Annotated in this window: 41 protein-coding genes and 1 pseudogene; 38 read left to right on the top strand and 4 right to left on the bottom strand. The window is 38.5% G+C overall.

Annotation, left to right across the window (positions count from 1 at the left end; translation table 11 throughout):
- The first annotated feature begins 336 nt into the window (after positions 1 to 336).
- The gene (locus tag U8D43_RS08010; RefSeq protein ID WP_335870659.1) at positions 337 to 1,221 is read left to right on the top strand and encodes a patatin-like phospholipase family protein; all 885 of its coding nucleotides are present in this window, start codon (positions 337 to 339) and stop codon (positions 1,219 to 1,221) included.
- A 6-nt stretch (positions 1,222 to 1,227) separates the two neighbouring features.
- On the opposite strand, the gene U8D43_RS08005 is transcribed toward U8D43_RS08010, so the two are convergent.
- Entirely contained in the window at positions 1,228 to 1,587 is a 360-nt protein-coding gene (locus U8D43_RS08005) for an SA1362 family protein (protein ID WP_335870658.1), read from the bottom strand.
- Between the two features lie 528 nt (positions 1,588 to 2,115).
- Between U8D43_RS08005 and U8D43_RS08000 the strand changes: the two genes are divergently transcribed.
- The 23 genes from U8D43_RS08000 (at position 2,116) to U8D43_RS07890 (ending at position 23,424) form a co-directional block, all read left to right on the top strand.
- Positions 2,116 to 2,652, top strand: a complete 537-nt coding sequence (locus U8D43_RS08000) for a YqhR family membrane protein (protein ID WP_335870657.1) — start codon at positions 2,116 to 2,118, stop codon at positions 2,650 to 2,652.
- Positions 2,653 to 2,906: 254 nt separating this feature from the next.
- Entirely contained in the window at positions 2,907 to 3,350 is a 444-nt protein-coding gene (gene aroQ / locus U8D43_RS07995) for a type II 3-dehydroquinate dehydratase (protein WP_335870656.1), read from the top strand.
- 4 nt (positions 3,351 to 3,354) lie between these two features.
- Positions 3,355 to 4,416 (top strand): M24 family metallopeptidase, encoded by a 1,062-nt coding sequence (locus tag U8D43_RS07990; protein ID WP_335870655.1) that lies wholly within the window; start codon positions 3,355 to 3,357, stop codon positions 4,414 to 4,416.
- Between the two features lie 20 nt (positions 4,417 to 4,436).
- Positions 4,437 to 4,994 (top strand): elongation factor P, encoded by a 558-nt coding sequence (gene efp, locus U8D43_RS07985; RefSeq protein ID WP_335870654.1) that lies wholly within the window; start codon positions 4,437 to 4,439, stop codon positions 4,992 to 4,994.
- Between the two features lie 927 nt (positions 4,995 to 5,921).
- Positions 5,922 to 6,845 carry a stage III sporulation protein AA gene (spoIIIAA, locus tag U8D43_RS07980; protein ID WP_335870653.1) on the top strand — a complete coding sequence of 308 codons (924 nt, stop codon included), beginning with the start codon at positions 5,922 to 5,924 and terminating at the stop codon, positions 6,843 to 6,845.
- A gap of 1 nt (position 6,846) precedes the next feature.
- Complete coding sequence (gene spoIIIAB, locus U8D43_RS07975; protein WP_335870652.1) at positions 6,847 to 7,362, top strand: stage III sporulation protein SpoIIIAB; 516 nt, start codon at positions 6,847 to 6,849, stop codon at positions 7,360 to 7,362.
- A gap of 17 nt (positions 7,363 to 7,379) precedes the next feature.
- Positions 7,380 to 7,586 carry a stage III sporulation protein AC gene (gene spoIIIAC / locus U8D43_RS07970; protein ID WP_335870651.1) on the top strand — a complete coding sequence of 69 codons (207 nt, stop codon included), beginning with the start codon at positions 7,380 to 7,382 and terminating at the stop codon, positions 7,584 to 7,586.
- A gap of 15 nt (positions 7,587 to 7,601) precedes the next feature.
- The gene (gene spoIIIAD, locus U8D43_RS07965) at positions 7,602 to 7,994 is read left to right on the top strand and encodes a stage III sporulation protein AD (RefSeq protein WP_335870665.1); all 393 of its coding nucleotides are present in this window, start codon (positions 7,602 to 7,604) and stop codon (positions 7,992 to 7,994) included.
- A 23-nt stretch (positions 7,995 to 8,017) separates the two neighbouring features.
- On the top strand, positions 8,018 to 9,202 hold the full coding sequence (gene spoIIIAE, locus U8D43_RS07960; RefSeq protein ID WP_335870664.1) for a stage III sporulation protein AE: 1,185 nt from the start codon (positions 8,018 to 8,020) through the stop codon (positions 9,200 to 9,202).
- A 10-nt stretch (positions 9,203 to 9,212) separates the two neighbouring features.
- Positions 9,213 to 9,833: a stage III sporulation protein AF gene (gene spoIIIAF, locus U8D43_RS07955; RefSeq protein WP_335870650.1), complete on the top strand. Its 621-nt coding sequence runs from the start codon at positions 9,213 to 9,215 to the stop codon at positions 9,831 to 9,833.
- Positions 9,823 to 10,473 carry a stage III sporulation protein AG gene (spoIIIAG, locus tag U8D43_RS07950; protein WP_335870649.1) on the top strand — a complete coding sequence of 217 codons (651 nt, stop codon included), beginning with the start codon at positions 9,823 to 9,825 and terminating at the stop codon, positions 10,471 to 10,473. Before spoIIIAF ends, spoIIIAG begins: the two co-directional genes overlap by 11 nt.
- 15 nt (positions 10,474 to 10,488) lie before the next feature.
- Positions 10,489 to 11,052: a SpoIIIAH-like family protein gene (locus U8D43_RS07945; RefSeq protein WP_335870648.1), complete on the top strand. Its 564-nt coding sequence runs from the start codon at positions 10,489 to 10,491 to the stop codon at positions 11,050 to 11,052.
- A 1,198-nt stretch (positions 11,053 to 12,250) separates the two neighbouring features.
- Positions 12,251 to 12,754 (top strand): acetyl-CoA carboxylase biotin carboxyl carrier protein, encoded by a 504-nt coding sequence (gene accB, locus U8D43_RS07940; RefSeq protein WP_335870647.1) that lies wholly within the window; start codon positions 12,251 to 12,253, stop codon positions 12,752 to 12,754.
- 13 nt (positions 12,755 to 12,767) lie between these two features.
- Positions 12,768 to 14,117 (top strand): acetyl-CoA carboxylase biotin carboxylase subunit, encoded by a 1,350-nt coding sequence (accC, locus tag U8D43_RS07935; RefSeq protein WP_335870646.1) that lies wholly within the window; start codon positions 12,768 to 12,770, stop codon positions 14,115 to 14,117.
- A 27-nt stretch (positions 14,118 to 14,144) separates the two neighbouring features.
- Positions 14,145 to 14,561 (top strand): Asp23/Gls24 family envelope stress response protein, encoded by a 417-nt coding sequence (locus tag U8D43_RS07930; RefSeq protein WP_335870645.1) that lies wholly within the window; start codon positions 14,145 to 14,147, stop codon positions 14,559 to 14,561.
- A 470-nt stretch (positions 14,562 to 15,031) separates the two neighbouring features.
- The gene (nusB, locus tag U8D43_RS07925; protein WP_335870644.1) at positions 15,032 to 15,424 is read left to right on the top strand and encodes a transcription antitermination factor NusB; all 393 of its coding nucleotides are present in this window, start codon (positions 15,032 to 15,034) and stop codon (positions 15,422 to 15,424) included.
- A gap of 25 nt (positions 15,425 to 15,449) precedes the next feature.
- A complete protein-coding gene (gene folD / locus U8D43_RS07920) occupies positions 15,450 to 16,322 on the top strand; it encodes a bifunctional methylenetetrahydrofolate dehydrogenase/methenyltetrahydrofolate cyclohydrolase FolD (RefSeq protein WP_335870643.1) in 873 nt (290 codons plus the stop codon).
- A gap of 560 nt (positions 16,323 to 16,882) precedes the next feature.
- The gene (gene xseA / locus U8D43_RS07915) at positions 16,883 to 18,235 is read left to right on the top strand and encodes an exodeoxyribonuclease VII large subunit (protein ID WP_335870642.1); all 1,353 of its coding nucleotides are present in this window, start codon (positions 16,883 to 16,885) and stop codon (positions 18,233 to 18,235) included.
- Positions 18,232 to 18,471, top strand: a complete 240-nt coding sequence (gene xseB, locus U8D43_RS07910; protein WP_335870641.1) for an exodeoxyribonuclease VII small subunit — start codon at positions 18,232 to 18,234, stop codon at positions 18,469 to 18,471. The genes xseA and xseB overlap by 4 nt, the downstream gene beginning before the upstream one ends.
- Before the next feature lie 23 nt (positions 18,472 to 18,494).
- Entirely contained in the window at positions 18,495 to 19,355 is an 861-nt protein-coding gene (locus U8D43_RS07905; protein WP_442893580.1) for a polyprenyl synthetase family protein, read from the top strand.
- A gap of 701 nt (positions 19,356 to 20,056) precedes the next feature.
- Positions 20,057 to 20,674: a hypothetical protein gene (locus U8D43_RS07900; RefSeq protein ID WP_335870663.1), complete on the top strand. Its 618-nt coding sequence runs from the start codon at positions 20,057 to 20,059 to the stop codon at positions 20,672 to 20,674.
- Between the two features lie 15 nt (positions 20,675 to 20,689).
- The gene (dxs, locus tag U8D43_RS07895; protein WP_335870639.1) at positions 20,690 to 22,582 is read left to right on the top strand and encodes a 1-deoxy-D-xylulose-5-phosphate synthase; all 1,893 of its coding nucleotides are present in this window, start codon (positions 20,690 to 20,692) and stop codon (positions 22,580 to 22,582) included.
- Positions 22,583 to 22,584: 2 nt separating this feature from the next.
- Entirely contained in the window at positions 22,585 to 23,424 is an 840-nt protein-coding gene (locus tag U8D43_RS07890) for a TlyA family RNA methyltransferase (protein ID WP_335870638.1), read from the top strand.
- Positions 23,425 to 23,621: 197 nt separating this feature from the next.
- On the opposite strand, the pseudogene U8D43_RS07885 reads toward U8D43_RS07890, so the two are convergent.
- Positions 23,622 to 24,735 (bottom strand): annotated as a pseudogene (locus U8D43_RS07885) (IS4 family transposase).
- Between the two features lie 311 nt (positions 24,736 to 25,046).
- Between U8D43_RS07885 and ahrC the strand changes: the two are divergent.
- The 6 genes from ahrC (at position 25,047) to U8D43_RS07855 (ending at position 32,635) form a co-directional block, all read left to right on the top strand.
- Positions 25,047 to 25,496, top strand: a complete 450-nt coding sequence (gene ahrC, locus U8D43_RS07880; RefSeq protein WP_335870662.1) for a transcriptional regulator AhrC/ArgR — start codon at positions 25,047 to 25,049, stop codon at positions 25,494 to 25,496.
- A gap of 18 nt (positions 25,497 to 25,514) precedes the next feature.
- Positions 25,515 to 27,209 carry a DNA repair protein RecN gene (recN, locus tag U8D43_RS07875; RefSeq protein ID WP_335870637.1) on the top strand — a complete coding sequence of 565 codons (1,695 nt, stop codon included), beginning with the start codon at positions 25,515 to 25,517 and terminating at the stop codon, positions 27,207 to 27,209.
- 127 nt (positions 27,210 to 27,336) lie between these two features.
- A complete protein-coding gene (gene spoIVB, locus U8D43_RS07870) occupies positions 27,337 to 28,614 on the top strand; it encodes a SpoIVB peptidase (protein ID WP_335870636.1) in 1,278 nt (425 codons plus the stop codon).
- 511 nt (positions 28,615 to 29,125) lie between these two features.
- On the top strand, positions 29,126 to 29,908 hold the full coding sequence (spo0A, locus tag U8D43_RS07865; RefSeq protein WP_335870635.1) for a sporulation transcription factor Spo0A: 783 nt from the start codon (positions 29,126 to 29,128) through the stop codon (positions 29,906 to 29,908).
- Between the two features lie 411 nt (positions 29,909 to 30,319).
- Entirely contained in the window at positions 30,320 to 31,894 is a 1,575-nt protein-coding gene (locus tag U8D43_RS07860; protein ID WP_335870634.1) for a flagellar assembly protein A, read from the top strand.
- A gap of 12 nt (positions 31,895 to 31,906) precedes the next feature.
- Complete coding sequence (locus U8D43_RS07855; protein ID WP_335870633.1) at positions 31,907 to 32,635, top strand: glycerophosphodiester phosphodiesterase; 729 nt, start codon at positions 31,907 to 31,909, stop codon at positions 32,633 to 32,635.
- Between the two features lie 7 nt (positions 32,636 to 32,642).
- On the opposite strand, the gene U8D43_RS07850 is transcribed toward U8D43_RS07855, so the two are convergent.
- Positions 32,643 to 32,900, bottom strand: a complete 258-nt coding sequence (locus U8D43_RS07850) for a DUF2627 domain-containing protein (RefSeq protein ID WP_335870632.1) — start codon at positions 32,898 to 32,900, stop codon at positions 32,643 to 32,645.
- Positions 32,901 to 33,038: 138 nt separating this feature from the next.
- On the opposite strand from U8D43_RS07850, the gene U8D43_RS07845 reads away from it, so the two are divergent.
- The 8 genes from U8D43_RS07845 (at position 33,039) to U8D43_RS07810 (ending at position 43,409) form a co-directional block, all read left to right on the top strand.
- Positions 33,039 to 35,087, top strand: a complete 2,049-nt coding sequence (locus tag U8D43_RS07845) for a sigma 54-interacting transcriptional regulator (RefSeq protein WP_335870631.1) — start codon at positions 33,039 to 33,041, stop codon at positions 35,085 to 35,087.
- 57 nt (positions 35,088 to 35,144) lie between these two features.
- Entirely contained in the window at positions 35,145 to 36,047 is a 903-nt protein-coding gene (gene yqiS, locus U8D43_RS07840) for a phosphate butyryltransferase (RefSeq protein ID WP_335870630.1), read from the top strand.
- 40 nt (positions 36,048 to 36,087) lie between these two features.
- Positions 36,088 to 37,182: a branched-chain amino acid dehydrogenase gene (gene bcd, locus U8D43_RS07835; protein ID WP_335870629.1), complete on the top strand. Its 1,095-nt coding sequence runs from the start codon at positions 36,088 to 36,090 to the stop codon at positions 37,180 to 37,182.
- Between the two features lie 293 nt (positions 37,183 to 37,475).
- Positions 37,476 to 38,585 (top strand): butyrate kinase, encoded by a 1,110-nt coding sequence (buk, locus tag U8D43_RS07830; RefSeq protein WP_335870628.1) that lies wholly within the window; start codon positions 37,476 to 37,478, stop codon positions 38,583 to 38,585.
- A 13-nt stretch (positions 38,586 to 38,598) separates the two neighbouring features.
- On the top strand, positions 38,599 to 40,023 hold the full coding sequence (lpdA, locus tag U8D43_RS07825) for a dihydrolipoyl dehydrogenase (RefSeq protein WP_335870627.1): 1,425 nt from the start codon (positions 38,599 to 38,601) through the stop codon (positions 40,021 to 40,023).
- Positions 40,024 to 40,075: 52 nt separating this feature from the next.
- Entirely contained in the window at positions 40,076 to 41,074 is a 999-nt protein-coding gene (locus U8D43_RS07820) for a thiamine pyrophosphate-dependent dehydrogenase E1 component subunit alpha (protein WP_335870626.1), read from the top strand.
- A 14-nt stretch (positions 41,075 to 41,088) separates the two neighbouring features.
- The gene (locus U8D43_RS07815) at positions 41,089 to 42,072 is read left to right on the top strand and encodes an alpha-ketoacid dehydrogenase subunit beta (protein ID WP_335870625.1); all 984 of its coding nucleotides are present in this window, start codon (positions 41,089 to 41,091) and stop codon (positions 42,070 to 42,072) included.
- 29 nt (positions 42,073 to 42,101) lie between these two features.
- On the top strand, positions 42,102 to 43,409 hold the full coding sequence (locus U8D43_RS07810) for a dihydrolipoamide acetyltransferase family protein (protein ID WP_335870624.1): 1,308 nt from the start codon (positions 42,102 to 42,104) through the stop codon (positions 43,407 to 43,409).
- A gap of 200 nt (positions 43,410 to 43,609) precedes the next feature.
- Here U8D43_RS07810 and U8D43_RS07805 read toward each other — a convergent pair.
- On the bottom strand, positions 43,610 to 44,590 hold a 981-nt coding region (locus tag U8D43_RS07805; RefSeq protein ID WP_335870623.1), incomplete at its 5' end, for an ISL3 family transposase.

Below are 44,590 nucleotides of genomic sequence, written 5' to 3'. Positions count from 1 at the left end.
AGGTAGATATCCAAAAATCAAAACCAGCTTAAATCAAGTAATGGTGCCATAGCCAATCTTTAAAAATGGTCATTCCATTTTAGGGAGGGTGCTTTTTTGTGTCAAAATCAGCATCAAAACCCATTTTCGTATAAAAGAGCCATTAGTTAAAATAGGAAAAATTTGTTCCGATCTCCAGCAGCATCACCCAAAGCGCGTTATCAAATGTTTTGTCTTAGGGGAATCCCCTTAATGAACGAGCATTCTTCTCGTGAGATTCGGCATATCCGGTTCTAATTCCCTGTATTCTTCATTAGTAATGTATCAAGGGAGCATGTAGTTGAGGAGTGAATCTGCGTGAATATTGATTGCGTTTTCTCGGGTGGGGGCATAAAGGGCTTCGCTTTAATTGGTGCCTATCAAGCCATTGAAGAAAAGGGTTTTACTTTAAAACGAGTGGCGGGTACAAGTGCAGGGGCAATTATTGCAGGTCTAGTTGTGGCCGGTTATAAGAGTGAAGACTTAACTAGTATTATGTCGGAAATGAATCTAATGGAATTATTAGATCCGGGACTTCGATTTATACCCGGTCCTATAGGCAAATGGATTTCTATCTACTTTTATTTAGGGTTATATAAAGGAAGAAGGCTGGAAGAATGGATAGAAGGGAAACTTCGTGTTCGTGGAATCCAAACATTTGCCGATTTACCACCAGAATCATTGCGCGTAGTTGCATCTGATCTCACGAATGGACGTTTACTCGTTTTGCCTGATGATCTGAGTAAATATGGGATTGATCCTCAAGGGTTTTCGGTAGCTAAAGCGATTTACATGAGTGCAGCACTACCCTTTTTTTTTCAACCTGTAAAATTAAAAACGAATACCGGAAAGCTAATTGTTGTAGATGGAGGAGTATTAAGTAGTTTTCCGATGTGGCTGTTTCACCAGGACCAAATGAAAAAAACTCGTCCTGTTCTCGGCGTGAAGTTGAGTCATAGTTATGAAGACTTACCAAAACATGAAATTGATAATGGGTTGGATATGTTTGAAGCACTGTTTGAGACTATGAAGGAAGCGCATGATGCACGCTATATATCGAGAAAATTAGAAAAAAATATTATCTTCATTCCAACAGAAGGAATCCTAACCACGGATTTTTCCTTAACCGAAGAGAAAAAAAACGCCCTTATTGTATATGGGCGTAAAATGGCAGATGAATTTTTATCAAATTGGACGTATTGAACAGAGCTATAAGCTGGCTCTGTTTTTCTTTTTGTTCTTTTTACCTTCAATAACGGTTAATTTAACATCGGATCGTTTTCGTAAAGGGCGTTGTCGAGTGGCAGATTTCGTTGGTTTAGTTGATTTTGATTTTAGCCGTTTTCTAGACTGTTTTGCTGCATTCAAATAAGCTTTTTGTTGTTTGAAACCGCCACTTCCAAGTCTTCTCTTCATGATGAAGCGATATACGATAAAAATGATGCCTGCTGAAAGTACTAAATAAAAACCATATCGAACAATGCTCATCGGATCATTTAAGAGAGAAAACAAAAAGCCAAATATCGCAAGTGCAATTACAGAGAGAATCAATAGGGATCGAAAGCGCATAACAGTCACCTCCTCCTGATCTTTTAGGAAATACTTGTCTATATTTGTTCCTATATCATCATTTTAGACAATTTCTTCAGTATTTAATCTCAATTTCGGGTTGTTTTCCAAATTTAATCTTTCTTCAAGGCTCTTTTTAGATCCACTGTTTTATACCTATTTACCATTAAATGGAACTAATCGTCTTTTCAGTGATTTCGTTTGAAAACAGGAGAAGATACCTCAAAATATATTACTTTGAGAAGCGACATTTTTTGTGGAAACCGCTTTTCACCCTCCTTGTTTTCAGAAGTTTTAGGTGGGTTTGTTGAGAAGGTTACTTTCAACCCACACCCAATCGATACCGGGCTTGGTCCCCATTTCATTGAGTGCAATAGGCGATTGAAATCATTGTAACACTGCATAGCTTTTTCATTCGAGTTATTTCCATTCTACTAAAAAAAAACTTAATAAACTAGGATGTAATTTTATGAATTTTTTCGGAAGGTTTTTTGGAAGATGGACATAATGAAAGTAGGAGGTGTCATGATGGCAGAAGAAAATGAAATACAAAACCTCGAACAAAATCAAAAAGAAAAGCCTATTTCATTTGTGATGAATGTTGTGATAACTGGATTTATAGGTGGGCTTTTATGGAGTGGTATAGCCTATTTTGCGTATTTATTTCATTTTACCACGATTAACCCCAACATCATTTTTGAACCATGGGCTGTCGGTGGATGGAAGGATTCTTGGATTGGCTACATTCTAGCTCTTGTAGGTTATGGAATGGTTTCTAGCGGTGCTGCCCTTGTTTATTACGGCCTTTTGCGTAAATTAAAATCAATGTGGGTGGGTGCAGCATATGGAATTGGGTTATTTTTAGCTGTCGTTCTCATTTTAAATCCTCTTTTTAAAAGCATGAAAGGCTTAACTGAGATGGAACTCAACACATTGATAACATGTGTATGTGTGTATGTGTTGTATGGCGTGTTCATTGGTTTTTCGATTTCATACGAAGAAGAAGAGAGGAAAAAACAAGAAAGACAAGAAAGACAAGGAAGCGAAGAAAGCGTCCAGACCTAACGTATCATTGTTATTGCCAGTGATTGTTAAAGGCTGTTTTCACAAAGATTGTGGCTTTTCGAATTAGCCCTCAATTCGTGATGAAGATTGACTTCGGGCACCTTTACGCCCCATTTTTAACCCGAAATGAGGAATGAAAAGAGTATTTTCATCCTTTTTTGTATGCTACAGCAACAAAGTATGCGAAAAGAGCCTTATTAAAAGAGGTATGTTAGAATGTTCTTGGTGAACATTCTTTTTTTTAGGGTGATATAATGGAGAAGTTATTGTTGTTAAATGGGCCTAATCTTAATCGATTAGGGAAAAGAGAGCCGGAGATCTATGGTTCTACGACGCTCAAACAACTAGAGGAGAAAATGAGAAACATTGCTCATGGAAAGGGCTATGAATTGGAAACGCTTCAATCAAACCATGAAGGGGTATTGATAGACGCCTTACATTTAGCAGAGGATAATGGGATAAAAGGGGTTGTCATCAACCCTGGTGCCTTAACACATTATAGTTATGCTCTAAGAGATGCTATTGCGTCCATTTCTACCCCTGTGTTTGAGGTCCATATCTCAAATATTCACGCACGAGAATCCTTTCGGCATAAATCCATTACGGCACCTGTGACAAGAGGACAGATTGTCGGTTGTGGAATGTTTGGCTACGAATTAGGTTTAGAAGCTTTAATAAAATTTATTAGGGGAGTGTAGCAATATGAATAAATTAACCAAATTAAGAGAACAAATGTCCAAAGAGAATATTGAAGGTCTATTATTATCCAGTACATATAACAGAAGATATATGACTAACTTCACAGGTTCTTCAGGTGTAGCAATTATCACAGAAAGTCAGGCATTATTCATCACTGATTTCCGTTACACAGAACAAGCGATGTCTCAGTGTGAAGGGTTTGAAATCATTGAACATAAAGGGTCGATTGTGACTGAAGTAGCTAAAAACGTAAAAGAACTTGGGATAAACAAGTTAGGGTTTGAAAAAGATCATATGACCTATACCACGTATGATGCGTATAATAAAGAACTTGAAGCAGAATTAGTTCCAGTGGCTGGAGTGGTCGAAAACTTACGCTTGATTAAGACCTCATCAGAGATTAAGATATTAAAGGAAGCTGCTGACATTGCAGATGCTGCATTTAAGCATATTTTGGATTACATTCAACCTGGCAAAACAGAGCTTGACGTTTCCAATGAGTTAGAATTTTTTATGAGAAAATGCGGTGCAACCTCTTCGTCTTTTGATATTATTGTGGCATCTGGACATCGTTCTGCTTTACCCCACGGTGTTGCCTCTGAAAAGATCATCGAAAAAGGAGATTTTATCACGTTAGATTATGGTGCATACTACAAAGGCTATGTTTCTGACATGACTCGTACAATTTCTGTAGGTGAGCCAAGTGATAAGCTAAAAGAAATTTATCAAGTGGTGTTAGATTCACAACTAAAAGCTATGGATGAGATCAAGCCTGGTATGACGGGTAAAGTTGCTGATGCTATTGCCCGTGACTACATAAAAGAGAAAGGCTATGGTGAATATTTTGGTCATTCACTAGGTCATGGAATTGGATTAGAAGTTCATGAAGGTCCAGGACTCTCCTTCCGGTCCGATGTGGTATTAACTCCAGGGATGATTGTCACAGTTGAACCTGGAATTTATCTAAAAGGAATCGGTGGCGTGAGGATTGAAGATGATACAATCATTACAGAAAATGGAAATGAAGCACTAACCCATTCGACCAAAGATTTAATTATTTTGTAAACGATACAGGAGGATATACAATGATTTCAGTAAATGATTTTCGTACAGGATTGACCATTGAAGTGGATAATAGTATTTGGCGTGTGATGGATTTTCAACATGTTAAACCAGGTAAAGGTGCGGCATTTGTTCGTTCTAAATTGCGTAATCTTCGTACAGGAGCTATTCAGGAAAAAACGTTCCGTGCTGGTGAAAAAGTAGGGAAAGCTCAAATTGATAACCGCAGAATGCAGTATTTATATGCTAATGGCGATATGCATGTTTTTATGGACAATGAATCATATGAGCAAATCGAGCTTGCTGCTTCTGCAATTGAATATGAATTGAAATTCCTTAAGGAAAACATGGAAGTACAAATCATGATGTACCATGGTGAAACACTAGGTGTGGAACTTCCTAACACTGTTAACCTTGTCGTGACTGAGACTGAACCAGGAATTAAAGGGGATACAGCTTCAGGCGGGACTAAACCAGCAACTGTTGAAACTGGATTAACTGTGCAGGTTCCATTTTTTGTGAACGAAGGAGATGTGTTGATTATCAACACCACTGATTCTAGCTACGTTTCACGAGGATAAATCTAAAAGAGGAGAAAAGGGGGAGCCCTTTTCTCCTCTTTTTTTGATATGGCTGTTTTCGCTAAGATTGTTGCTTTTCACATCAGTCAATAAACAGAGATATCGCTTTGTTTCGGGGCATCTTTTCGTCTATTTTAGATGGTATCAACAGAAAAATGGATGACTTCATCAAAAGTTTGACTAAAGAGCCTTTTAGTAGTGTAAATCCGCTTAAAATAACAGCTACCGGAGAATCAATAGGTAACAAATATATTTTAATAAATACTTTAGAAATATACATCAGAAGAATTGATATAACTGGAAAGCCTAAAGATAGATAACAAAGCCAAGAATATTGTTTGTTTCATTCTCCCTGCCTTCGATATCAAGAAAGAATTTCTAGTAATATTCCACACAAGATATGTTTTAAGAATGTTTGATGCTTAGGATCCCCCCTTTTTCCAAATTATCTATTAGTACCTTTTAATCTATCACTAAAAGTATTTTCTTTATGAATTCGTTTTGTTTAGGTTCTTATGCTAGAATCCTGCTCTTTTGCTGAACAAAATTTTTCATAATATCTATATTTAATTTCACATAAATATCCAAATACCTTAGAGTATCACTACTAAAACTATTTTAACAACCATATTCACACCAAAAGTCTTAACAAATCCACAAACATTACAATAAATAAGAAGACTTATGAAGTGTATGTCGATTCATATAATACGTAGAGTCAAGAATTCAAAATAATGATGATAAAACAATAAAATAATCACTGAGAATTTCGCTGTGATATCTAGTGTGTTTTGCTTTGATATTTACATGTTGACACCTATGAAGTAAACCGGTTACTCTTCTTGAACCTCTTCTTTCTTTTGTCATAAATCAACTCTATTAGAATACATTTAAGTATCGGGAGGCCTGTACAAAGGAGGAGGGAACATGGAAGAGGTATTTGCTATTTTACCAAGTGCCATTAGACAGTATGTCTTGGCATTGCCTGACATCGTATTAGAAAATTTAGAAGAAATTCGGATCCGAATCCAAAGGCCGCTTGAAATTACTGCTAAAGGGAAGCCTCTTTTTCTCTCATACGTAGTGAAAGCTGAAGATGCTGAGGCGTTGATCAATCGACTAGCTCAGTATTCATTTTATACGTTAGAAGAAGAACTCAAAAGAGGATACATTACAATCTCTGGTGGGCACCGAGTGGGGTTAGCTGGCAAAGTGATCCTAGAACATGGGGAAGTGAAGGCCATTCGACAACTCTCTTCCTTTAATATACGTGTAGCAAGGCAAAAAATTGGAATAGGCGACCCGTTAATACCGTATTTATTCGATAAAAAATGGATGCATACCATGATTATTGGTCCTCCACAAACTGGAAAAACTACCCTTCTTCGGGATTTGGCCCGCGTTCTTTCGACGGGATTGGAAGAACAAAAGGTTGAAGCGAAAAAAGTAGGCATTGTGGACGAGCGCTCAGAAATAGCTGGATGTGTCAAAGGGGTTCCACAATTAGCCTTTGGGCACCGAGTGGATGTGTTAGATGCTTGCCCAAAGGCTGAGGGGATGATGATGATGATTCGTTCTATGAGTCCTGATGTACTTATTGTGGACGAGATTGGAAGAGAAGAGGATGCGAAGGCATTGCTTGAAGCAGTAAATGCAGGAATAACGTTAATGATGACAACACACGGACATTCCTATTTAGATATAAAGAAACGACCGATTCTAAAAAAAATAATGGATTTAGGAATCATAGATCGTTATATCGAACTTTCGAGGGAGTCTGGTCCTGGAAGTATCTCGACTATTCGTGATGCTGAAGGACGATGTCTGCAATCAAAAGTGAGTGTGACTTAATATGATTAAGCTCATTGGTGCAGTATTCATTTTATTAGCAACAAGCTGGGCTGGTTTTGAAGCAGCAAAATATTTAAGTGAAAGACCGAGACAATTGAGAATATTAAAAGTTGCCCTTCAGTCTCTCGAAGCGGAAATAATGTTTGGTCATACACCGTTACATGAGGCGGCAAGAAAACTCTCAAAACAACTTCAAAAACCGATTTCGTGGCTGTTTGAATCATTTGCGGAGAGACTTACATCGAGAGAAACGACGGTGAGAGATGCTTGGGAAGAAAGCTTAGATGAGGTTTGGAAATTTACTGCTTTTAAACGTGGGGAATACGAAGTAATGAAGCAATTTGGTGAAAATTTGGGTCGCTATGACCTTCAAACACAACAAAAACATATACTGCTTGCTTTGACGCATTTAGAACGAGAGGAAGAAGAAGCCAGGGATAAACAGCAGCGATATGAAAAAATGGCTAAAAGTCTCGGTGTACTAAGTGGCTTATTATTAATTATTTTACTGCTTTAAAGGAGGACAAGATAAAGATGGGCTTAGATGTTGATATCATCTTTAAAATTGCTGGAGTTGGAATTGTAGTCGCCTTTCTTCATACCATCCTAGATCAAGTTGGAAAAAAAGAATATTCCCAATGGGTCACCCTATTAGGTTTTATCTATATCCTGTTTATGGTGGCGTCGATTGTAGATGAATTATTTCAGAAAATTAAATCTGTATTCCTTTTTGAAGGTTAAAGGGAGGGAAAGACGATTGAGATTATTCAAATCGTAGGCCTGGCCTTTATCGGTACGTTTCTATCATTGATTGTGAAGGAACAAAAACCCAATTTCGCTTTCTTGCTCGTAGTGTTTGTAGGTTGCATGATATTTATTTTTTTAATTGATCAAATTGCGTTAATCATCACAATGATTCAGCGAATTTCTGTAAACGCAAATGTAAATATGATTTATCTGGAAACCATCTTAAAAATTATAGGTATTGCCTATATAGCTGAATTTGCTTCTCAAATTACAAAAGATGCGGGACAAGGAGCTATAGCAGCGAAGGTAGAGCTTGCTGGAAAAATTTTAATCCTCGCTATGGCTGTACCAATATTAACTGTAATCATTGAAACGATCATCAATATGATTCCAAATAGTTAAAGGAGATAAACGAGGTGAGCCTGTTGCATGTAAAAGTCGTCGCAGTGTTCGTACTAGTCATTCTACTTTGTCTCACTTCAAGTGTACAAGCTACAGAAAATGAGAGGAATAGTCAAGAAGAGCAGCCTTTTGTCGAGCAACAATTGGATGAGCTAGGTGTTGAAGAGCTTACAATATTTTGGCAAGATATTATTCAGCAATACGGAGGATTTTTACCAGAAAGCCAAAGAGGAAGCTTAATTGACTTTATTAAAGGAGACAAGAAGTTCTCCTTTGACCAATGGATCTCCGGAATACTGAAATTTACCTTTCAAGAATTAGTACTCAATAGTAAGCTCTTAGGAACATTAATTATATTAACGATTTTCAGTATGTTTTTACAATCGCTACAATCAGCATTTGAAAGTGGGACTGTGAGCAAGGTAGCGTATGCAATAGTTTATATGGTGTTAATTATTATCGCTCTCAATAGTTTTCATGTAGCCATGGAGTATACCATTGAAACTATTGACACGATGATTCAGTTTATCTTAGCACTTGTTCCTTTGCTGCTAGCTTTAATTGCATCGTCAGGGGGGATGGTTTCTGCGACATTCTTTCACCCCATCATAATATTTCTCATGAACACGAGCGGCTTGATGATTCAATTTATTGTGCTGCCTCTCTTATTTTTATCGGCCTTATTGCATATTGTCTCCACGATAAATGATGAGTATAAGGTCACTCAATTAGCTAATTTATTACGAACGGTGAGTATCGGGTTGTTGGGGGCCTTTATGACCATTTTCTTAGGCGTATTATCTGTGCAAGGAGCGACAACGGCAGTTACTGATGGAATCACCATTCGAACAGCTAAATTTATTACAGGAAATTTTGTTCCGGTGATTGGGAGGATGTTCACGGACGCAGCAGATACAGTCATTAGTGCTTCTGTGTTGTTGAAAAACACTGTTGGAATCGCGGGTGTAGCAATCCTGTTAGTGATTGCGGCCTTTCCAGCGATACAAATTTTAGTTATCGCTTTTATATATAAGCTCGCAGCAGCCCTTCTTCAACCAATCGGAGGGGGACCAGTGATTGCATGTTTAGACATCATATCTAAAAGTATTATTTATGTGTTCGCTGCGTTAGCCATCGTTTCCTTTATGTTTTTTCTCAGTCTAACGATTATGATTGCTGCTGGAAATATTACGTTAATGGTTAGGTAGGAGGGATACAATGTCTTTTTTGACAGAATGGATTACGAATATTATTTTGTTTGTTTTGCTCGCTACCGTGGTCGATATGCTCTTACCTAGCTCTATCATGAAAAAATACACGAAAATTGTTGTAGGTTTGTTATTAATTACGATTATTCTGACCCCTTTGTTTCAATTCTTAACAAGTGATTTTGAAGAAGTGATTGCCAATATGCCACTACAAAATCAAACTGAAGAGGCTAGGGTAGAAAATTTAATTGAAATGAAGAAAAAAGAAATACAAGCCACACAAGATGCATATATTTTAAAACAGATGGCTGTCCAAATGAAAGAAGAAGCACAAGCGGTGTTAGGACAGGATGCGGGTTGGATGATAGGACACGTGGAATTAGAAGCCGACCATTTAACGTCGTTTCCAGAGGGGTTGTCAAAAATATTGGTTTATCTTTCCACAGAAGCCGAACGTGATGAAGGGGTCGCTCCCATCCAAGAGGTGTCGATCACCACGACTGCACCCATCAAAAAAGCGTCAAATGCATGGGGAGAACTATCGGCTACACTTGCTGGAGTTTGGTCGGTAGAAGCAGAGCGGATCTTCATATTTGAAGAAGGGAGGATAGAAAAAAGACATGAGCTCTAAACAGGATCCTTTTGATTGGATAAAAAAGTGGCTAAAGCCGGGTGAAGATAAGGATGCATCTAAAGGGAAGCTTACAAAAAAACATTATTTTCTCATCGTCCTTTTGCTAGGAGTAGCGTTTATGCTTTTAACTGATCTTTGGTCACCAAAGGAACAGGCAGTAGATGTTTTTGTTCCGAAATCAGAAAGTCAAGAAAGTGTTGAAACATTCGGGGCAACCACTGAACAGCACTCGAAAATTATTGAAAAATACGAAGAGCAATACGCGACCCAACTGAAGAAAGCTTTGGAAGAGATGGTGGGTGTGGGAGAGGTTTTCGTGGTAGTCAATGTAGATGCAACCGAATTAAAAGTGTATGAAAAAGATTCTTCATCTCAGCATCAAACCACAACGGAAACTGATCAAGATGGTGGAAAAAGAGAAATCGAGGATCAATCAAAAGATGAGAAAATTGTCATTATTCGTAAGGGTGATAAGGAAACTCCAGTTATCCTTGAAACAAAAAAGCCACCCATCACGGGGGTTCTTATAGTTGCTAAAGGTGCTGATAATATACAGGTGAAAAAATGGATTGTAGAAGCCGTTACTAAGGTATTAGGGATTGGAAGTCATCAGGTTTCTGTAATGCCAAAGAAATAAAAGGGGGAAGGATATATGTTACTAAAAAAGCAAACAGTTTGGTTATTAACAATGCTTAGTCTTGTGGTTGTACTATCGGTTTATTATGTGATGTCACCGACAGACACACCAAATATGGCAGCTGTTGATACGGAGGGGGAAGAGACCGCTGTCACGGAAGAGAGTCCTTCTGACGCAGTAGCAGAGAGTGATGTTGAAATTGTAAGTGAAATAACAGATGATCCTGTGTTTACCGCACTTCGTATGGATATTGTGGAAGAGAGAGATGAAATGATTGGTGATTTAATGGCGATTGTGGCCTCGGCGGATGCCTCGACGTCTGATAAAAACACAGCTTATGGCGAAATGCAAAAGATAAGAGAGTTGAATACTCAAGAAAAAACACTAGAATTTATGATAAAATCCAATGGATACGAAGATGTTTTTGTGCGAACTGTCGATGGGAAAGTGAAAGTGACTGTTAAAGCAGGAGGTACGGAGCCGACAAGAAAAGAGGCAAATAACATCATTCGGATGGTACGAGATGAGTTAGGGACATTGCAAAATGTTGCTGTGGAATTTCAACCTCTGAATGAATGAAAATTTTTCCTTATTTAAAACTGAAGGCTAACCTCCTTGGGTAGATTCACTCATCATTTCATTCCGGGTAGGATCAGAAAGGCCCCTTTGATGAAAGTAACGACTTGAACAGTATATCATTCAAAAAGCTGATTGTGATCCAATCAGCTTTTTGATGTCTGATGAGTGTAAAAAATGCGTTTATTTCTTGCCATGTAATGTTCGATTTGACCGATCTGTTGATATTGCATTTTTTGAGAACGAAGATCAGATGAGAGTCCTTGTTGGCAGACAATTGTTTCTGCTAGATTGAACTTTAATGAACCTAGCTGTAATTGTAATACCTGTGATATCTGCTTGTTTGGTTCAGCTGATTTCTAATTGGATTTACATTGGTCTAAACTGTGTGAAGCGTGCTGTAGAGGATCGCTAAGCCATATTCACTACTTCAAGGTCTGATTTGCTTTCGTTAGGCAACTGAATGAAATATTAGGGAGCTCTGAAAAGTATCTTCCAAATTCTCGGGTAGGGTAGCGGTGACTAAACTGAACAATAAATAGAGCCTATACTGAAAAGCTAAAAGGGTTTAAGGATAAAGATAGTCATGCTGACAAATCCTGATGAAGAAGCACAAAACCTTAAAAGTTTTCTGTAGATAGCCGATATTGCTAAAATAAGAAAAAATAAAAAAACTGTGGTTTGTGGGAAAACGTAATTTTTTCAATAGAAATCATTCTTTTTAGTTGGATTAATGAATTCATGGTTCACTCTTCAAGTAAGTTTGATAATTCTATAAATTAGGCTATTTCCACATAGATCTTTGCTTTTCCCTGCAATATATATATAAGGGACGATAGGTTTCGGGGCATATTTTCCTGTTTGTTAAAGGCTGTTTTTGATGGAAATCAACCGTGAAATGGAAGATTTAATCAAGAATAAGATGAAATAGCTACAATGTATACGAAAAGAGCCTTGTTGTATGACATTACTGCTGAAAAAGGAGAACTTCTTTGAATTGTCAATAAAATAGTAACAATTCATACAAGAAGAACGATAAATTAAGACGAAAATGTAAGATATCCATTTTATATTCGCGGAAAAAGGATTAAAATAGAAATAAGTGAAAACGCTTTAAAATATTTCACAATTGAATTTAGACTAGCTGTTATTGTATGATATTAGTATCTAGTCATAATTATTATTCTAAGGGGTGTCTTATATGCTAAAAGTACAAGAGATTCGTGAGCTAATTAAGCTTATTGATAATTCAAGTATTGACGAATTTGTTTATGAATATGAAGGTAGTAAAGTTAAAATGAAAAAAGGAATCGGATCAACTGTCCGAGTACCAGAAGTTGTGTCGGAAATATCAAAGGCGCCAGTGAATGAAGAACTTCCAAAAGCTATTGCTGCAGTGTCAGCTGAGGTGTCTAATGAAACCAAATCTAAACAAACTGAAAAAAATTTAGATGAAGCGAATGAAAATTTACATAAAATCACATCTCCTATGGTGGGTACGTTCTATCAATCTCCTTCTCCTGAAGCTGATAATTATGTAAAAGTAGGAGATAGAGTATCAAAAGAAAGCGTTGTATGTATTGTTGAAGCAATGAAGCTTTTTAATGAGATCGAAGCAGAAATAAGTGGCGAAATTGTTGAAATTTTAGCTGAAGACGGGCAACTTGTAGAATATGGTCAACCACTCTTCTTAGTGAAGATATAAAGGAGCGATCTAGATGATAAAAAAATTGCTCATTGCCAATCGAGGAGAAATTGCCGTTAGGATCATCCGGGCTTGCCGTGAATTGGGCATTGAAAGTGTGGCTGTTTATTCAGAAGGCGATCGAGAAGGATTGCATGTTCAGTTAGCTGATGAAGCCTATTGTATTGGACCAAAAGCATCAAAAGATAGTTATTTAAGTTTCACTAACATTATTTCCGTTGCTAAATTGACTGATTGTGATGCTATTCACCCAGGATATGGATTTCTTGCGGAAAATGCGGACTTTGCAGATTTATGTAGAGAATGCAATATTACGTTTGTAGGTCCAACTCCTGAAGCGATAAATAAAATGGGTACAAAAGACGTTGCTCGAGAAACAATGGAAATAGCGGGTGTGCCAATTGTACCTGGCTCAAAGGGTATCTTAAAAGATGTCGATGAGGGAGTCGGATTAGCAAATAAAATGGGGTATCCTGTCATCATTAAAGCAACAGCTGGTGGTGGTGGAAAAGGGATACGAGTGGCAAAAAATGAAGAAGAATTAAGAAAGGGAATCAACATTACCCAACAAGAAGCCATGACAGCGTTTGGAAACCCAGGTGTTTACCTTGAAAAATATATCGAGGACTTCAGACATGTGGAAATTCAAATATTAGGAGATGAAAAAGGACATATTATTCATCTCGGTGAAAGAGACTGTTCCATTCAACGGCGTTTGCAAAAACTTCTTGAAGAAACACCTTCTCCTGTGGTCGATGGAGAGATGCGAAAAGCAATGGGAGAAGCAGCGGTAAAAGCAGCCAAAGCAGTTGATTATACGGGGGCAGGCACAGTAGAATTTATTTATGATTACCATGAAAGAAAATTTTACTTCATGGAAATGAATACTCGTATCCAAGTGGAACATCCAGTTACTGAAATGGTAACAGGTGTCGACTTAATTAAGGAACAGATTTTAATTGCATCAGGAAAGCCCCTTCGCTTTACTCAAGAGGAGGTTTGCTTTACTGGATGGGCAATAGAGTGTAGAATTAATGCTGAAAACCCTGAGAAGAACTTTATGCCTTCTCCAGGTAAGATTGAAATGTATCTACCGCCAGGTGGTTTCGGGGTGCGAGTGGATTCCGCTGCGTATCCAGGGTATAGTATTCCTCCCTACTATGATTCCATGATTGCAAAAGTCATTGCTTATGGATCCACGAGGGAAGAAGCCATCGCTAGAATGAAGAGAGCTTTGAGTGAGTTTGTTATTGAAGGAATTAACACCACCATTCCTTTTCATTTGAAACTGTTAGAACATGATGTGTTTGTGGACGGAAATTTCAATACGAAATTTCTAGAAAAATATGAGGTAATGAAATAAAAACCTTTTACAGGAGGAGAATTTTATATGGCTGAAAATCAAGTTCAAACATTATTGCAAATGAATCATGATAAGGACGGTCTTGGTAAAATTGAGATTGCGCCAGAAGTCATTGAAGTCATTGCTGGAATCGCTGCGTCAGAGGTAGAAGGTGTGGCTCAAATGAGAGGGAATTTTGCTTCAGGAGTCGTGGAACGCCTAGGTAAGAAAAACCATGGTAAAGGAGTGAAAGTAGAGTTAGAAGAAGATGGTATCGCTATTGATGTGTATTGCGTAATGGGATTTGGTGTTTCCATTCCAACGGTAGCTCATCAAGTACAAGACAACATTCGTCAGGCATTACTTAATATGACAGCTCTTGATACTAAAGAAGTGAATATTCATGTAGTAGGCGTTTCGTTTGAAACTTCGAAAAATGAAATGGATTTTGATGAAGTAGAGTAAAACCAAAGGTATTATACCTTTGGTTTTTTTGCTGTCTTGAGAACATTGAACTGGAAGGAAGCGACGAGCAATATAGCATTTTAGAAAATGTGTATTCTAGCGGTGAATGTTTTCGCCAAGGTTGCTGCTTGTCGAACCAAGCCATACATCTGGATGTAGATAGACTTTGAAACATCATTTTATATCGCTGCGAATGTAACATCAGCAATAGAGGATGTTCCCATTCAATATTTGATTGAATGGGAACAAATTATTGAAAAAGGGACTTATAAATAAGTGTCAATAGCATTATTCGTTTGAATGATTTTGGAAGAGAGCCATCCAAGTTAGGAAAAAAGATAGAGTATTTATTTTTAGATAGATAATTCACATGATTCTGAAATTTAATTTTTTCTTCAGATGTCGTGCTTCCCGGCATTCTATGTGCTATTATCTTTTTATATAATCGTGAATTTAAAGGAGTATTATACATGAAAAGACGTACGGCGAGAGAAAAGGCGTTACAAGCCCTTTTTCAAATGGATATGAGTGAGTTAGAGGCAGATGTGGCATTAGCCAATATTACAGAGGATGAAGAAGGCGACACCTATCTGACTCAGTTGGTTTTAGGGACTGCAGAACACCTCCCAGCAATTGATAAAAGAATTTCGTCGCATTTAGAGCGTTGGACTTTTGACCGTTTAGCAAAAGTCGATCGAAATATTTTGCGTTTGGCAGTCTATGAGATGCAATTCGTCTTGGATACGCCACATAAGGTTATTATCAATGAAGCGATTGAAGTGTCGAAGACGTTTGGTGATGAAAAATCAAGCAAGTTCATTAATGGTGTTCTTTCAAAAGTTCATGATGAATTAAACAAGTAAACTATATAATTGGGGGATGAGGAGTATGGCAACTTTACTAAATGGCAAAGAGATCTCACAAAAGATTCGCGAGTCAATTCACGAAGAGGTTAAAACCTTGAATTCTCAAGGCGTTACCCCCAGTTTAGCAGTGATTCTCATCGGGAATAATCAGGCTTCAAAGACATATGTATCGATGAAACAGAAGGCATGTGAAAAGTTAGGTATGAACTCTGTCCTAATCGAGTATCCCGAATCATTGCCACAAGCTGAGTTATTAGCGAAAATTCAACAATTAAATGATGATTCGTCCATTCACGGAATTCTCGTTCAACTCCCCTTGCCCAATCACATCTCAGAAAAATTAGTCATTGAAGCAATTCTCCCAGAAAAAGATGTAGACGGATTTCATCCTTTGAATGTAGGGAGAATGATGAATGGTAAAACGTCCTTCCTACCCTGCACCCCTTTTGGAATTATGAAAATGCTCGAATCAGAAAACATTGACGTTGAAGGCAAACATGTCGTAATCGTGGGACGGAGTAACATTGTCGGAAAACCTGCAGGACAATTATTTCTTCAACAAAATGCAACAGTTACATATTGTCACTCAAAAACAAAAGACTTGGTCCAACACACACAAATGGCCGATATCGTTGTGAGCGCTGTCGGAACTCCGAACCTTATTACAAAAAAACATGTAAAAAAGGGTGCCATTGTCATTGATGTTGGTATGAATCGTAACGAGAAGGGAAAGCTTTGTGGTGATGTTGATTTTACAGCAGTCAAAGAAGTGGCTTCTTACATTACACCAGTTCCTGGCGGAGTGGGTCCGATGACTATAACTATGCTCTTATTTAACACACTACTGGCCGCTCAAAACACTCAACATCCCATTGTCCCTGCAGAACAAAGCTAAGGATTCATTGGAAATCAAGGCTACCTTCCGTTATATTTAGGAAAGGTAGCCTTTTCCATTCAAGTTAAAAAGCTAACTGTTCAAACAGGGCAGTGCGTTATTAGAGTCTGTTCTTGTTGAGAACCAACAACAAAACGAGGGATTTCATCAGAAATTAGATTAAATAGCAAGATTGCATACAAAAAAAGCCTTTCGTAAAGATCATGGCTTTTTGAAAAGGAATGAATTCTTTTATTTATAGGCTCTTTTCCCATACTTTGTAGTTGTAGCATACAAAAAAAGAAGGAAATACACGTTTCTTTTTCCTTATTTCGGGTTAAAAATGATGCGGAAAAATGCCCAAAGTCATTCTTCATCACGATAGGGGAGGGCTAATTCGAAAAGCCACAAACTTTGCGAAAACAGACTACTCATATGACTTCTTGGTCGTTTCTTAAAGAAACATTTTTCATTTTTGACAAAAAGTAAAAACTACTCCCAAGAAAATTAGTGACTGTTTTTTCTTTGGGTTAGGAGTAACAAATTTTACGAAAAGAGTTTATCAGAAAGGATTGAACAGCATGACAGATAACCGGTATTTATCGGTTCAATCTTTAACGAAATACATAAAACGAAAATTTGATGCCGATCCCCACCTGACCGATGTTTACGTTAGGGGAGAACTGTCAAATTTCAAAGAGCATTCCAGTGGTCATATGTATTTTACACTAAAAGATGAAAAAGCAAGACTTCTTGCCGTTATGTTCTCAGCACATAATCGACAGTTGAAATTCAAACCGGAAAGCGGTATGAAAGTACTACTTCAAGGAGAAGTATCTGTTTATGAGTCAGGAGGGCAGTATCAAATTTACGTCAAAAAAATGCGCCCAGATGGCATCGGAGAACTATTTTTAGCTTACGAGCAACTAAAAAAGTCACTTGAACAAGAAGGATTATTTGAACCATCAAGAAAAAAAGCACTACCACGTTTTCCTGAAGTGATTGGTGTAATTACCTCTCCAACTGGAGCCGCAGTAAGAGATATTATTACCACGATTGAACGGAGATATCCGGTTGCAAAAGTATTGATCATTCCTGCAACTGTCCAAGGAGATCAAGCGGCCCCTTCAATTGTGAGGGGAATTGAAAGAGCGAATGCTTTGGATAAAATTGATGTGCTAATCGTCGGTCGTGGTGGTGGTTCGATCGAAGAATTATGGGCCTTTAATGAGGAAATAGTAGCAAGAGCAATAGCGGAATCACAGATTCCAATCATTTCAGCAGTCGGGCATGAAACGGATTTTACAATTGTTGATTTCATTTCTGATATGAGAGCCCCTACACCAACCGGAGCCGCAGAAATAGCGGTTCCTCATATAAAAGAACTGGAAGAGCGCATCAACCAAAGTAGGCGTCGATTATCTCGATCCCTTAACGAGAAGGTAAAAGAAAGTAAAGTTCGGCTAAAAAATATAGAGCAGTCTTATGTTTTTCGAAATCCTAATAGTTTGTATGCACAAAAAATTGAAAAACTGGATCGTCTAAATGAGAAACTTAAAGGCGAATACCTTCTTAAAGTAAAAAACTTGAAGGACAACTTAATATATATCCAAAAAAGACTGGAAAGACAGCATCCGAATACTCAGCTTCAAAGTAAGAGTTTAAATTTTGAGCGAATATCTAATAGACTACATCACAGCATGAAAGTGCAGTGGAGAAGCCATACCAAAGATTTTGAAAAATTGGTAGGTACACTTGATGCACTTAGTCCATTGAAAATATTAGAACGAGGATATAGTGTTGTTTATTCAGAAGAAGAGCAAATCGTCAAAAGTAAACAACAGGTGACCATTGGAGAAAGTGTCACGTTAGAACTTTCGGACGGCACATTAAAATGTGAAGTAAAAGAAGTAAAGGAGAAGAAGAGATCATGACAGATATGAAACGTATAAGTTTTGAAGAGGCTATGGAACAACTTGAAAAAATCGTTCAACGTTTAGAAGAAGGAGATGTCCCACTAGAAGAGGCAATCACCATTTATAAAGAAGGAATGGAACTCTCTAAACAATGCCACGACAAGCTAAGAACAGTTGAAGAAGAATTAGCGACAGTCCTGACAGAAGACGGGAAAGAGGAAGTGTTTTCTCTTGCTAAGGAGGAAGGGCAGTGAGTCTTTCTACATTGGAGCAATTTATGAAACAACAGAAAGACCTTATCCATGAGGAATTATTTCATGAGGTGAACAAATTAGATGCTCCAGATGAGTTGAAAAATTCAATGCTTTATTCGTTACAAGCTGGTGGAAAAAGAATTCGCCCCTTGCTCATGATAGCGACATTTGAGGCCTTTCAAACAGATTCAAAGAAAGCTATTAAGGCTGCGTGTTCAATTGAAATGATTCATACCTATTCATTGATTCACGATGACCTTCCAAGCATGGATAATGATGATTTACGAAGAGGGAAGCCGACGAACCATAAAGTATTTGGTGAAGCGCTGGCAATTCTTGCGGGGGATGGGTTGCTAACCCAGAGCTTTCAGCTTCTTGCGGAAATGTCAGAGGTAGGAGACGCTGAAAAAATTCGTTTGATTCATTACTTGGCAAAGTCAGCTGGTCCTCAAGGAATGGTCGGTGGGCAAGTAGCTGACATGGAAGGGGAAAATAAGTCCCTTACGCTTGAAGAGCTCATGTATATTCATCAAAATAAAACTGGCCGGCTTTTGGCATTTAGTGTCGTAAGTGCAGCAATTATTTCGGGAGCAACTGACGAAATAATCGAGATTTTTGAGCAATTTGCTTTTCATCTTGGTCTTGCGTTTCAAATTCAAGACGATATATTAGATCTTGAGGGAACAGTAGATAAAATTGGTAAGCCCGTTGGGAGTGACCACCACAATAAAAAAAGTACCTATCCTGGGTTATTGGGAATGACGGGAGCGAAAGAAAAATTAGCTCACCATACACTAACAGCAAAAGATTTATTAAGACAAACTGAATTAAAAGCTGATCTGCTTATGAACATTGTAGACCTCATCGCAGAAAGAGACCATTAAGTTCCTTATTGAGAGATTGTGTTGATATATGGTATACTACTAATATTCTTTCGGATGGTGCAGTATCCTAGTCGGTCCTTCATTCCTGAAGGTGGGCCTAAAAATCCACAAAAGGGCACATCGATGAAGTTCCTGGTTTCGGCTTGAGGAGCCCAGCCTTGGGTCGAAGCTGGGAGTAAGGTGTAAGGGCGATCCGCAATGGCATGTGGGCGATGACCCTTACACCGCGGAGGCTTTTGTTGTTTCTTTGCTAAAGGGCAAATTGGAAACACAATTGTATAGACCTGTGATGTGCGATCGAAATTAACGGTCTGCACTAGCAGCGTAGCCTGCCTTGAGTGAAGTTAGAGGGGATTATGGTAACAGAGTACACATTAGTTGGCCATTGGTATGTGCTTTTTCGTCCATATGAAATCGGCTTTGCAAAAGAGGCTAAGAAATGGTTAAAGACTGTTGAGGAAAACTCCTAGGCTGTTCCTTAAAGGACATATAAAGGGGATTATAGTACGGACTAAGTGGTAATCCAGTCTAGTCGCTGGTGACACGACTAAGATGGATTTAAAGGGAAACCGCTAGTATGGCGACATCTAGTATCTGTCTGGGAAAACCTACTGGACCTAAGCCGTAATTTTTATCCTTTATATGACCATCCAATTATTTTTTTGTTATTATACATAGAATAGAAGCGGTGAATGATAAATATGAAAGAATTGATGAAAAACTCAATAAAATGGAGCATTACCATTGCCGTTATCACACTTGTGTTAGCGGCTCTTTTTTCAATTTCTTCTAGTGTCGTATTGAATGAAGTTACCTGGTTTATAGGGTTATTCGTTGTGTTGATTATTGTCTTTATAGGGATTTTCTTTGATATGATAGGTATCGCAGCAACTGCAGCTGACGAAACACCATTTCATTCAATGGCATCCAAAAAAGTGTACGGTGCGAAACATTCCATTCGAATTGTTCGAAATGCTGATCGGTTTGCTAGCTTTTGCAATGATGTAATTGGAGATATATCAGGAATTATTAGTGGAACGGCATCTGCAATCGTCATTGTTCAATTAACAATTTCCTATGACATTGACGGTGCCTCTCGTGCAGAATACATAATTAGTGTGGCTCTTACGAGTATTATTGCTGCATTGACAGTTGGAGGAAAGGCATTTGGAAAGACGGTTGCTATAAAATTTTCACGAGAAATTATCTTTCAAGTAGGAAAAGTACTCCAATTCCTTGAGGAAAATTTTCATATCGTTATAATGAAAGATAAAAAGAAGAAAAATCGCGGAAAAACCCGAAAAAATACTTCGTCATGAAAGTGAGTGGTCCATATGGATCTAACGTCTATAAAAGACCCTTCCTTTTTAAAAGGAATGTCAATTGAACAATTAGAGTCATTAAGTCAAGAAATCAGAGATTTTTTAATTGAAAAACTGTCTGAAACTGGTGGTCATATCGGCCCTAATCTTGGCGTGGTAGAACTAACTCTTGCTCTTCATCAGCATTTTAATAGCCCTCAAGACAAAATATTATGGGACGTTGGTCATCAATCCTACGTACATAAAATATTGACGGGTCGAGCTGGTCAGTTTGACACATTACGTCAATATCAAGGATTATGTGGGTTTCCAAAAATGATTGAAAGTGAACATGATGTTTGGGAAACCGGTCATAGTTCTACTTCCCTTTCAGGGGCCATGGGTATGGCTGTAGCACGTGATATTAAGAAAACAAATTCCTTTGTCATTCCCGTTATAGGGGATGGAGCCTTGACGGGCGGAATGGCACTCGAAGCTTTAAATCATATTGGTCACGAACAAAAAGATATGATCGTCGTGTTAAATGATAATGAAATGTCAATCGCCCCAAATGTCGGCGCGCTTCATAACGTTCTAGGTCGTCTTCGTACCGCTGGTAAATACCACTGGGCAAAAGATGAATTAGAGTATTTGCTTAAAAAAGTTCCTGCAGTGGGCGGGAAATTAGCTCAAACAGCTGAAAAAATTAAAGATAGTCTTAAATATTTATTGGTTTCAGGTGTATTTTTTGAAGAGTTAGGATTTACGTATTTAGGACCTGTAGATGGACATGATTTTCACCAATTACAAGAAAATATTCAATATGCAAAGAAAACAAAAGGACCCGTCTTGCTTCACGTTATTACCAAGAAAGGGAAAGGGTTCCATCCAGCAGAATCGGATAAGACTGGTACATGGCATGGTACTGGGGCTTACAAGATAGACTCGGGTGATTTAATTAAACCAGTAACTTCCGCACCGAGCTGGAGTGGCCTCGTCTCAAGTACAGTGCAAAAATTAGCTCGTAAGGATAACCGTATTGTTGCGATTACTCCTGCGATGCCAGTCGGATCAAAATTAACGGATTTTGCTAAAGAATTCCCTGAAAGAATGTATGATGTCGGCATTGCAGAACAGCATGCAGCAACAATGGCAGCCGGACTTGCTACCCAAAATATGAAACCATTTTTAGCTATCTATTCAACTTTTTTACAACGAGCGTATGATCAAGTGGTTCACGACATTTGTCGCCAAAATCTAAATGTATTTATTGGAATCGATCGAGCTGGATTAGTTGGTGCTGATGGAGAAACACATCAAGGTGTATTTGATATTGCCTTTTTACGCCATTTACCGAATATGGTCATTATGATGCCTAAAGATGAAAATGAGGGTCAGCATCTAGTGAATACAGCTCTTGCCTATAACAGCGGTCCGATTGCCATGCGTTTTCCACGTGGAAATGGCTATGGTGTAAAGATGGATGAGGAGTTAAAGGAAATTCCAATTGGCTCTTGGGAAATTTTAAGAGAAGGCTCTGATACGGCTATATTAACCTTTGGAACAACTATTTCGATGGCCCTGCAAGCAGCAGAAGAACTTGAGAAGAAAGGAATATCTGTGAAAGTAGTCAACACACGGTTCATTAAGCCGTTAGACGCCGAGATATTAGCCTCTATTTTCAATGATGAAATGCCAATTTTAACCATTGAAGAAGCGGTCCTTCAAGGTGGTTTTGGGACTGCTATTCTTGAGTATGCTCAAGAACAAGGTTATCATAAAAGTAAAATTGCTCGTATGGGAATCCCCGATCGATTCATTGAGCATGGTAGTGTGAAAGAACTTCTTCAAGAGATAGGTTTAACGAAAGAGAGCGTAATAGATAAAGTTGTATCTATTTCACCAAATAAACAAAAAAGGGCGTAGGCATGAAAGTTAAAAAACAACGAGTAGATGTGCTTCTAGTTGAAAGAGGCTTGATGGAAACAAGAGAAAAAGCCAAGCGGGCCGTAATGGCTGGATTAGTATATAGCAAAGAAGAAAGACTTGATAAGCCAGGCGAAAAGGTAAAGGAAGATATTGACCTGACGATTAAAGGCAATGTGATGCCTTATGTGAGTCGTGGGGGTTACAAGCTTGAAAAAGCTCTTGAGGTGTTTGATGTAAACGTTGAAAACAAGATTCTTTTAGACATTGGTTCTTCAACAGGAGGCTTCACCGATTGCGCACTTCAAAACGGCGCAACAAGATCCTATGCACTCGATGTTGGGTATAACCAGCTTGCGTGGAAACTAAGACAAGATGAACGAGTTATCGTAATGGAAAGAACAAATTTTCGTTACGTGAAACCAGAGGATTTAGAATCGGGAGTCCCGCAAATCGCCTCAATCGATGTTTCGTTTATTTCATTAACCTTAATATTACCGGTATTAAAAACACTTCTTTCTTCTAGTGGAGATGTCATTGCACTTATCAAACCCCAATTTGAAGCAGGTAAAGATCAAGTCGGTAAAAAAGGAATCGTCAGAGAACCGAAAATTCACAATGAAGTGATCGAAAAAATCATCCGTTTTTCACTAAAGGAAGGGTATGATGTAGTAGGTCTATCCTACTCTCCAATTAAAGGTGGAGAAGGCAATATTGAGTTTTTAGTACATTTATTTTGGACAGGCGACAAAGAAACGGGTGACCTTCGCCTTACAAAAACGATAGACGCAGTCGTAGAGGAAGCTCACGCGGAATTAAAAATCAGAAAAGAAGAGGAGTAACTTCCTCTTCTTTTTTACGGCTCTATTCTTATACTTAGTTGTTCTTCTATCACAAGTGTTGCGTAAATACTTACAGAAAATTCAATCTATTTATTCTTGTAGATTAGAGCCAAAAAAGAAAACACTCCAATAAAGGTGGCTTCATCCATTTGGATTTTATTCACAATTCGACTTTAGTGACAACGACAGTTCTTTTGTTAGGGTACAGCTTTTCCTTCAGTTTTTCGAATCCAGATGCGTGCGGGCTTCCAAATTGCAGCTTTTAATAACCGGTTAATTTGGAGAGTTTTGCGCTTACTTTTCGTTTCAAGCTGCGCGAGCATATGCAAACAATACACAATAAGTGCGATGAATACTTGATTATGAATCGCCCATTCACTTTGACCGTAGAATTTTTTGATGTTCAAATGTTGTTTGATCCATTTGAAAAATAGCTCAATCGCCCATCGTGATTTGTACATGTCAGAGATTTCTTCGGCACTTAAGTCAATACGGTTGGTAATTAGGTGTAGTTCATTTCCTTTTGAATCGATCACTTTTAGTAAGTGAAAAATATTTTCAGCGCGATTTTGCGCTGTGCCAATCAAAACCATTTGATCCGATCGTACATCAGAATGGTCTGGTAGTCTAAAATCTTCAAGTACACGAATCACTGCGTTATTACGTAATCGTGAGAGGAAGAAATAGCCGCCATCAGTCATCGGGTCAAACGTTCGTAATCCAAGTGTAGCCACGGTCAAAAACGTACATACATTCTTTATCGTCTACCATGACTTCTAGCTGGCTGCGGTCATGTTCTTTCGCAGGGTAATGACAGCTTTTTCAGGGTAATATACTCCTTTTTCCATGAACGCAAGGCGTAAAAGAAGCTTAACACTCGCCTTGGTCATACGGAATTCCTCCCATCTGTGACTCGTTAAATTGAGAGGCATTGTACTTGAATCAATGATTTTTAAAAGCATCGAGATTTTTGAATCATTCGTTTTCATTTGAATTTGAACGACTAAATCTAGAAATAGCCGTTGAAAAATATCTGGATTGATCTTGTTGAGCCGTCGTGACAACTGAGAAACACTGATTGAATCGTGGCTTGTTCCCATTTGAAGATAGTCATCAAAAAGACAATCACTCAGTGCATGTAGACTTTCTGTTTCATGTAGCTGCGAAAAAGAAGGAGTTTAAAAATGATTCCGTCGTAAGTTTCTTCGTATAGCGATCTAATTTCATCGTTTTCACGTTTTCTTCAAATAACTAAAGATTTATCGGTGAAAACCATTGCCCAAACGATGTTTTTTGTGTAATCTTGTCCATGCGATTTGTCCTTTTTAGTGGATTTGGGCGGGTTACCACCTGACTAATCCATTATAAAGGACTTTTTCTTTTCACAAAATAATTTCATTGAACATATTGAGTATTATTAATAGTGAAATTAATTTAATGCAATACGAGTGGATTGTTCTATTTATCTCATGGCAACATGCTCTATTATTAGATGAATATTACTCATTTAATGGAGAGAAATCTACTTAATGAATAGTTGTTGTACAAATGTTTACAATTACGCTAATATGAGAATAGAAGTATAAATATACATAAGAATATTGGTAGGGGTGTACTAGATGGTGAATAAAGGACAAAGACATATAAAAATCCGAGAAATTATCGCCAATCATGATATTGAAACACAAGATGATCTTGTAGACTTTTTGAAAAATGCTGATTTTAATGTGACGCAAGCGACGGTTTCGCGGGATATTAAAGAGTTGCATTTAGTGAAAGTACCATTAATGGATGGTCGCTATAAATACAGCCTTCCTGCGGATCAAAGATTCAATCCGTTGCAAAAGTTAAAAAGAACTTTGATTGATGCATTTGTTCGAATTGATCAAGCGGGGCATTTACTAGTGATGAAAACGTTACCTGGAAATGCTAATGCCATTGGAGCCTTAATTGATAATTTAGATTGGGAAGAGATTTTAGGTACGATATGCGGGGATGATACCTGCTTAATCATTTGTCGCTCGGAAGATGAAACGGCGCTTATTTCGCAACGCTTTTTAGATATGTTGTAAGATAGAGGTGAGAGCAAATTGTTACAAGAATTAGCTATTCGGAATTTTGCCATTATAGAGCAATTATCATTATCTTTTGACGAAGGTTTAACGGTTCTATCGGGTGAAACGGGTGCGGGAAAATCAATTATTATCGATGCTATTCACTTACTCGTAGGAGGACGCGGTTCGTCTGAGTTTGTTCGTCATGGCGAGAAAAAGGCTGAAATTGAAGGTTTATTCATATTAGAAAGAAGCGGTCACCCTTGCTATGAAAAAGTCCAACAATTTGGAATTGACATAAGCGATGACATGGTGGTTCTTCGTCGTGAAATTTCCGTTTCTGGCAAAAGTGTATGTCGTGTAAATGGGAAACTTGTGACCATCGCCACTCTTAGAGAAATAGGATCAACCCTTGTCGATATTCATGGTCAACATGAACATCAAGAATTAATGGATGAACGATTTCACTTAGCCTTGTTAGATCAGTTTGGTGGACAAGCCATTGAAAAGGCACTAGAGAGTTATCGAGAAATCTTTCGTCAGTATGAAACTACGGTCAAACAAATTCAAAAACTGAATGAAAATGAACAACAAATGGCTCATCGTTTAGATTTAATCCAATTTCAGTTAAAAGAGATTCAAAAAGCAGAACTACAGATGAACGAAGATGAAGATCTTGCTGAAGAAAAGCAAAAACTCGGGAATTTCGAACGACTTTTTGCTGCTCTGAAAAGCTGCTATGATAGCATGCAAGGGGAAGGAAAAGGTCTTGATTGGGTGGGTCTTTCGATGAGTCATCTCGAAACGGCCGCTGAAATTGATTCCCAATTCGAAAAAATTGTGGAAGGTGTGTCGAATTCTTTTTATATTTTAGAAGATGCTGCACGTTCTGTGAGTAACCAGCTAAATCAATTAGAATATGATCCAGACCGTTTGAATTTCATTGAAACAAGATTAAACGAAATCAATGCTTTGAAGCGAAAGTATGGGACATCAATTGAAGAAATATTAGAATATTCAGCTGGTATCGAAGAGGAAATTGAGAGCATAACGAATCGAGAAAGTCGGATTGTAGAATTAAATGATTACTTAGTTTCACTCAAAAAAGATTTGAAATTAGAGGGAGACAATGTCACCAGTATCCGCAAAAAAAGAGCAAAAATTTTAACCCAAAGTATTTTAGAACAGTTAAAAGAACTCTATATGGATAAAACGACATTTGAAGTACGGTTTCTTACAAACAAAGGGATTGAGGTATTTAAAAACGATGGAATGGATACTGTGGAGTTTTATCTTTCCACAAATCCAGGAGAACCATTAAAGCCGCTATCAAAAGTTGCATCAGGAGGAGAATTGTCCCGGATTATGCTTGCGCTTAAAACAATTTTTTCAAAACATCAAGGCATTACATCCATTATTTTTGATGAAGTGGATACAGGTGTAAGTGGAAGAGTTGCTCAAGCGATTGCTGAAAAAATTCATCAAGTATCTGTATATTCCCAAGTAATGTGTATATCTCACTTGCCTCAAGTTGCAGCTATGGCAGATTCTCATTTACATATTTCAAAAAATACAGCCAAAGGACGGACCAATACGACCGTCACAAAACTTGAAGAAGATCAAAAAGTTGCAGAAATTGGACGAATGATCTCAGGAGTTGAAATTACTGATCTGACAAGGGAACATGCAAAGGAATTACTTCAAATTGCAACCAACGTTAAAAATACCTGAAAAAGCTATCCAAATTAGGATAGCTTTTTTCTTTTTATACCGCTTATATTTGGAGCCATTGAGGGCTAAATTATAACTGTAGCCAATTCAAAGTGTGTGTGGAATAGAAGCGAGGAGAGTGAAGGAATTGAAATGGGAATCTCTAAGAAAATGGCTTGGTGGAATTCTCCTTGTTTCGCTATGCTTAATCGGAATGAATCAATCTTTTTCAGAGTATATAAACATTCCGAATGATATCGTCCTACAAGAGGGAGATGAAATGAAGGTCTCCAAACTCTTTAATATAAAAGCGGTTACCGCATCGTCGAATCTTCGAGTAGAAGAAGAAGAAAGCACCCTGTCAATTGCGGGGGAACATGTAGGCAATGAAGAAGTAGTGTTAGAATTAGCGGGATTTCCAATAAAAAAAGTGAATGTTGAAGTGATTAAAGATTTTAGAGTGATTCCAGGAGGGCAGTCCATTGGTGTAAAGCTTAATAGTGTGGGCGTGCTTGTCGTAGGTCACCATCTCATTGACAATGAGGGGAAAAAACTATCCCCTGGAGAGGCAGCTGGAATACAGGTTGGGGATCTGATTACTGAAATTGAAGGGGTAAAGATCGAAAAACTGTCGGATGTGGCCTCTGCAGTCAAATTGGCTGCTGAAAAAGATGATCCTTTAAACGTGGTCCTTCAGCGGGACACTGAAAAAGTTGATGCAAAGCTGACCCCTATTAAAGGAGAAGATGGTACCTATAAATTGGGGCTTTATATACGTGACTCCGCAGCTGGGATAGGGACTATGACCTTTTATGATCCGGTATCTAAGAAATACGGAGCGTTGGGACATGTGATATCAGATATGGATACCAGAAAGGCGATAGTTGTGGAAGATGGTCAAATTGTTCGTTCAACGGTTACTTCGATAGAAAAAGGAACAAACGGAGAACCTGGGGAGAAACTAGCTCGATTTTCATCTGACCGAGAAGTGATTGGGGACATTCATACAAATAGTCCGTTTGGAATTTTCGGAAAATTAAACCAGGATATCAATAATGGCCTCTTAACGAAGCCAATGCCAATTTCGCTTTCTCATCAAGTCAAAGAAGGTCCTGCACAAATATTGACAGTTGTAGATGGCGATCAAGTAGAACTTTACGATATTGAAATCGTCAGTTCTATCCCTCAAAAATTTCCTGCTACTAAGGGGATGGTAATAAAAATTACCGATTCGAAATTGTTAGAAAAGACAGGTGGTATTGTTCAGGGAATGAGCGGAAGTCCTATTATCCAAAATGGAAAAGTGGTTGGTGCCGTCACTCATGTGTTTGTTAACGATCCAACAAGTGGATACGGAGTTCATATAGAGTGGATGCTAAATGAAGCTGGAATTGATATATACAAAAAACAAAAACAAGCTAGTTAAAACAAGCGGAAACTTCGCTTGTTTTTTCTTGCGCTAGCGAATGTTTTATTTCGATTCAATAGCCTCTTACTTTGAGAGGAGGTAGTTTGGGGACGGACAATGGTCAACTACATATATTTATACTTTCTCTGTGAAGCGAGATTTGCAGGACAGCCACTTCCGCATTTCGTGATCTAGCTGCAGTGGCTAGGGACTCGGGCATTTGTCAGTCCACTGCGTGAATCAGGATTCACTACGTGTTCTGCCAGATGCCTGCCGCCGCAGGACAGCCACTTCCGCTTTTCTTGATCCAAAGTTTTTTGTGGTATAATAAAATAAAGATTTTTCGACAATACTAACGATAAATATCGAATGAAGTCGAAAACTAAAGGAAATCGAAGTATTCATTAGAAAACATAAACTTTTTGAGATAATTTTAAAAAATAAAAAGGAAATAATGTTGCTTTGTCGAAATTGTACTTTACAATAAGATATAGAGAGACAAGAAAATGGACACTGGGAGGAACTAGCAATGAAAAATGTGAAAGTTGCAATAGTGGATGATAACCGTGAGCTTGTATCATTATTAGACGAATACATTTCTGCACAAGACGACATGGAAGCGGTTGGGGTAGCCTTCAATGGTCAAGAGTGTCTCGATTTGCTTGAAGATATAGAACCAGATGTCCTTTTATTAGATATTATTATGCCTCATTTGGACGGACTAGCTGTTCTAGAACGTTTGAGAGAAAAGCAAAAAGCAAGTATTCCAAATGTCATTATGTTAACTGCTTTTGGTCAAGAGGATGTAACTAAGAAAGCAGTAGATTTAGGTGCATCTTATTTTATTCTGAAGCCATTTGATATGGAAAACTTAGTCGGTCATATTCGTCAAGTAAGTGGAAAGGTCAATCCTTTAGTGAAAAAAACGTCTAGTACTTCTCGTTCGGAACCAAAAACTAGAAATTTAGATGCAAGTATTACAAGTATTATTCACGAGATTGGGGTACCAGCTCATATTAAGGGATACCTTTATTTACGCGAAGCGATTTCTATGGTATACAATGATATCGAACTTTTAGGGTCGATTACGAAGGTTTTATATCCTGATATTGCTAAAAAATACAATACGACTGCTTCACGAGTAGAAAGAGCGATACGCCACGCAATTGAAGTTGCATGGAGTCGAGGGAATATTGAATCCATATCTTCTCTATTTGGATACACGGTAAGCATGACCAAAGCCAAACCGACGAATTCAGAATTTATTGCGATGGTCGCAGACAAACTACGACTGGAGCATCGTGCTTCTTGAGAGAGTGAGTAACAATAAACAACCGAAGGCCTTCCACATCGTTTGATGAGGAGGGCCTCTTTTGTCGAAAAAAAAATATAACGCGTTTTAATCGATGTTAAAACCTACTTAACAAACTTAAAGTCTTAATGCATTCCTCATTTGGCTGTCGTCTGAGTTTAAGTCAATGTGTTCATAAGATTTATTCTGGGATGACCGATTAAAGTGCTTTGAATGCATTTTTGAAAGGGGAGCGAATGGGTAATTGCAAATAAGAATGGATAGCAAAAGTGGAGAAATTCATTTTTGAAATATTATTGTTTTAATAATATTAATCGAAAAGTTCATAATAGTTTTGCTATATATACTATCGAAATATTCTTTTTTTTCTTATACTAGAAAGTAGGATAAAAGGAATAGGTGAGTGAGAAGATGGAAATTATATACAATGATTTTTTTTCTATGAATACTCATGAAGGTGATATTTTTATCAATACCTTTAAAAAAGGATTTCCCATTAGGAAATTTAATGAGTTACTTCGTGAGCATCCAAGAATATTAATTACTGAGTTTACTGCTTTAAAGAACGCTCTTGAAAAAGGGGAACAGAATATATTAGTTGGGAAAACTAAAAATATCATTGAATGCTTGATTTCAAAAGATGAAATGAAGGCTGACGTAAAAATTAATTGCACGGTTGAAGAGCTTGAACGAGATTATGATAAGTATATGAATGAAATAAAAGAAGCTTTAAAAGAAACTGCCGTGATTTATGGCATCAAGGAAGAAGTTCTTCATTCAAATCTCATCGCAGGAAAGTTTTTTACAATCGCTGAAGGCGTTCCCCCAACTGATGGTAATCATGCAGAGTTAATCTATATTGAAAGGTCGGAACGAAAACCAACCATTCGTGAAGATGGTCAGGCGAATTACTATGATATGAATTTTCTTGTAGAGGTGAAAAAAGGGGAATGGATTGGTGAGAGAATACCACCACAACCAGGTACACCTGGTAAAACAGTGACTGGTGATTCAATTCAAGCAAAATCGGGGAAAGATCGTAGTCTTTCCTATGATAAGATTTCCGTGACCGTTTCAGATGAGAAAGATAAAACAGTCCTTAGAGCAAAAAGAGAAGGGATTGTCGAATTTACAAGTGGGAAAATTTCTATCGGAGACCATCTAGTAATTGATGGCGATGTTGGTGTAGAAACAGGGAATATTGAATTTGAAGGAAATATCACCATCAAAGGTATAATCCAATCGAGGTTTAGTGTCAAGGCCTCGAAGGATATTTATATACAAGGTGAGATGGGAGTAAGTAGTTGTGATAACATTACTTCTCTATACGGTAGTATTTTCATTAAAGGGGGGATTTTTGGTCATCAGGAGACCAGTATCGATGCTGGAAAAAATGTATATGTAAAACACGCGAATGAATGTAGAATTTATGCTGATGGGGATGTTCATATTGGCACCTATGCAAAAGGGTGTGAAATAAAAAGCAATAACATCTTCTTAGATAAGAGAAGAGGTCAGCTCATCGGTGGGGTTGCCGAAGCACATGGGATGATAACGGTAGCGGTAGTTGGTAATCGAATGGAGAGAAGAACACAACTCAAGGTATCTGGATTTGATTCCATTCAACTCGAATATGAGGTGAAAAATATCCTTTCAAGATATAAGCAATACTTAATTGAAATAGAAAGAAAGCGAAAAGTGCTGAGTACTCTTCACTCTTCACTTCTTGAGCTTAATGATCGTCAGCGAATCCAACTGGAACATTTAGAAGAAAGCCTAGAAATGGATTTGAAAGAATTAGCAGAAATCGATGAAAAACGATTAGCGATGATAAATTGGTTAGATACAAAATCTGAAGGTTTGATTGAGATCACGAAGCGAACCTTTTCAAATGTTGAGCTTGAAATGAAAAACTCCGTTAAACACTTACACGAAGGAATGATTGGGAAATATTATTTATGGAATGGACAAATGAATTATGAATAAGGAGTGATCTTGTTGACTCTAATCTTTGCACACCGTGGTGCGGCTGGTGACTACCCTGAGAATACAATGGTAGCCTTTCAAGCGGCTTTAGATGCTGGGGCAGACGGCATAGAGCTGGACGTTCAACTTTCGAAGGAAGGAGAAGTAGTTGTGATTCATGATGAAACATTGCAGCGAACAACGAACGGAGCCGGTTGCGTGCAGGAGTATTCTTTTCTGGACTTGTCTAAACTACAAGCAAACTACAAATTCAAGAGAATGGATGCTAGTATCCCCTCCCTAAAAGAAGTGTTAGATTGGTTAAAGGGTAATTCGCTTATATGCAATATAGAATTAAAAAACGGAGTAATCCCCTATCCTTATTTAGAAGAAAAAGTCATTGAGCTTATTAAAGAGTATTCCCTTCAAGATCGGATCATACTTTCATCTTTTAATCATTACTCGATCGTGAAATGTTACTCTTTAGATCCTTCTGTTGAAATTGCTCCTCTGTATAATATGGGTTTATATATGCCCTGGGTGTATGCAAAATCGATTCAAGCAAAAGGGATACATCCGAAGCTAAGAGCTGCTCCGCCCAAAATTATTAGAGCTGCCATGGAAGCGGGAATCGAGGTAAGGCCTTATACGGTCAATAGGGAGAAAGAGATGAAACAATTATTTGAGTTGAATTGCTCAGCCATCATTACTGATTATCCGAAAAAAGCGAAGGAACTTGCTCAACAATATAAAAAAGCCTAACAGGAATTCAATCCTTGTTGGGCTTTTTTTGATTTCTCTGAAACTTAGGTTGAACCTTATTTCGCTTTCGATCACGATAAAAAATAAATCCAGCTACAAATCCTAGCCCAATAATGAAAAATAAAAAACCAACTAAAAACTGCAACCATAAATAAGGGAAAGGGTCTTGTAATAGACCGAAAAGTACATCTCTCATCCATTTAATACCGAGCGCAGCAAGAAATCCAGGTATAAGCATAATAACTAAGGCCATTATTCGTGTCATTTCAGCATTCTCCTCCAAGCTTTATACAGAAATCAGCATAAACGAAAGAAAATATTTGTCAAGGAAAAGGCTTTCATATACAATAAAGGAAGAGTGTGAAGTAATTTGCAGGCATTGACCTAAAGAGGTGGAATTATCTTGCAGAGAGTTTTAGTGGTTGGAGGTGGAAACGGGGGACTTGCCGTACTGAAAATTTTGGCAGAGTCGACGGTTTTACAAGTTTGTGGAGTGGTCGACTTAAATGAACAATCCCTCGGTATTCAGTTTGCCAAAAAGCATCATATCCCTTACGGTCAAAACTGGAGGGAATTCTTAACAGATGAAATTGATATTGTTATTGAAGTAACAAATGACGTAAAGGTATTCGAAGAGATTCGTGAAATACGAGGCAGGAACACCGTATTAATTCCAGGTAGTGTTGCTTATTTGATCGCTACATTATTAGAAGAAAAAGAAGCGCTAATTGAACAATTGAAATCTGATTCCAAGATGAGAGAGTTGATTTTTAATTCAACAGATGAAGGCATGATTGGAATCAATTCAAGCGGTGAAATTATTCTATTCAATGCTAGCGCAGAAAAAATTACCGATTCACCTAGGCAAAAAGCACTCGGTAGAACGATCATGGAAATCTTGCCAGAAAGTCGTTTGCTCAGAATATTTGAATCGAGAAGGTCCGAAACCAATCAAGAGCTAGTATTATCAAATGGAAAGAAGATTATTACAAGTCGAATCCCCTTAATGGATGATCGTGAAAATGTAATAGGTGCTTTTTCAGTTTTTAAAGAAAAAACCGATGTGCTTCATTTGGCTGAGGAAATTACTAATTTAAAAGAAATTCGGACAATGCTTTCTGCAATTATTCAATCCAGTGATGACGCCATTTCGGTCGTAGATGAAGATGGTCGAGGACTTCTTATAAATCCTGCTTATACTCGAATTACAGGTTTACCTGAAGAAGAAGTGATTGGAAAACCTGCTACCACGGATATTTCCGAGGGAGAAAGCATTCACCTAAAGGTTCTTCAAACAAGAAGAGCAATTAGAGGTACAAGATTACGAGTAGGACCGAATGAAAAAGAAGTAGTCGTTAACGTCGCTCCGATAATTGTCAATGGACAATTAAAGGGTAGCGTAGGTGTCATTCATGATATGTCTGAAATTCAATCACTTACTAGGGACTTGGATCGAGCACGGCGGATAATTCGAACGTTAGAAGCTCGATACACATTTGAAGACATTATTGGCGAGTCAGAAGAATTAACATTAGCCGTTGAACAAGCTAAGCTCGGAAGTAAGACTCCAGCTCCAGTACTTCTTAGGGGGGAAATTGGAACAGGCAAGGAGCTGTTTGCTCACGCTATTCATAATGCAAGTAAGCGTAAATATAATAAATTCGTACGTGTACAAATGTCATCGATTCCGTTTGAACAAATAGAAAGTGAGCTGTTTGGACAAGTAGAAGAATCGAAAGATGGGTACAATAGAAATAGAAAAAAAGGCCTCTTTGAAGAAGCACATAATGGAAGTATTTTTTTAGATGATATCGGCGAGCTACCACTTAACATTCAATCAAAACTATTACGTGTTTTACAAGACAAGGAATTTTTTCCAATTGGATCCTCTGCGCCAATGCCTATTAATGTTCGGGTGATAGCAGCAACCAATATGAATTTAGAAAAGGCAATTGGATCCGGAAGATTTAGGGAGGATTTGTATTATTTGTTAAATCGAATGCCGATTCAAATTCCGCCAATTCGAAAACGAAAAGAAGATCTTCCGAGCCTTTGTAAACATATCATCGAGAAAATAAATGTTGATTACGGTCGCCAAATAGAAGGTATAACCGAAGAGGCCTTAGTCAAAATCCACTCTCATGACTGGCCAGGTAATTTGAGGGAGTTGGAGAATGTCATTAGTTCTGCGATGATTTTTATGGCTCAAACTGATCTACAAATAGGAGCGAAACAGTTGCCCGGTTTCACAGAAGATGACTCGATGAGTAAACAAGAGAATCTCAAACAACAGGATTTAACTCAACTTGTAGAACAGTTTGAACGGGATATTATTTCATCTACACTTTCTAAACATCATGGCAACAAAACTGCCACCGCTAAAGCCCTAAAAATATCCGTTCGAAATCTTTATTACAAATTAGAAAAATACGGAATTGACACAGGTGTATAGTCGGTAAGCTGAGAAGTGTACTTACATACTATTTCGTTGAAAGGGTTGATATCGAAAATGAAATTACAAAGCCTAATCGAGCGAGCGAGCCAGATTTCCTCTGCGACTGTAGCTGTCGCTTCAGCAGCGGATAAAGAAGTTCTGGAAGCAGTGTCGATGGCACTAGAATTAAATTTAGCGAAATTCATTCTTTTCGGTCATAAAGATGAAATGAAGACGTTGATCAATGAGAATGTCCCTCATTTATTAAAGCATGAGGACATTACGTTGAAGCATGTTTCTTCTCCGAAAGTGGCTGCAGAACAAGCCGTTAAAGCGGTCAAAACCAATGAGGCAAATGCCTTAATGAAAGGGAATGTAGCTACAGCTGTTATCCTAAAAGCTGTTTTGAATAAAGAATTCGGATTAAGAACAGGGAATGTGCTCTCTCATGTAGCAGTGTTTGAAGTTCCTGGAATGAACCGGTTAGTGATTTTAACCGATGCAGCCATGAACATTCAGCCAACATTAGAGCAGAAGGCACAAATTGTACAAAATTCTGTAAATATAGTTAAATCAATCGGTATTCATATGCCAAAGGTTGCGCCAATTGCAGCGGTTGAAGTAATCAATCCAGCAATGGAGGCGACCCTAGATGCAGCGGCTCTTACGCAGATGAATCGTCGCGGACAAATTAAGGATTGTCTGATCGATGGTCCATTGGCATTGGATAATGCGATATCAATGGAAGCTGCTAAACACAAAGGCATAAGTGGTGAAGTGGCGGGGCAGGCAGATATTTTGCTTGTACCAAACATTGATACAGGCAACGCACTCTATAAGTCGCTGGTCTATTTTGCTCAAGCAAAAGTGGGTGCAGTGATTGCTGGAGCAAAAGTACCTATTGTACTTACTTCCCGAGCAGATAGTTCGGAAAGTAAATTACATTCTCTAGCACTTGCTATATGCTCAGCTCAATAAAAATAACTCAGAGTAACCAACTACGGGGAGGATATTAATTATGAAAATTTTCACTTATATGGAGAAATACGACTACGAGCAACTGGTTTTTTGTCAAGATGAAGAATCTGGTTTGAAAGCTATTATCGCCATTCATGATACTACATTAGGACCAGCACTAGGTGGGACACGCATGTGGACTTATGAGTCTGAAGATGCAGCGATTGAAGATGCATTACGATTGGCCAAAGGAATGACTTATAAAAATGCTGCGGCCGGTCTAAATCTTGGTGGGGGGAAAACGGTAATTATCGGAGACCCACGACAAGACAAGAATGAAGAAATGTTCCGTGCCTTCGGTCGCTATATTCAAGGACTAAATGGCCGATACATTACGGCAGAAGATGTTGGGACGACAGTTGCTGATATGGATTTGATTCATGAAGAAACTAATTATGTAACAGGAATCTCGCCAGCATTTGGTTCTTCTGGAAACCCTTCTCCAGTAACGGCGTATGGTGTTTACAGAGGAATGAAGGCTGCTGCAAAAGAGGCTTTTGGGCATGATTCATTAGAGGGATTAACCATTGCTGTTCAAGGTGTTGGAAATGTAGCCTTTACTTTATGTGAGCATCTCCATGAAGAAGGAGCCCATTTAATTGTAACGGATATCAATAAAGAAGCAGTACAGCGTGCTGTTGAAAAATTTGACGCTGTTGCTGTAGAACCAAATGATATTTATGGTGTAGATTGTGATATTTTTGCCCCTTGTGCACTTGGAGCTGTTATTAACGATGAAACCATTCCACAACTAAAAGCAAAAGTTATCGCTGGAGCTGCTAATAATCAATTGAAAGAAACTCGTCATGGAGATACTATTCATGAAATGGGACTTGTGTACACCCCTGATTATGTCATCAACGCAGGAGGGGTTATTAACGTAGCAGATGAACTGTATGGTTATAACCGCGAACGAGCGATGAAAAAAGTAGAACAAATTTATAATAATGTCGAGCGTGTTTTTGAAATCGCTAAACGTGATGGGATTCCAACTTATAAAGCTGCTGACAGAATGGCAGAAGAACGCATTGATAAAATGCGTCGTTCAAGAAGTCAATTCCTACAGAATGGACATCATATTTTAAGTCACCGTTAAAAGTTAGGTATGAGCGCTTTGCGTGCAGCAAGGCGTTTCACCTTTTTATATTAATGGCTGTTTTCGCAAAGATTGTGGCTTTTCGAATAAAAAGGAATGCCTTGACTTGTATGATTTCGTGCTCTTTTCCTAATGAAAAATTCTTCATTTCTAGATAAAAAAGAAGAAATCAATCGAAAAAACCCTACTGCCTGTTTTTTCTTTGTGTCAAGAGCAACAATGTATACGAAAAGAGCCATATTAATTAAGGAAGAAGCTCATAAAAAGAGCTGTGATTATTGGAGGTTACAACATTGCAAGAACAAGATCATCGAATACTGGTTATTAATCCGGGATCAACATCAACGAAAATAGGGGTATTTGAAAACGACGTACCGATTCTAGAAAAAACGCTTCGTCATGATACTGCTGTGATCAGCACATTTGAAAACATCATCGATCAATATGAATTCCGGAAAAATACCATTCTTGAAACACTTGATGAAGAAGGAATGAACATTTCAAAATTAAGTGCCATTTGTGGAAGAGGGGGGCTTCTTCGTCCAATTGAAGGTGGAACGTATTCAGTAAATGACGCGATGTTAAAGGATTTACGTGAAGGATTCTCAGGACAACATGCTTCAAATTTAGGGGGGATTCTTGCTTATGAAATTGCTACAGGCCTAAATATCCCAGCTTTTATTGTTGATCCTGTAGTCGTGGACGAATTAAATCCAATCGCAAGAATTTCTGGTTTTTCACTAATAGAACGAAAAAGCATTTTTCACGCTCTAAATCAAAAAGCCGTAGCGAGAAGAGTAGCAAAAGAAATCGGCAAGCCTTATCAAGAATTAAACTTGATTGTTACCCATATGGGCGGTGGTATTACAGTCGGTGTTCACAAAGAGGGAAGAGTGATTGATGTAAATAATGGCTTGCACGGAGATGGGCCTTTTAGTCCTGAAAGAGCAGGTACCGTCCCAGCAGGTGATTTAGTCGATCTCTGCTTCTCAGGAGAGCATTACCGTGATGAGATTATGAAGAAGCTTGTTGGTCAAGGTGGACTTGTAGGGTATCTCGGTACAAACGACGCCATCAAGGTTGAAAAAATGATTGAAAATGGCGAAGAACAAGCCACCCTTGTATACGATGCGATGAGTTACCAAATTGCTAAAGAAATTGGTTCTGCAAGTGCTGTTCTTGCCGGTAAAGTAGATGCTATTATTTTAACCGGAGGACTAGCATATGGAAAAGAATTTGTGAAAAATATCTCGAACCGAATAAGTTGGATTGCGGATGTTATCATTCAACCTGGTGAAAATGAGCTCCAAGCCTTAGCTGAAGGAGCTATCCGTGTTCTTACAGGGGAAGAAAAAGAAAAAAATTACCCTGACTTTGAAGCGTCGAAAGTGAGGATTCAATAGAGGAGGAATAACCTTGGCTGAAGAATATGATCTTGTTGTTCTAGGGGGAGGCACAGGTGGCTATGTATCAGCCATCCGAGCATCCCAATTAGGTTTGAAAACAGCGATTGTTGAAAAAGGAAAATTAGGAGGTACATGTCTTCATAAAGGTTGCATACCAAGTAAAGCACTTTTACGTAGTGCAGAAGTGTACGCAACGGCAAAACGAAGTGATGAATTTGGTGTTGAGCTAAACGGAGTTTCGTTAAATTTCCCAAAAGTTCAAGAACGAAAACAGGGCATTATTGATCAACTTCATAAAGGTGTCCAGCATTTAATGAAACAAGGAAAAATAGATGTGTATGAGGGACTAGGTCGTATTCTTGGTCCATCCATTTTTTCACCAATGCCCGGGACAATCTCGGTTGAAATGAATAATGGAGAAGATAATGCGATGCTGATTCCTAAAAATGTCATCGTTGCAACGGGTTCTCGTCCTCGTTCATTACCTGGATTAGAGATTGACGGAGAATTCGTCCTATCTTCTGATGAGGCGCTTGATTTAGAAGAACTACCAAAATCAATCATTATTGTCGGCGGAGGAGTTATTGGGATCGAATGGGCTTCCATGCTGTCTGACTTTGGTGTTGATGTAACCGTTTTAGAATATGCCGACCGCATTGTTCCAACGGAAGATCACGAAATTTCAAAAGAGATGCAGCGTATCCTGAAGAAAAAAGGACTGACGGTTTTGACGAGTGCAAAGGTGTTGCCTGATACCTTGCATAAAGGAGAACAGAATGTGACGATTTCTGCTGAGCATAAAGGAGAACAAAAATCCTTTACAGCCGATAAAATTTTAGTGTCTGTCGGCAGGCAAGCTAATACAGAAGGCATCGGATTGGAAAATACTGATATTGTCGTTGATAAAGGATTTGTTTCTGTAAACGATTACTATCAAACAAAAGAATCACATATATACGCTATTGGAGATGTAATTGGTGGATTACAACTTGCTCATGTTGCCTCTCATGAAGGGATCCATGCAGTAGAACACATTGCCAACCAAACACCAGATCACATTGATTATTCTCTTGTCTCTAAATGTATTTATAGTGCCCCAGAAATGGCTAGCGTAGGATACACTCAGAGAGAGGCAGAAGAAAAAGGACATAAAGTTAAAATTGGGAAATTCTCTTTCCGTGCCATTGGGAAAGCACTCGTTTTCGGCGAGTCAGATGGGTTTGTTAAGATTATTGCAGATGAGGAGACCAATGATATTCTGGGAGTTCATATGATCGGTCCACACGTAACGGATATGATTTCAGAAGCAGGTCTTGCCCGTGTATTAGATGCAACCCCGTGGGAAATAGGGCAAACAATCCATCCTCATCCAACGTTGAGTGAAGCGATTGGAGAAGCAGCCTTAGCAGTAGATGGAAAAGCAATACATTCATAATCATTTCGAAGAGCATATTCGCTCTTCTACATAAAGAGTAGGAGGTTTCAGTATGACTGAAAATCGTCACCAATCACTTGGTTTAAGTGATGAAAAAGTAATTGAAATGTATGAAATGATGCTTCTTGCTCGTCGAATCGACGAACGCATGTGGCTGTTAAATCGTTCAGGAAAGATTCCATTTGTTATTTCTTGTCAAGGTCAAGAAGCGGCTCAAGTGGGAGCATCTTTTGCCCTAGATAAAGAAAAAGATTATGTTCTACCATATTACCGTGATATGGGTGTGGTCCTAACCTTTGGGATGACACCAAGAGACATAATGCTTTCAGGATTTGCAAAAGCAGAAGATCCAAATTCAGGTGGCCGTCAAATGCCAGGTCACTTTGGCCAAAAGAAAAATAATATAGTGACGGGATCTTCTCCTGTAACAACACAAGTTCCTCACGCAGTTGGAATTGCCCTTGCTGGGAAAATGGAGAAGAAAGATTTGGTTACTTTTGTCACATTTGGAGAAGGGTCTTCCAACCAAGGAGATTTTCACGAGGGAGCAAACTTTGCGGGTGTGCACAAACTGCCGGTTATTTTCATGTGTGAAAACAATAAATATGCGATTTCTGTGCCGATAGAAAAGCAGTTGGCGTGTAAAAATGTCTCAGATCGAGCAATTGGCTATGGTATGCCGGGTTGTACGATTGATGGAAATGATCCTCTGGAAGTTTACAAAGCAGTAAAAGAAGCGGCAAATCGTGGACGTAACGGAGAAGGTCCAACATTAATTGAAACTGTTTCATATCGTCTAACACCACACTCATCAGATGACGATGATCGTAGTTATCGATCGCCTGATGAAGTTGCTAAAGCTAAAACGAATGATCCAATTATCACGTTCGGAGCTTACTTAAAAGAAGTTGGCGTAATGGACGATGTGCTTGAAAAAGAAATTAATGATCGCATAATGAAACAAGTAAACGAAGCAACGGACTATGCTGAAAATGCAGCATATGCAACTCCAGAGAGTGCAATGCAGTTCGTATACGCTGAAGAGAAGTAAGGAGGAACAAAGGTATGGCAGTTATATCTTATATCGATGCAGTAACAATGGCCATTCGTGAAGAAATGGAACGAGATGAAAAAGTGTTCGTTCTAGGTGAAGATGTAGGACAAAAAGGGGGCGTATTTAAAGCCACCCACGGATTATACGACCAATTCGGTGAAGATCGTGTATTAGATACCCCTCTAGCAGAATCAGCAATTGCGGGTGTAGGAATTGGAGCTGCGATGTACGGTATGCGCCCAATCGCGGAGATGCAGTTCGCAGATTTTATTATGCCAGCGGTGAACCAAATTATTTCGGAAGCATCTCGCATTCGTTATCGTTCAAATAATGATTGGACTTGTCCAATGGTTATTCGTGCGCCATATGGTGGTGGAGTTCATGGTGCTCTGTATCATTCACAGTCGGTTGAGGCAGTTTTTGCGAATCAGCCAGGATTAAAAATCGTCATGCCGTCTACGCCTTATGATGTGAAAGGATTGCTAAAAGCGGCGGTACGTGATGAAGATCCAGTTCTTTTCTTTGAACATAAACGTGCCTATCGTTTAATTAAAGGAGAAGTTCCTGACGAGGATTACACTCTTCCAATTGGTAAAGCGGACGTGAAACGTGAAGGCGAAGACGTAACCGTAATTACATACGGTCTATGTGTCCATTTTGCTCTTCAAGCTGCTGAACGTTTAGCACAAGATGGCATTGACACACACATTTTAGATTTGAGAACGATTTATCCTTTAGATAAAGAAGCTATTATGGAAGCGGCTTCAAAAACCGGGAAAGTTCTTTTGCTAACTGAAGACAACAAAGAAGGAAGCATCATGGGTGAAGTTGCCGCCATTATCGCTGAAAACTGCTTATTTGATTTAGATGCGCCTATACAGCGTTTAGCAGGTCCAGATATTCCTGCAATGCCGTATGCTCCGACAATGGAAAAGTATTTCATGGTTAATCCAGATAAAGTAGAAAAAGCGATTCGAGAATTAGCTGAATATTAAAGAGAAAAATGTGTTAGGAGGGTTCCCTGTTGGCTATTGAAAAAATTACAATGCCCCAACTTGGAGAAAGTGTAACCGAAGGTACCATTAGTAAATGGTTAGTATCTCCAGGGGATACAATAAACAAATATGATCCCATTGCAGAAGTAATGACAGATAAAGTAAATGCTGAGGTACCATCCTCATTTACTGGAATAATGGCAGAGCTGATTGCTGAAGAAGGCGATACTCTTGCTGTTGGTGAAGTGATCTGTACAGTTGAAGTTGAAGGTGGAGTATCTGAACCTTCTAAAGAAAAGTCCGAAGAAAAAACGGTAACAGTCGCAACTTCGTCGAGTGCAACACAAATCAAAGCACCGAAAAAGCAAGCGAAAGGAAAAGCTCGCTATTCTCCAGCGGTATTGAAGCTTTCCCAAGAGCATGATATTGACTTAGCGTTAGTAGAGGGAAGCGGCAAAGAAGGTCGTATTACTCGTAAAGACTTACAAAAACTGATTGAAACAGGTTCGATTCCAACAGCAAGCGGGAACCCAGTTGTGGAGCCTGTTAAAGAAGAAGTGATCAAACCATCCGTTCCTGCAGCACCTGCAGTTCAAGCGGCTAAACCACCTGCGCCAAGTGTTCCGATTGCGCCAGGTGATATTGAAATTCCAGTATCAGGTGTTCGTAAAGCGATCGCTGCTAATATGCTCAGAAGTAAGCACGAAGCTCCACATGCTTGGACAATGATGGAAGTTGATGTGACTAATCTAGTAGCGTATCGAGATTCTTTAAAAACGGAATTTAAATCACGTGAAGGTTTCAACTTAACCTATTTTGCATTCTTCGTAAAAGCTGTTGCGCAAGCATTAAAAGAATACCCACAAATCAACTCCATGTGGGCTGGAGATAAGATTATTCAGAAGAAAGATATTAACATTTCCATTGCCGTAGCTACGGATGATGCTTTATTTGTTCCTGTTATTAAAAACGCGGATGAAAAAACCATTAAAGGCATCGGACGCGAAATCGCCGAGCTAGCTGGAAAAGTGCGAGCAGGAACATTGAAGTCGGATGAAATGCAAGGAGGAACTTTCACCGTAAATAATACAGGGTCATTTGGTTCTGTTCAGTCAATGGGCATTATTAATTACCCACAAGCGGCGATTCTGCAAGTAGAATCTATTGTGAAACGACCGGTTGTCATGGACCATGGTATGATTGCTGTTCGTGATATGGTCAACCTTTGTCTATCATTAGATCATCGTGTACTAGACGGATTAATTTGCGGTAAATTCTTGCAAAGCATTAAAAAGAATCTTGAAAGCATTTCAAAAGAGAATACCTCTGTATATTAAGTCGAAAAAGCTGAACGTTCTTTGGAGCGTTCAGCTTTTTTTAAAAGTGAAGATACCCCTTAGTAAAAAAATGGCTCCTCGTCATTTACAGTGATTATATAGAGAAAATCCAACTCTCTTTTTCTCAAAACCTAAAAACCGGACAAGGGAATGAGTTCAGTTGTGAGCGAAGTATGGCTCCGCACTGTTACTCATTCTTTTTATTTGAATGCGAAATCCAGTTTTCCTGCAAGTAGGTAGATCATGGCGATCATATTCTTATCCGAACGATACCCACGAGCTTTTCTCTTCGCTGCCTGAAATAAACTATTTGTCCCTTCTAATAGTCCGTTAGTTAGCTTGGACTTAAACCACTGGACGATTCCTGCATAATGGCTTTTAATCATTTTAGTCACTTCTACCATAGGTTCTAAACGGCAACGTAGGCCCCATTGGATCCAGTCTTTTAATGCCATCTCGGCGATTACTCCTGGGTAACGATAAATCTCCTGCAAGGTTAGTTTCATCCGGTATGCCTTTGTCGTATCGAGTTCGCAATCTTTTAAGCGGTCTAGTGTTTCTTTTTGTTTGGGTGTTAAATTTTGTTCATTTTTCAGCCAGATATAACGTGTATTTTTAAGGTCTGAACAGCTTTTACGCTCTTCTCTCTGTACCTTGTCTACAGCCTTGTTTACAGCTTGAATGATATGGAATTTGTCAAAGGTAATAGCCGCATCTGGGAACTGGTCTGTGGCCCCTTTGATAAAGGCAGGAGACATGTCCATACAGACTTGCGTCACATTTTCAGCCTTGCCTCCATGAGATTCCAAGTGTTTTTTACACTCTAACCAAGTACTTGAATCTTTCCCTTTTGTAACGTGGATGACATTCTTTCCTTTAGGGTCCATGAAGATGGTCACATACTGGTGACCTCTTTTAGCAGAGGTTTCGTCGGTACTAATCATTGTCACGTGGGATAAGTCTTGAGCTTCTATGGCATGATCAACGTAATAATGAATGATCCGCCATAATTGAGTATCATGTTCTTTGACAAGCCTGCTTATGGCACTCATCGGCATATCTTTAGCCAAAGTTAAAATGAAAGAGTCAAAAAGTAAAGTGAAGTTGGAACGTGGTTTCACAGCCCAAAGCTCATCCACATGGAACCCGACACTTTGGTGCAAGGTTGAAGTGAAATGAAA

It is taken from the genome of Bacillus sp. 2205SS5-2 (genome assembly GCF_037024155.1).
In the GTDB taxonomy this organism is placed as follows: Bacteria; Bacillota; Bacilli; order Bacillales; family Bacillaceae_K; genus Bacillus_CI.
This window is presented reverse-complemented; position numbering and strand designations above follow the sequence as displayed.

Bases quoted from the DNA above. Each gene is read 5' to 3' on its own strand.
- U8D43_RS08005 (WP_335870658.1), bottom strand. From the start codon at position 1,587: ATGCGCTTTCGATCCCTATTGATTCTCTCTGTAATTGCACTTGCGATA.
- U8D43_RS08000 (WP_335870657.1), top strand. From the start codon at position 2,116: ATGGCAGAAGAAAATGAAATACAAAACCTCGAACAAAATCAAAAAGAA.
- aroQ (WP_335870656.1), top strand. From the start codon at position 2,907: ATGGAGAAGTTATTGTTGTTAAATGGGCCTAATCTTAATCGATTAGGG.
- U8D43_RS07990 (WP_335870655.1), top strand. From the start codon at position 3,355: ATGAATAAATTAACCAAATTAAGAGAACAAATGTCCAAAGAGAATATT.
- efp (WP_335870654.1), top strand. From the start codon at position 4,437: ATGATTTCAGTAAATGATTTTCGTACAGGATTGACCATTGAAGTGGAT.
- spoIIIAA (WP_335870653.1), top strand. From the start codon at position 5,922: ATGGAAGAGGTATTTGCTATTTTACCAAGTGCCATTAGACAGTATGTC.
- spoIIIAB (WP_335870652.1), top strand. From the start codon at position 6,847: ATGATTAAGCTCATTGGTGCAGTATTCATTTTATTAGCAACAAGCTGG.
- spoIIIAC (WP_335870651.1), top strand. From the start codon at position 7,380: ATGGGCTTAGATGTTGATATCATCTTTAAAATTGCTGGAGTTGGAATT.
- spoIIIAF (WP_335870650.1), top strand. From the start codon at position 9,213: ATGTCTTTTTTGACAGAATGGATTACGAATATTATTTTGTTTGTTTTG.
- spoIIIAG (WP_335870649.1), top strand. From the start codon at position 9,823: ATGAGCTCTAAACAGGATCCTTTTGATTGGATAAAAAAGTGGCTAAAG.
- U8D43_RS07945 (WP_335870648.1), top strand. From the start codon at position 10,489: ATGTTACTAAAAAAGCAAACAGTTTGGTTATTAACAATGCTTAGTCTT.
- accB (WP_335870647.1), top strand. From the start codon at position 12,251: ATGCTAAAAGTACAAGAGATTCGTGAGCTAATTAAGCTTATTGATAAT.
- accC (WP_335870646.1), top strand. From the start codon at position 12,768: ATGATAAAAAAATTGCTCATTGCCAATCGAGGAGAAATTGCCGTTAGG.
- U8D43_RS07930 (WP_335870645.1), top strand. From the start codon at position 14,145: ATGGCTGAAAATCAAGTTCAAACATTATTGCAAATGAATCATGATAAG.
- nusB (WP_335870644.1), top strand. From the start codon at position 15,032: ATGAAAAGACGTACGGCGAGAGAAAAGGCGTTACAAGCCCTTTTTCAA.
- folD (WP_335870643.1), top strand. From the start codon at position 15,450: ATGGCAACTTTACTAAATGGCAAAGAGATCTCACAAAAGATTCGCGAG.
- xseA (WP_335870642.1), top strand. From the start codon at position 16,883: ATGACAGATAACCGGTATTTATCGGTTCAATCTTTAACGAAATACATA.
- xseB (WP_335870641.1), top strand. From the start codon at position 18,232: ATGACAGATATGAAACGTATAAGTTTTGAAGAGGCTATGGAACAACTT.
- U8D43_RS07905 (WP_442893580.1), top strand. From the start codon at position 18,495: ATGAAACAACAGAAAGACCTTATCCATGAGGAATTATTTCATGAGGTG.
- U8D43_RS07900 (WP_335870663.1), top strand. From the start codon at position 20,057: ATGAAAGAATTGATGAAAAACTCAATAAAATGGAGCATTACCATTGCC.
- dxs (WP_335870639.1), top strand. From the start codon at position 20,690: ATGGATCTAACGTCTATAAAAGACCCTTCCTTTTTAAAAGGAATGTCA.
- U8D43_RS07890 (WP_335870638.1), top strand. From the start codon at position 22,585: ATGAAAGTTAAAAAACAACGAGTAGATGTGCTTCTAGTTGAAAGAGGC.
- spo0A (WP_335870635.1), top strand. From the start codon at position 29,126: ATGAAAAATGTGAAAGTTGCAATAGTGGATGATAACCGTGAGCTTGTA.
- U8D43_RS07860 (WP_335870634.1), top strand. From the start codon at position 30,320: ATGGAAATTATATACAATGATTTTTTTTCTATGAATACTCATGAAGGT.
- U8D43_RS07850 (WP_335870632.1), bottom strand. From the start codon at position 32,900: ATGACACGAATAATGGCCTTAGTTATTATGCTTATACCTGGATTTCTT.
- yqiS (WP_335870630.1), top strand. From the start codon at position 35,145: ATGAAATTACAAAGCCTAATCGAGCGAGCGAGCCAGATTTCCTCTGCG.
- bcd (WP_335870629.1), top strand. From the start codon at position 36,088: ATGAAAATTTTCACTTATATGGAGAAATACGACTACGAGCAACTGGTT.
- U8D43_RS07820 (WP_335870626.1), top strand. From the start codon at position 40,076: ATGACTGAAAATCGTCACCAATCACTTGGTTTAAGTGATGAAAAAGTA.
- U8D43_RS07815 (WP_335870625.1), top strand. From the start codon at position 41,089: ATGGCAGTTATATCTTATATCGATGCAGTAACAATGGCCATTCGTGAA.